We start from the raw sequence: 55,546 nt of genomic DNA, 5'->3' as shown, positions 1-55,546 counted from the left end.
GGGTGGTTGAGGACCATGTCCGCGCGGTAGTCGATCAGCCAGCCGGCGTCCAGTGCCCGCCAGGCGAGATCGGTCTCCTCGTGCGCGTAGAAGAAGTCGCCCGGCAGCGGGCCGACCTCGGCGATGACCCGGGTGCGTACGGCGTTGGCGCCGCCGAGGAAGGTCGTCACCCGTGACGAGCGCATCGGGTCCGCGGCACGCAGCCGCGGCACATGGCGGCGCTGGGTCTCGCCGGTGTCCGGGTCGGCGATCCGGAAGCTGATGATGCCGAGCTTCGGATCGGCCTCGAACGCCTGCCGGCACAGCTCGGCGGTGTCGGTGAGCGGCAGATGCCCGTCGTCGTCGAGGAAGAGCAGGGCGTCGACGTCGGCACCGGACGGGCCGAAGGCCTCGATGCCCACGTTGCGTCCGCCGGGGATGCCCAGGTTCTCGGGCAGCTCGACGGTCCGTACGCCTACGGGCACCTCCGGGACGGCGGAGCCGTTGCCGACGACGACCACCTCGATCCGGTCGCCGTCCTGCGCGGCGACCGAATCGAGCAGGGCGCGCAGCTCGGCCGGGCGGTTGCCCATCGTGATGATGACCGCGCCGAGTTTCATGGGGGAGCTCACTTCAGCCTGCTCGATGCCAGGACCGACACGAGGTGGAGGAGGGTCTGCAGCAGGGCGATCCCGGCCAGCACCGCGACCGCGAGGCGGCTGAAGAAGAGGTCGTCCCTGACCGCGTCGAGGACGGCCGCGACCAGAATGACCAGCGATGCCTCGACGCACAGGATCAGCCGGTGGAACTTGAGCGCACCGGCGGCCCGGCGGGCGAACGCCATGCCGGAGGAGCGCGGCTCGGATGCGGACTCCTTGACCGGCGGCAGCCCGCCCTGGTGGCGTGCGACCCCTACCAGGTCGGTCTCGGCCTTGATCAGGATGGCGCCCAGCGCGGCGAGCGTACCCAGGAAGGCCCACAGCCAGTCGATCCGCCCGGTGCCCCACAGGTCGGCGGCGCGCAGGCCGAAGCCGACCAGCACGGCGGCGTCACAGAGATAGGCGCCGACCCGGTCCAGGTAGACCCCGCCCAGGGAGAACTGCTTCTTCCAGCGGGCGAGCTCGCCGTCGACACAGTCCAGCAGCAGGTAGAGCTGGACCATGAGGACGCCGAGCAGCGCGCCGGGGATGCCCGGGACGAGCAGGGCCGGAGCGGCGAGCACACCGGCGACGGTCATCAGGTAGGTCAGCTGGTTGGGCGTCACCTTGGTGTTCACCAGGTACCGGTCCACACGCAGCGAGACCTCGCGCATGTATATCCGGCCCGCCCAGTGTTCACCGCTGCGCCGGTCCTTGACGCCCGGGGGGTGAACGACAGGGCGGAGTTCAGCTACTGATGGTCTTGGCATAGTCGGCGTACGCGTCCCTGATCTGGTCGGTGGACAGGTTGAGGTGCTCCAGGACCGTGAAACGTCCCGGACGGGTCTGCGGGGCGTAGTCGACGGCCTGGACGAACTCGTCGACGGTGAAGCCGATCTCCTCGGGCACGACCGGCAGGCCGTGCCGGCGCAGGACCTCGGCGAAGAGGCCGGACTCCTCGCGGGCGCCGCGCAGGTGCATGGCGAAGGCGGCGCCGAGGCCGACCTGCTCGCCGTGGCTGGCGGCCCGCTTGGGGAAGAGCAGGTCGAAGGCGTGGCTGATCTCGTGGCAGGCGCCGGACGACGGGCGGGTGTCTCCGCTGATCGAGATGGCGATGCCGGAGAGCACCAGCGACTCGGCCAGGACCGTGAGGAACTCGTCGTCGGCGACGGTGCCGGGGTGCCGCAGGACGGCTTCGCCGGCGGTACGGGCCATGGCGGCGGCCAGTCCGTCGATCTGCTCGTTGTTGACCTGGTGCGAGAGCTCCCAGTCGGCGATCGCGGAGATGTTGGAGATCGCGTCGCCGACGCCGGAGCGCACGAAGCGGTCCGGGGCCTGGCGGATCACCGAGAGGTCGATGACCATGGCGATCGGCATCGGGACCCCGTAGGAGCCCCGGCCGTTGTCGTTGTCCAGGGTGGCGACGGGCGAGCAGAGACCGTCGTGGGCGAGGTTCGTGGCGACCGAGACGAGCGGCAGGCCGACCCGGGCCGCGGCGTACTTCGCCACGTCGATGATCTTGCCGCCGCCGAGGCCGACCACGGCGTCGTAGCGCTTGCCCTTGATGTCGTCGGCCAGCTTCACGGCGGCGTCGATGTTGCCGCCGGCGACGCAGTACCAGTCGGCGCCCGGCAGGGCCGGGGCGAGCGTCTCGCGCAGGGCCTGCCCGGAGCCGCCGCTGATGGCGATCGCGAGCTTGCCGGATGCGGAGATCCGCTGGTCGACGAGGAGACCGGCCAGGTCGTCCATGGCGCCCCGGCTGATGTCGACGAAGACCGGGGACGGAATGAGTCGGGTCAGTACTGGCACGCGATCTCCCTGCCCTTCGCGAGGTCGTCGTGGTTGTCGATCTCGACCCAGGTGACCTCGCCGATGGGGGCCACGTCGACGGTGAAGCCGCGGTTGACGAGTTCCTGGTAGCCGTCCTCGTAGTAGAGGTCCGGGTCGCGTTCGAACGTCGCCTTGAGTGCGTCGGCGAGCTCCTCGGCGGCCTCGGCCTCGATGAGGGTGACGCCGATGTACTCGCCCGTGGCGGTGGCCGGGTCCATCAGCTTCGTGATCCGCTGCACGCCCTTGTCACCGTCGGTGATGACCTTCATCTCCTCGTCGGCGAGGTTCTTCACCGTGTCGAGGGCGAGGATGATCTTCTGGCCCTTGCCGCGCGCGTCCAGCAGGGTCCGCTCGACGGAGACGGGGTGGACGGTGTCGCCGTTGGCGAGGATCACTCCGCGCTTGAGGACCTCACGGGCGCACCACAGGGAGTAGGCGTTGTTCCACTCCTCGGCCTTGTCGTTGTCGACGAGGGTGAGCTTCAGGCCGTACTTCGCCTCCAGCTCCTCCTTGCGGTCGTAGACCGCTTCCTTGCGGTAACCGACGACGATCGCGACCTCGGTGAGCCCGATCTCGGCGAAGTTGGCCAGCGTGAGGTCGAGGACCGTCTTCTCGCCGTCCACCGGCACGAGGGCCTTGGGGAGCGTGTCGGTGTAGGGGCGCAGGCGCCGTCCTGCGCCGGCTGCCAGTACGAGGCCGATCATGCGGGTTCTCCTTCGTCGTGAACGGCGGGCGCCCCGGAGGACACCCAGAAACGGATGGATTCCACGAGCACGACCAGTGCCACGGCAACCGCGAGGGCGGTGAGGGCCACGGTGAAGTCGGAGGCCCCCGTGAGTACGGCGGCGAGTACGGCCACCACCAGGGTCCGGCCCTCGTGACCGCCGATCGTGCGCACCAGCCACTGCGGCGGGGCGCCGGTGCCGCCTCGGATGCGGTACACCGTGTCGTAGTGATGGTAGGCGACCGCCGAGACCAGGCCGAAGGCCGCGGGAAGCGCACCGTCGACGTCGCTGCGCGCGGCCAGGATGAGGATCGTGCAGTACTCCGCCGCCCGGAAGACGGGGGGTACGAGCCAGTCGAGTGCGCCCTTGAGCGGGCGGGCGACGGCTACGCCGGAGCAGATCGCGTAGAAGACGGCTGCGGCGATCATCTGCCGGCTGCCGAAGGGCTGCTGCAGTGCGGCCGCGATCAGTGCGCCGGTTCCGACGACCGCCACCACGGGGGCGCTCCAGGCGCCGGGGATCCGGGGGCCGCGGGCCGCCACGAGTTCGGCGACCGGACCGGAGTCGGCGAGGTCGGCGAGTGCCTGGGCGGCGCGGTCGGTGCGGCGGGCCTTGCGGGTCAGGGACCGCAGCAGCCGGCCGGCGGTGGTGTAGCAGGCCGCGAAGGTACAGCCGACGAGCAGCGCGTAGAACACGATCCGCGGGGTGGTCACCGCGGTCAGCACCGCGATCATCGCCCAGCGCTCACCGATCGGGAGCACGATCATGCGGCGCACCCAGACCGTCCAGCCGACGCTGTCGAGCTTGTCGGAGAGGGCGGCGGTGGGGCTGGAGTTCGCGACCGCGTCGTGGTTCGCCTCGTTGAACGAGAAGTCGATCACGTGGCGGCAGGACTGGAGCACCATCGCGCCGAGCGCCAGCGCCCAGACGTCGTCACCGCCGCGTGCCGCGCCGAGGGCGAGGCCCGCGTAGTAGGCGTACTCCTTGGCCCGGTCGAAGGTGGCGTCGAGCCAGGCGCCCATCGTCGAGTACTGCAGCGAGTAGCGGGCGAGCTGCCCGTCGGTGCAGTCCAGCACGAAGGAGAAGAGGAGGAGCAGCCCGGCGGCGACGTAGCCGCCGCGGGTGCCGGTGGCGGCGCAGCCGGCCGCGACCAGCGCGGTCAGCAGGGACGCGGTGGTGACCTGGTTCGGGGTGAACCCGCGACGCGCGCACCAGCGGGCGATGTAGCGCGAGTACGGGCTGATGCAGTACGTGGTGAAGAAGCCGTCGCGGGCCTTCACGGCGCCGCGCAGCCGGACCGCCTCGTCGTCGACGGCGGCGACACCGGACTGCGCGGTGGCGCGTGCGGCCTCGTCCGCCGGCACGGTGGCGACGAGCGAGCCGAGCTCCGGGCGCTGGACCGCGGTGCCCTCGGCGTCCATGGTGGCGGCGAGCCGGCCGGGCACGGTGCGGTCGGTGACCGTGACGGTGCCGCCGGGCGGGCCTGTGGGAACGCCGGCGCCGACCGCCTCGGTGGTGGTGCGCAGGGCGCGGACCAGGGCGGGACGCGCCTCGGGCTGCGCGGTGAGCGCTCCGGGAACGGTGGCGGCGGGGAAGCGGGGGTCGGTCAGTCCGAGCCGTAGGGCGTGAACATGACCGACGAAGCGGGGATCGACGAGGGCGACGCGGCTCTCGGCCGGCACCGCGGACAGCAACCGGGCCGCCTCGGTGACGTCGGCGGCGGTCTGTACGTCGAAGCCCAGTGACCTCAGATCGTCCTGGAGCGAGGATCCGGGTACCGGAGCACCTGTGAGAATGGCGGTCGACAGACGAACTCACTCCTTGGTGCTGACACGGGTCGGCGCGCGACAGTGCGGCCCTGAATACGGCCGGCGGCATGTCGGCAGAGGCTATCGGATGAACGGAAGCGGGAGTTCACTGCCCGTTTGTGCTCCGTTCTGGGCGGACCGGCATCATCCGGCGCCGTCCGCGATCATCATCGTCGATGGCCGCCCCGCCTGACAAAACACGGGTCCCGCGTCACAGGAGGCGGGCGTGCGACGCCGTGCCCCCGGCGCCCGACCCTCTACCCTGGCCGCCATGACATGGCTGATCACCGGCGGAGCCGGATACATCGGGGCCCACGTGGTGCGGGCGATGACGCGAGCCGGGGAGCGGGTGGTCGTGCTCGACGACCTCTCGACGGGCAATCCGGACCGGCTGGCGGACGACGTCCCGCTGGTTCGGGGCTCGGCGGCCGACCGTGCGCTGCTGGACCGGGTGCTCGCGGAGCACGAGGTGACCGGTGTGGTGCATCTCGCAGCGAAGAAGCAGGTCGGTGAATCCGTCGAGAAGCCGCTTCTGTACTACCGGGAGAACGTCACCGGACTGAACGTCCTCCTGGAGGCCGTCGCGGCCGCCGGGGTGCGGCGCTTCCTGTTCTCGTCGTCGGCCGCGGTCTACGGCGTACCGGAGGCGGAGATGATCACCGAGGACGAGCCCTGCGCCCCGATCAATCCGTACGGCGAGACCAAGCTCGCCGGCGAGTGGCTGGTGCGGGCGGCCGGGCGGGCGCACGGCCTGTCCACGGGCTGTCTGCGCTACTTCAACGTGGCGGGCGCCGCCGAGCCGCGGCTGTCGGACACCGGTGTCTTCAACGTGATCCCGATGTTCTTCGACCGGCTGACCCGCGGTGAGGCGCCGCGGATCTTCGGTGCCGACTACCCCACGCCGGACGGCACCTGCATCCGCGACTACATCCACGTGGCCGATCTGGCCGACGCTCATCTGGCCGTGGCCCGGCAACTTGCTGCGCAGGACGGTCCCGGGGACCTGACCGTGAACATCGGCCGCGGCGAAGGCGTCTCGGTGCGCGAGCTCGCCGGTCTGGTCGCGGAGGTCACCGGCCACGAGCTGAAGCCGGAGATCGAGCCGCGCCGGGCCGGGGACGCCGCCAAGGCGGTCGCCTCGTGCGAGCGGATGTCCGGGGAGCTGGGCTGGACGGCGGGGCGCGGGGTACGCGAGATGGTCGAGTCGGCCTGGCAGGGCTGGCAGCTGCACCACCCCGGCGCAGCGGCCCGTTAGGCCCTCGAACGGGCTGGTCCGCCGCTCTGACCTGCAAGCATTTCCGCAGGTCAGAGCAGTTGACAACGGTGTTCAGTGCCGTGTTGCCCGATACCCCCCACCCGTAGTTCACTGACAGTGCCCGGGCCGTTCGCGTCCGGGCCCGCAGACGACCGGGAGGCGTCCCCATGGGGGCAGGGCACGATCACGGACATGCGCACGGAGGGCCCGCGCCCACCGGCACGGCGGCCGCCGCGTACAAGGGGCGGCTGAGGATCGCGCTGGGCATCACGCTCGCCGTGGCGGTCATGGAGGTCGTCGGAGGAGTGCTGTCGGGCTCCCTCGCGCTGATCGCCGACGCCGCCCACATGGCGACCGACGCCCTCGGGCTGGGCATGGCGCTGCTGGCGATCCACTTCGCGAACAGACCGGCCGGGCCGAACCGGACCTTCGGATACGCCCGTGCGGAGATCCTCGCCGCGCTGGCCAACTGCGTCCTGCTGCTCGGGGTGGGCGGCTATCTGCTCTTCGAGGCGGTGGAGCGTTTCATCACCCCGGCCGAGACCCGGGGCGGGTTGACGATCGCCTTCGCCCTGGTCGGCCTGGTCGCGAACATGGTGTCGCTGTCCCTGCTGATGCGCGGACAGAAGGACAGCCTCAACGTGCGCGGCGCCTACCTGGAGGTGCTGGCGGACGCCCTGGGCTCGGTGACCGTGCTGGTCTCGGCCGGCATCATCCTGGCGACGGGCTGGCAGGCCGCGGACCCGGCCGCATCCCTGCTCATCGGGCTCATGATCGTCCCGCGCACGGTGAAGCTGCTCCGCGAGACGCTGAACGTCCTGCTGGAGTCGGCGCCGCCCGGGGTCGACATGGGCGAGGTGCGCGACCACATCACGGCTCTGCCCGGGGTGCTGGACGTCCATGACCTGCACGCCTGGACGATCACCTCGGGCATGCCGGTCCTCTCCGCCCATGTCGTGGTGCACCAGGAGTTCCTCGACTCGATCGGGCACGAGAAGCTCCTCCATGAGCTGCAGGGCTGCCTCGGCGACCACTTCGACGTCGAGCACTGCACCTTCCAGCTGGAACCGAGCGGCCACGCCGAGCACGAGGCGAAGCTCTGCCACTGACACGGGGCCCGGCGAACCCGCGGTGTAGGGTTTTCGCAGCGATGTACGAATCACTCAAGGGCTGCCCACGTTGACCGACGACGACCACTCCCTGAACGACTCGCCTTCTCCACCCCCGCAGGACCGCGATTCAGGGCGTCCGTCCGCCGAATCCCGCTGGACCACCCGCCCCGGGACCGCTGCCGACTTCGCCGCCGTGCACGCCGTCAACGCCGCCGCGTTCCCGACGGAGGCAGAAGCCGGCCCGGTCGACGCCCTGCGCGAGGACCCGTCGGACCGGTTGCCCGGGCTCTCGTACGTCGCCGAGGCGCCCGCCGGATCCCTCGCCGCCTGCGCCCTGCCGACCCGCTGTCCGGCCGGGGGCGTACCGGCACTCGCACCGGCCCCGGTGGCCACCGCCCCCGCGCATGAGCGGCGCGGCGCGTCTCCGGCGGCGTTCGGGATCTGACGAGCCGTCCGGGTCCCGGCGCGCGCGGGTGGTGCGGCGGAGCCGGACATGCCAGCACCCGAAGTGCGGACAAGCCGCTTTTGTACGGCAGACTTGAGCAGACTCGACGGGACAGGCCCTGGGGGCCGAGTCCATAGCGAAGGATGGGTATGCCGACCACACCAGCCACCGCGGCGAACAACTCGTCGAACGGCGCAGCAGAAGCGATCATGCTCGAACTGGTCGACGAGAACGGCACCACCATCGGCACGGCGGAGAAGCTCGCCGCCCACCAGGCACCGGGTCAACTGCACCGGGCGTTCTCCGTGTTCCTCTTCGACGAGCAGGGCCGGCTGTTGCTCCAGCGCCGCGCACTCGGCAAGTACCACTCCCCCGGTGTCTGGTCCAACACCTGCTGCGGCCACCCCTATCCGGGTGAGGCGCCCTTCGCCGCCGCCGCCCGGCGGACGTACGAGGAGCTCGGTGTCTCGCCCTCGCTGCTGGCCGAGGCGGGCACAGTGCGCTACAACCACCCGGATCCCGCGTCGGGTCTGGTCGAGCAGGAGTTCAACCACCTTTTCGTGGGCATGGCCCAGGAGCAGCTGCGGCCGGATCCCGAGGAGGTGGGCGAGACGGCCTTCGTGACGGCCGGGGAGCTGACCGAGCGGCATGCCCGGGCTCCCTTCTCCGCCTGGTTCATGACGGTTCTGGACGCCGCCCGCCCCGCGATCCGGGAGCTGACCGGACCGGCCGCGGGCTGGTAGGCGCGACCCGCCGGCGCGGAGGGGTCACAGCCGGGTGCTGAGCGGCAGGGCCGCCCAGATGACCTTTCCGCCGCCCGCGGTGTGCTCCACGTCGCAGGTGCCGCCCGCTTCCCGGGTGATCTCACGGACGAGCAGGAGCCCGCGCCCACCGGTCTGCGCGTAGTCCGTCTCCAGCGCCGTCGGCCGGTAGGGGTGGTTGTCCTCGACGGACACCCTGATCCACTCGGCGCCCACGGCGACCTCGACCGCGAGCTCCGGCGAGAGCAGTGCGGCGTGCTTCACGGCGTTGGTCGCCAGTTCGGAGACGATGAGCAGCAGACCCTGGGCGATGTCGTCGTCCAGGGGGACGCCCTGGCGCTCCAGCAGATCGCGTACGGCGTGCCGGGCCTGGGGTACGGAGACGTCCGTGGCCGGGGCGGTGAACCGCCAGACCCCTTCGTACGACACGGGCCGGGCGGGGACACTCCCGCGGCTCTCCATTGTCCGGTACCCGCTCTCCACTCGATGGTGACTGCACGTCGAGTACAGGGTGCGGGGCGTAGTCGGCTCGGTCCGTACCACTGAACAGAAGTCGACTCCAATCGACGGAACTTGACCGAATCGGTGCGGGTCCGTCAGCTTTCGGACCGCTTCTACCCTTCCTTCGAGAGGCCGTCCGCGTCGGCGCCGGGTGCCATCTGGTCCGAGACCATCGACACGATCCGCCGGCCGCCGACACCGATCGCGATGAGCCCCAGCCCGTCGAAGAGCAGCGCGAGCGAGAAGAAGCAGCCGAGTACGTAGAGGCTGCTGTGCGGCCAGTCGAAGAGGACCAGCAGCCCGAGCAGCAGTCCGAACGCACCCTGCAGCAGCGTCCAGCCGAACTGGGGGCCGCGCACCACGACGCTGCCGACGAGGCGGAACACCCCGCCCGTGAGGAACAGCAGCGCGGCGAACATGGTCAGTGCCTCGGCGGTGCCGTGGGGGTGGCGGATGACGACGACTCCGGCGGCGATGTTCAGTGCCGCGACCACGACGCCCAGCCAGAAGTAACTGGTGCCGCGCGACTGGATCGCGTGGAGCAGCCCGACCAGTCCGCCGATGAGCAGCAGCCAGCCGAAGAGGATCATCGAGGTGAGCGTCGCGACGCCCGTGTAGACGAGGCCGACCAGGCCGGCGACGACGAGCAGGATGCCGAGCAGGGCCAGACCGCTGAAACTGCGGTGGAGCTTCCTGCCCTCTTTGACGGGATCGGCCACCGGACACTCCTCGGGGTGGGTACCTGCTTCGCGACCCCTTCTTGATCATAGGTTCGAACAGCATGGATAGCATCCGGCGTATGGACCGTACGGAACCCCGCCTGGAGCACACTGTGGCGGACGGCGTCGCCACCGTCGTCATCAGCAACCCCGCCAAGCGCAACGCGATGACGGCCGCGATGTGGCAGGCGCTGCCCTTGCTGCTCGAAGGGCTGGCCGCCGACCCGACGGTGCGCGCCCTGGTGCTGACCGGCGCCGGGGACACCTTCTGTGCCGGCGCGGACATCTCCTCGCTCCGCGACCCCTCGGGCGCCCCGCAGGGTCTCGCCCTGGCGGCGGAGGAGGCGCTGGCCGCCTTCCCCCGGCCGACGCTCGCCGCGGTGCGCGGCTACTGCGTGGGCGGGGGCAGTCAGCTGGCGGCCGCCTGCGATCTGCGGTTCGCGCAGGAGGGGGCGTCGTTCGGCGTCACCCCGGCGAAGCTGGGCATCGTCTACCCCGCCTCGTCGACGCGGCGGCTGGTCGCGCTCACCGGGCCGGCGACCGCCAAGCACCTGCTGTTCTCCGGTGAGCTGATCGGGACGGACCGGGCGCTGCGGACCGGTCTGGTGGACGAGGTGCTGCCCGCGGGCGAGCTGTCCAAGCGGGTCGAGGCGTATGTACGGACGCTGGTGTCCCGTTCGCAGCTGACCCAGGCGGCTGCGAAGGAGTTCGCCGCCGGGCGTGTGGACCGGGACGCGTACTGGGCGGAGCAGGCGCGGGGCAGCGGCGACACCGCGGAGGGGGTCGCCGCCTTCCTGGAACGCCGCTCGCCCCGCTTCACCTGGCCGGCCGGAGCGTAGGGCCCGCTGCTCGCGCTACTCGAGGATGAAGCGGCTCCTGGCCCGCCACTGCTCGACCATGGCGGCCGGGGCCTTCTCGGGTGATCCCGTGTCGTAGGGCGGCTGCGGGTCGTACTCCGCGAGCAGTTGCACGGCCTGGGCGTGCTCGTCACCGGCGATCCGGCCGAGGAGGGTGAGGCCCATGTCGATGCCGGACGAGACGCCCGCGGCGGTGACGTACTTGCCGTCGGTGACCACGCGTTCGCCGGTCGGCTCCGCGCCGTACTCCTTCAGCGTCTCCAGCGCGAGCCAGTGCGAGGTGGCGCGCCGCCCCTTCAGGAGTCCCGCGGCCCCGAGCAGCAGCGATCCGGTACAGACGGAGGTCGTCCAGGTACTGGTGGCGTCGACCCGGCGCAGCCAGCCGAGGAGGGTCTCGTTCTCCATCTGGGCGCTCTGCCCGGGGCCACCGGGGACGATCACCAGGTCGGGTGCCGGGACGTCGGCCAGTGTCCGGTCGGCGACCAGCGCCAGGCTGCCGCCGCTGTCGTTGCGCACCGCGCCGGCCGACTCGGCGACGAACACGGTCTCGGCGCCGGGCGTCCGGCTCAGGATCTCGTACGGTCCCACGGCGTCCAGCGCCGTGAAGCGGTCGAAGAGGACGATGGCGATCTGCATGGGTGCCTGCCTTCCGGTCAGTGGGTGAGCTGCCTCGTGGTGGTGCCGGGGTCGCCCGCCGGGCGTGGGCTGAACCGCCGCCGGTATTCGGCGGGTCCCGTGCCCAGCGCCTTGAGGAACGCCCGGCGCATCGCCTCCGGGGTTCCGTAGCCACAGGCGCGCGCGATCCCGGTGACGCCGTCCGTGGTGTCCTCCAGGAGCCGGCGGGCCTGTTCGAGGCGCACGCGGTCGACGTACCGGCCGGGCGTCATGCCGGTCTCCGCCTGGAACGCGCGGGCGAAATGGCGGGGCGAGAGCCGGGCGCGGGCGGCGAGCGATTCGACGGAGAGGTCCCCGCCGGGATGTTCGGTGATCCAGTGCTGGACCTCGCGCAGCGGTTCGCGACGGGCCGTCTGGGCGGTGAGCTGGGCACTGAACTGGGACTGGTTCCCCGGTCTGCGCAGAAAGACCACCAGGTGGCGGGCGACCGTGAGGGCCACCTCCCGGCCGTGGTCCTCCTCGACGAGGGCGAGCGCGAGGTCGATGCCCGCGGTGACCCCGGCGGAGGTGGCGAGCCGGCCGTCGCGTACGAAGATCGGCTCGGGGTCGACCTCGACGGCCGGGTAGGTGCGCGCCAGGTGGTCGCAGACGTTCCAGTGGGTGGTCACCCGGTGCCCGTCCAGCTGTCCGGCCGCGGCGAGGAGCAGGGCGCCGCTGCACACGGAGACGAGCCGTTCGGGGCGCGGGCCGTGCAGGCGCAGCCAGTCGACGAGGTCGGGGGCGGGTTCCCGGGTGCCCTCACCGCCCGGGACGAGGAGGGTGTGGGGCGTCGCGGCGTCGGCGAGGCTGCCGTCGGGGACCAGCACGAGACCGCTGGACGAGCGCACCGGCGCGCCGTCCAGCGAGGCGGTGCGCAGCTCGTACGTGACCTCCGGGAACCGGGAGGCGCCGGCGAAGACCTCCAGGGGCCCGGTGACATCGAGGCTCTGGATGCCGTCGAAGAGGACGACGAGGACGGATCGCTGCTTCATGTCAGCCATCCTGGGCAGCCGGGCAGAAGGCCGCAATGACGGGTTACCCACCTTTCCTGCCATCCAGGGATGCGGCGTGATTCACCGGGCCCTGGGGTTCCGGCACGTACCGACCAGTCGGTAACGTGCGGGTATGAGTACTCTTCCGCCCCGTGCCGGACGCCGCTGCCACAACGCCCTCAACCCGCTGCACTCCGCGCTCTACTTCTCCCCCGACCTCGGCAAGGAGCTCGGCGGGATCGGTATCGACGATCCTTCCGCCGCCTACTTCGCCGCGCGTGCGGCAGCCATGGGCGCGGTCGGCCCGGGCACGGTCACCGCCACGTTCTACAACTTCAACCACGAGCTCGTGGCCAGGCACGTGCCCGCCGTCTGGGACATCGCCTCGCCCGAGGCGGTCCTGAAGGCGCGGCTGCGTGCCGCCGACTCGACGCTGCGCCGGCTGCTCGGCGAGGAGGTCATCGCCTCCCCCGAGATGGCCGAGGCGGCCGAGCTGGCCCTGCGCGCCACCGAGGGCTGCACGCGACACGCCCGGCCGCTCTACGCGGCGCACGCCGACCTGCCGGTGCCGCAGCAGCCGCACCTGGCGTACTGGCACGCCGCGACGCTGCTGCGTGAGCACCGCGGCGACGCGCATCTCGCCGCTCTGCTCGCGGCCTCGCTCGACCCGATGGAGGCCCTGGTGAGCCACACGGCCACCGGCAAGGGCATGGCGCCGCGCTGGATCCTGGCCAGCCGCGGCTGGCGGCGCACCGACTGGGAGGACGCGTCCGCGCGGCTGCGCGAGCGTGGACTGCTCACCCCCGAGGGTGAATTGACGGACGAGGGCACCGCACTGCGGGCAGGTCTGGAGGAGACCACGGACCGGATGGACCTGGCACCGTACGAGCATCTCGGCGGCGCGGGCGTGGCCCGGCTGACGGAGCTGGGGCGCGGATTCCTCGGCATCGCGCTGGCGGCCGGCGCGTTTCCTGCGGAAGCGACCGGCTGACCTGCCGGAAAACGGCGGCCGGTATCTGGGGTGGTCGGGCGACACGGCACGCGGCCACCCGGCACAATGCAGGCGAGTGGCTCCGGTGCCCGCCCGAACGGGCGGTCCCGGGCCCGACCAGCACAGCCAGCAGGAGAAGGCGAGTCGGTAGAACCGTGACGACGTCCATCGAAGGCAGGATCGCCGAGGAGCTCGGCGTACGCGAGCGACAGGTGAAGGCGGCCGTCGAGCTGCTCGACGGCGGATCGACCGTGCCGTTCATCGCGCGCTACCGCAAGGAAGCGACCGAGATGCTCGACGATGCGCAGCTGCGCACGCTCGAGGAGCGGTTGCGGTATCTGCGGGAGCTGGAGGAACGCCGGGCGGCGATCCTCGAATCCGTACGGGAGCAGGGCAAGCTCGACGAGGCGCTGGAGGCGCAGATCCGGGCCGCCGACACGAAGGCCCGGCTGGAGGACATCTACCTGCCGTTCAAGCCGAAGCGGCGGACCAAGGCCCAGATCGCGCGTGAAGCGGGTCTCGAACCGCTCGCCTCGGGCCTGCTCGACGACCCGTCGACGGATCCGCTCGCCGCGGCCGCGGCCTTCGTCGACGCGGACAAGGGGGTCGCGGACGCCTCGGCGGCCCTGGAGGGAGCCCGGGCCATCCTCACCGAGCGCTTCTCGGAGGACGCCGACCTGATCGGCGACCTGCGTGAGCGCATGTGGTCGCGCGGGCGGCTGGTGGCCAGGGTGCGGGAGGGCAAGGAGGAGGCGGGCGCCAAGTTCGCGGACTACTTCGACTTCGCGGAGCCGTTCACCGCGCTGCCCTCGCACCGGGTACTGGCGATGCTCCGGGGCGAGAAGGAGGACGTCCTCGACCTGGTCCTGGAGCCGGAGGAGCCGTCCGAGACGCCGGGCCCGTCGTCGTACGAGAACATGGTGGCCCGCCGCTTCGGGGTGAACGACCGCGGGCGCCCCGGCGACAAGTGGCTGGCGGACACCGTGCGCTGGGCGTGGCGGACCCGGATCCTCGTCCACCTCGGGATCGATCTACGACTGCGGCTGCGCACCGCGGCGGAGGACGAGGCCGTGCGCGTCTTCGCGTCCAACCTGCGCGATCTGCTGCTGGCGGCGCCGGCCGGCACGCGGTCCACGCTGGGGCTCGACCCCGGCTTCCGTACCGGGGTGAAGGTCGCCGTCGTCGACGCGACCGGCAAGGTCGTCGCGACCGATGTCATCTACCCGCACGTCCCGGCGAACAAGTGGGACCAGGCGCTCGCCAAGCTGGAACAGCTGGCGAAGGCGCACGATGTCGACCTGATCGCGATCGGCAACGGCACGGCATCCCGCGAGACGGACAAGCTCGCCGGTGAACTGTGCGACAGGCACCCGGAGTTGAAGCTCACCAAGGTGATGGTGTCGGAGGCCGGCGCCTCCGTCTATTCGGCCTCGGCCTTCGCCTCGCAGGAACTCCCCGACATGGACGTCTCGTTGCGCGGCGCCGTCTCGATCGCGCGCCGGCTCCAGGACCCCCTCGCCGAGCTGGTGAAGATCGACCCGAAGTCCATCGGGGTCGGGCAGTACCAGCACGACCTGTCCGAGGTGAAGCTGTCGCGGTCGCTGGACGCGGTCGTCGAGGACTGTGTGAACGGCGTCGGGGTCGACGTCAACACCGCGTCCGCGCCACTGCTTTCACGGGTCTCCGGGATCGGTTCGGGGCTCGCGGAGAACATCGTGGCGCACCGCGACGCCAACGGACCGTTCCGTTCCCGCAAGGGCCTCAAGGACGTGGCCCGGCTTGGCCCGAAGGCGTACGAGCAGTGCGCGGGCTTCCTGCGGATCCGGGGCGAGGACCCGCTGGACGCGTCCAGCGTGCACCCGGAGGCGTACCCCGTGGTCCGGGCGATGGTGAAGCGGACGGGGAGTGACGTCGCCTCGCTGATCGGCAACACGAGTGTGCTGCGGTCGATCCGGGCCGACGACTACGTGGACGAGAAGTTCGGGCTGCCGACCGTCACCGACATCATCAAGGAGCTGGAGAAGCCGGGGCGCGACCCGCGTCCGGCCTTCAAGACGGCCACCTTCAAGGAAGGCGTCGAGAAGATCGGCGACCTCGCCTCCGGGATGGTGCTGGAGGGCGTCGTGACCAACGTCGCGGCGTTCGGGGCGTTCGTCGACATCGGGGTGCACCAGGACGGCCTGGTACATGTGTCGGCCATGTCGAGGACCTTCGTGAAGGACCCGCGGGATGTCGTGAAGCCGGGTGACATCGTGAAGGTCAAGGTCATGGAGGTCGACATCCCGCGGAAGCGGATCTCGTTGACGCTGCGGCTGGACGACGAGGCGGGTGCGGGGGCGGGCTCCGGTGCGGGTTCCGGTGCCGCTGCCGGTGAGCGCGGCGGGCGTCCGCCGCGGCAACGGCAGGGCCAGGGCGAATCGGGTGCGCGGGGCGGCCAGGGCGGCCAGGGGCGTGACCGGCGCGGTGGCGGGGGCGGCAACGGTGGCGGTGCTCGTCAGGCGCCGGCCGCGGCTCCGGCCAATGGGGCGATGGCCGACGCGTTGCGGCGGGCGGGGCTGCTGGATCCGAAGCAGGGCGGCAAGAAGCGGTAGCCCCGGCGGGGTGGAGCGGGGAAGGGGTGCGCCTGCGGCGGGCCCTCTCCCCGCCCCTTCCCGTAACCGGGGCTTCGCCCCGGACCCCGCTCCTCAAACGCGGGACGGGCTGGACTGCCCGTCGGGCCGGCGGGGTCCGGCGGGTCAGATCTCCGTCAGGCGGCCCTCCGCCACCTCCACGCGGCGCGTCGTGCGGACCGCCTCCAGCATCCGGCGGTCATGCGTGACCAGCAGCAGCGTCCCGGTGTAGGAGTCGAGCGCCGACTCCAGCTGTTCGATCGCGGGCAGGTCCAGGTGGTTCGTGGGCTCGTCCAGCACCAGGAGGTTGACGCCGCGGCCCTGGAGGAGCGCAAGCCCCGCGCGGGTCCGCTCGCCCGGGGAGAGCGTGGTCGCCGGGCGCATCACATGGTCGGCGCGCAGGCCGAACTTGGCGAGCAGCGTACGGACCTCGGCAGGTTCCGTGTCCGGGACGGCGGCGCAGAAGGCCTCCAGGAGCGACTCCGAGCCGTGGAACAGCTTCCGTGCCTGGTCGACCTCGCCGACCACCACACCCGAGCCCAGGCTCGCGTGCCCCGAGTCCAGCGGAAGGCGCCCGAGCAGGGCGGCGAGCAGGGTCGACTTGCCGGCCCCGTTGGCGCCGGTGATGGCCACCCGGTCCGCCCAGTCGATCTGGAGCGAGGCAGGCCCGAAGGCGAAGTCGCCGAGGACGACCCGGGCCTCGCGCAGGGTGGCGACGACGGAACCGGAACGGGGCGCGGAGGCGATCTCCATCCGCAGCTCCCACTCCTTGCGCGGCTCGTCCACGACGTCGAGGCGCTCGATCATGCGCTGGGTCTGCCGGGCCTTCGCGGCCTGCTTCTCGCTCGACTCGCTGCGGAACTTGCGGGCCATCTTGTCCGAGTCGCCGGCCTTGCGACGGGCGTTCCTGACGCCCTTGTCCATCCAGGAACGTTGCATCAGGGCCCGGCCTTCGAGCGCCGAGCGCTTGTCCGCGTACTCCTCGAACTCCTCACGTGCGTGCCTGCGGGCCCGGTCGCGCTCCTCCAGGTAGGCCGCGTAGCCGCCGCCGTACAGGTTGATCTGCTGCTGGGCGAGGTCGAGTTCGAGGACCTTGGTGACCGTGCGCATCAGGAACTCGCGGTCGTGGCTGATGACGACCGTGCCGGCACGCAGCCCGGAGACGTACCGCTCCAGCCGTTCCAGACCGTCCAGGTCGAGGTCGTTGGTGGGCTCGTCGAGGAGGAAGACGTCGTAGCGGGACAGCAGGAGCGAGGCGAGTCCGGCGCGGGCGGCCTGGCCGCCGGAGAGCGCGGTCATCGGCAGGTCGAGTCCCACGGTGAGGCCGAGGTCGGCCGCGATCTCCTCGGCCCGCTCGTCCAGGTCGGCGCCACCGAGTGCGAGCCAGCGCTCCAGCGACTCGGAGTACGCGTCGTCGGCCCCGGGCGCCCCGTCCACGAGGGCCTGCGTGGCGGTGTCCATCGTCGCCTGGGCGTCGGCGACACCCGTACGGCGCGCCAGGAACGCGCGCACGGTCTCGTCGGGGCGGCGCTCCGGTTCCTGCGGCAGGTGGCCGACCGTGGCCGTGGGCGGGGAGAGCCGCAGCTCGCCCTCCTCCGGCTGGTCGAGCCCGGCGAGCAGCCGGAGCAGCGACGATTTACCGGCGCCGTTGACTCCGACGAGACCGATCACGTCACCGGGCGCGACCACGAGGTCGAGTTCGGCGAAGAGAGTGCGGTCGCCGTGTCCGGCGGCGAGGTCCTTGGCGACGAGAGTGGCAGTCATCAGGGTGCCGATCCTAATCGGCCGCCGGACCGCCCCGGGCGGTCAGGCCCGCCGGTGCCCCTCGTGGGCGGCCGGCGGCCCCCTCAGCCGTGCGCCACGGGCGCGGTCAGCACGCTTCCCGTCGTACGTGCCACGAGGCAGGCGCGGCCCTTCACCGACCGTGCGTCCAGCGGGATCCGGTGCTCACCCGGTTCCAGGAAACCACTGAACACCTCCTGGGCGCGGGGCCGGGACAGCCGGTCGATGCGGTACGCGACCAGGCTGACCCGGCAGGCCGATGTGACCTCCACCGTGGCCGTGCCGCCGTCCGTGGCGTCGAGCCGGACCAGCCGTCGCTGGGCGGGGGCGCCCCGGTCCAGGGCGTGCTCGACCTGGGCCACGAGGACGGGGACGACCGGAAGTAGCCCGTCGACGTACGCGGTGTCCGCGCCGATCCGTTCGAAGGCCTGCCGCACGGCGGTGCGCTCCGGCCCGCTGACCGCGGGGCCGAAGACGACGGCCGGGTAGGCGCGCAGTTCCTCTGCGGCGACCCGGTCGGCGTCCGTGGCGATGTCGGCGCCGATGCCGATGGTGCGCAGCGCGGCGGCGAGCCGTGCCAGGACGGCGACGCGGGCGCCGACGAGCAGGACGCGGCGGGCGACGGGGGCAGGTGCCGGGGCGGCAGGGCCGGAGGGCGGGAGGAGGCGTTCCAGCTCCCGGCGGTACTGCTCGCCGTCGAAGCGGTACGGCCCTATGCCCCGGTAGCCGCCCCGCTCCGGATCGACGGACTCGTACGTCTGCCAGGCGAAGTCCCGCCACACGACGTCCGTGCCGTCGCGTTCGATGACGGCGGTGACCGCGCCGCATTCGATGCTCTCGCACTCGGGGCAGCCGTAGATCACATAACGTCCGCCGGCGAGCGGTGCCTCGGCTTCGAGGAGCAGCCGGCGCACATGGGTGGTGAAGATCGCCGGTGGTACGTCGGAGGCGAGCGGGGAGACGGCGTCGAGGTCGGAGAGACGGAACAGCAGCGGGCGGCCGTCGACGAGGAAGTCCATGAAGTCCCGGTGCACCTGGTGGTCACCGTTGGCGAGGACGCCGCCGGCCCGCATGGCGGGTGCCAGGCCGAAGGTCGCGTACGGGGCGGACATGACGCAAGTATTCCCGCCCGGAGACCCTTCTGAGCACGCAAGGAGGGAATTCCGTTAGCGTCCGGCCATGAGTGCGGACAGAGCGAGTGGGAACGGCGGGGCGGCAGTGGCGGATGTGATCGTGGTGGGCGGTGGGATCAGTGGCCTCACCACGGCGATGGTGCTCGCGGAACGCGGTGACCGGGTGCGGGTCTGGTCCGCGGCACCGGCGGCGGCCACGACGTCGGCGGTCGCGGGCGCTCTGTGGTGGCCCTACCGGATCGAGCCGCAGGACCGGGTGGGCGACTGGTCGCTGACCTCGCTCCGGTGGTACGAGGAGCTGGCCGCCCGTCCGCGGGAGACCGGCGTGCGGCTCGTCGAGGGGATGCACCGGGGCGAGCGGCTCGACGGGCTCGGGCCGTGGGCGCGGCAGCTGAAGGGTGTGGTGGAGACCGCCGAGGGGCTGCGGTGCCGGCTGCCGCTGATCGACATGCCGGTCCATCTGGCCTGGCTGGAGGAGCGGATCGGGGCGGCCGGCGGATCGGTGGAGCGGCGCGACGTCACCTCGTTCGCCGAGCCGGCCGCCCAGGCGGCGACGGTGGTCAACTGCGCGGGGCTCGGCGCCCGGGAGCTGGTCCCGGACGCGGGGATGCGGCCGGTGCGCGGTCAGTTGGTGCTGGTGGAGAATCCGGGGATCGAGGAGTGGTTCACCGAGGCGGATCCGGCGTCGAGCGAGACGACGTACTTCTTCCCGCAGCCGGGCCGGCTGGTGCTCGGTGGCACGGCGGGCACCGATGACTGGAGCACGGTGCCCGACTCCCGGACGGCGCGCGAGATCGTGGCCCGGTGCGCCCGGGTCCGCCCGGAGATCGCCCGGGCGCGGGTCCTCGGGCACCGGGTGGGGCTGCGGCCGGCCCGGGACGCGGGGGTGCGGATCGAGGCCGGGTCGCTGCCCGGCGGCGGGCGCCTGGTGCACAACTACGGGCACGGGGGCGCGGGTGTGACGGTGGCCCTGGGGTGCGCGCAGGCGGCGGCCCAACTGGTGGGCTGAGCCGCCGCGTACCGGGCAGGACCCGGTTCGATCGCGTCGCCGGGTGGCGGGCAGGACGCGGTTCAGTCGCCTGCGGCCGTCGAACCGCCGGGCTTGTCGTGGTGCTCGGTGGTGATCTGGCTGCCGCCGGGGCCGATCCGGATCTCGAAGTCGCCGTCGTACTTGGCGTGCCCCTCGATGACCGCGGACTCGACGGCTTCCACGCCGAACTCTCGACGCACGATCAGCGGGTCCTCGCGCAGGTCCCGCATCAGGGCCACGCACATGCCGATCATCACGATGGTGAAGGGCGCCGCCACCAGAATGGTCAGGTTCTGCAGACCCTCCAGCGCGTTGCCCTTGCCGTTGCCGATGAGCAGCATGATCGCCGCCACGGCACCGGTGACGACGCCCCAGAAGATGACGACCCACTTGCCCGGTTCGAGGATGCCCTTCTGGGAGAGGGTGCCCATCACGATGGAGGCGGCGTCCGCGCCCGAGACGAAGAAGATGCCGACGAGAACCATCACCAGGACACTCATCACCGTGGCGATCGGGAACTGGTCCAGTACGCCGAAGAGCTGGGCCTCCGGAGTGTCCGCCCCACTCAGCCTGCCGGCTTCCTGAAGCTTGATCGCCGTTCCGCCGAAGATCGCGAACCAGACGAGGCTCACGGTGCTGGGCACCAGGATGACGCCTCCGATGAACTGGCGGATCGTCCGGCCCCGGCTGATCCGGGCGATGAACATACCGACGAAGGGCGTCCAGGAGATCCACCAGGCCCAGTAGAAGACGGTCCAGCTGCCCAGCCACGTGGCCACCTTGCCCTCGCCGGTCGCCTCGGTGCGTCCGATGAGCTGGGGCAGATCACCGAGGTAGGCGCCGAGCGAGGTGGGCAGCAGATCCAGCACAATGATCGTCGGACCCGCGATGAACACGAAGACGGCGAGGATCAGGGCGAGCACCATGTTGATGTTGGACAGCCACTGAATGCCCTTCTCCACGCCGGAGATGGCCGAGGCGACGAAGGCGACGGTCAGCACGGCGATGATCAGGACCAGCAACCCGGTGCCCGTCTTCTCCTGCCAGTTCAGCTCCTGGAATCCGCTGCCGATCTGGAGGGCACCCAGGCCCAGCGAGGCCGCCGAGCCGAAGAGGGTGGCGAAGATGGCGAGGATGTCGATCAGGCGGCCGAAACCGCCGTGGGCGTGGCGGGCACCGATGAGCGGTTCGAAGACCGCGCTGATCGTCTGGCGCCTGCGACGCCGGAAGGTGCTGTACGCGATGGCCAGCCCGACCACCGCGTAGATCGCCCAGGGATGGAGCGTCCAATGGAAGAGGGTGGTGGCCATCGCCGTCTGCATCGCCTCTGCGGCGTCGGCGGGGTGGGTGCCGGGCGGCGGGTCGGTGAAGTGCGCCAGCGGCTCGCTGACCCCGTAGAACATCAGGCCGATGCCCATGCCGGCGCTGAACATCATCGCGACCCAGGACACGGTCCTGAATTCCGGCTCCTCACCCTCCTGGCCGAGGGTGATGTTTCCGTACCTGCTGATGGCGAGCCAGAGGGCGAAGACCACGAATCCGCTGGCGGCCAGCATGAAGGCCCAACCACCGTTGTGGAGGAGCCCGTTGAGCAACGTGTCGGACACGTCCTCCAGCGAGTCGGTGGCGGTGGCTCCCCAGACCACGAAGGCGAGGGTGAGGGCCGCGGTGACTCCGAACACCACCCGGTCGGTCGTGGGGCGCCGGCCCTGGGTCGGATCGCCGGGCAGATCCGCCGTCACCGACAGATCCCCCCTGCCGCCCGTTCTCTGATCGTCCTGCGACACGAATGGCACCTTTCACGGAAGCTGAGAATTTCGCTCTCCGTAGGCAGTACCACACGTGGTGTGCATCTCCCGGGATCAACAAGCGGTATCGGGTTGACCGTTTGTGAGGTGATATGTCGCCCTGCGGTCCAGGAGGAGCGGAATCAGCCTCCGGGCGGGCTGCCGCAGGGGTACGTACACACCGTCACCGTCGGGCCGGGACGTGACGCCGTGCAGGGCCAGTTCGTCCCGCACCTCGGCGTAGCGGGCAGCCGTGAGCCGGTAGCCGCAGGGCGGGTCGGCGAGGATCTCACCGGGCTCCGCCGCCTCGTTGTCCGCTCCCCCGAGGAACACCGGCCCCCGGTCGGCGAACCCTGCCGCACGCGACCGCGCGGTGGCGGCGCGGATGCGGTCGCGCTCTTCGTCGGCGTAGGCGAAGAGTGCGGTGAGTGCGGCACGTTGGGACCGGACGCGCCGGCGCTGTCCCACGGCGGGATCGGCCCGCTCGGCGCCGGAGAGCGCGTCCGCGCGGGACTCCACCAGCAGGCCGACCGCGTGCTTGAGGGCTGCGGTGTTGCGCAGGATGCGTTCCTGTCCGTCCCCCGCGGTCTGCTTGAGCGGACCGCCGGTCAGCGGGTCGGTCCAGACCCCGTAGCGGCCACTGCTGAACCCGGCGTCCAGCACGGCCGGCCGCACATGGCGTTCGACCAGACGCTCGGATGCGTCGTGCACCCGTTCGTCGGTGTTGAGGTTGCGGGGCCAGAGGACGTAGAGGTCCTTGTCGTAGTACGGCGGGGTGGCGTCGTACTCGTGGAGGTCCTCGACGACTTCGGGGGTGCGGTCCCTGATGACGGCGGCGAGGGCGCGGGCCTCGGCGGTCCGCAGGGCGATGTGGTCGCGGTTGACGTCCAGTCCGTCGGCGTTGCCGCGGGTGCCGGCGGCCAGGCCGTCGGGGTTGGCGGTGGGCAGGACGAGGATCTCGGTACGGGAGAGGAAGGCGCGGGTCGCCCGGTCCGTGGCGTAGGCGAGGTCGCGGATCGTCGTCAGGCACGCCTCGCGGCCGGCGGGTTCGTCGCCGTGCTGGCCGCAGACCAGCAGCACGGTGAGCGTGGCCGGGCGGCCGCCGCCGATCCTGACGAGGCGCAGGGGCCGTCCCTGCCCGGTCGTACCGATGCGGTCCACGCTCACCCGGTCGCTGTGGCGGTCGGCGGCGATGAGCAGCGAACGTTCCTCGTCCGCGCTGGTCCACCGCGCACCGGCGGCCGACTCGAAGCCGGTACGGGGCGGGGTGTGCGCCGCCTCGGAGGGCGCGGCGACCAGGGCGACGGCGACGGTCGTCAGGGTGAGGGCACGGACGACGCGGGCCCGGCCGGAGGGCCTGCGGGGGCGGTTCGGCCCGGGTCGGGTCATCGGTCCGTTCGCCGGGCCGCGCCCCGTACGCGTATCGGCATGCGCGGAAGGTACCCCTTACGGTGGCCCGCGCGACAGACCTGCGCGGGGTTCAGCCGCCCGCCGGTCCGCAGAAGGCGTCGCGCGACCGTGTACGCGACGCCTCTCACGCGGGATGGCAGACTGCCCGGATGATCGATGACCTTCCCGCCGGCCTGGCGGCCCGGCATCTTGCCGAGGACGACCATCTCCGCGTACTCGCCGTACTGGACTCGTGGTGGGGCGGGCTCAAGGGGGAAGCGGGGGCGACAGAACGCGCGTTGCTGCTGCCCCGGCTGTACTTCCAGCACTTCACGACCACGGGTTTCCTGATCGCGCGCGACGGTGGCGAGGTGGCCGCCTTCCTGGTCGGTTTCCTGTCGCAGACCGAACCCGAAGCCGCCTATGTGCACTTCGTCGGCGTCGACCCGGCCCTGCGCGGACAAGGCGTGGGCCGCGCCCTCTACGAGGCCTTCTTCGCAGTCGCCCGGTCCCACGGGCGCCGTTACGTGCACTGCATCACCAGCCCGGAGAACACGGCCTCACAGGCGTTCCACACCCGGCTCGGCTTCACGGCCTCCGCGGTGAAGCCGGACTACGACGGCCCCGGACTCGACCGGGTGGCGTTCACCATCGACCTTTCCGCTGACCAGGTGGCCGCGCCCTGGCTAAGGTGACGAGGTTCGCGCCCACCGCCGCCCCCGCCTCGTCCCGCGCCTCCCAGGAGCGTCCCTTGCCCGGTCCGACCCCCGGTCCCCCTCACGACGCGCGCCCCACACTGGAGGGGGTGGCGGCCCGCGCCGGAGTCTCCCGGGCGACCGCCTCACGGGTGGTGAACGGCGGCGCGGGGGTGCGGCAGCCGCTCGTGGACCGGGTCCGCAAGGCGGTCGAGGAGCTCGGCTACATTCCGAACCACGCGGCCCGCACCCTGGTGACGCGGCGCAACGGCGCGGTCGCCGTGATCATCGACGAACCCGAGGCCCGGATCTTCTCCGACCCGTTCTTCTCCCAGCACATCCGTGGCATCAGCCGTGAACTGGCCGTTCATGACGCTCAGTTGGTCCTGCTACTGGTGGAGGGCAGCGGCGACTTCGAGCGGGTCACCCGCTACCTGGCCGGCGGGCATGTCGACGGGGTGCTCGCCTTCTCGCTGCACACCGATGACGAACTGCCCTCGGTCATCCGCCGGTTCCGGGTACCCGCCGTCTACGGCGGCCGCCCGGGACGGCCGGGCGCGGCATCCGAGCTCGCGGTCCCCTATGTGGACTGCGACAACCGCGGCGGCGCCCGTGAGGCAGTGCGCCATCTGGTGTCGCTCGGCCGCCGGGCCGTCGCGCACATCGCGGGCCCGCGCGACCAGACGTCGGCCCTCGACCGGATCGACGGCTACGCCGACGTGCTGCCCGGCGGGGACCCCGCCCTCGTCGCGGACGGCGACTTCACCACCGAGGGCGGGGCGCGGGCGATGGCGCAACTGCTGGAGCGGCGCCCCGGACTGGACGCCGTCTTCGCCGCCAACGACCTGATGGCCTCCGGCGCACTGCGGGTGCTGCGCGAGCACGGGCGCCGGGTCCCGCAGGATGTGGCCCTGGTGGGGTTCGACGATCTGGAGTCGGTGGCCGAGGCCACCGATCCCCCGCTGACGACGGTCCGTCAGGATGTGGAGGGAATGGGGCGGTTGATGGTCCGGCTCCTGATGGAGCGACTCAACGACGGGCACACCGCCGCCGATTCGGTGATCATCCCGACCGAGCTGATCCGCCGCGCCTCCGCGTGACAGCACTGCCGCGCGCCTGCGCTGCCACGCCTCCGTACGACAGCGCCGCCGCACACCCGCGCCGCCCCGTGGCCGATGAGCCGGCCCAGCACGCTCAGCGGCCACCGCGCCGCATCGCTTCCCGGCGGGCCGCCCGGGCCCGCCGCGCCCGCGGCAGATACCGCAGCCTCTCCGGCAGCACCGGCACGACCACCCGCACCACGGCACAGAACCGCCGCAGCCTGCGCTCCTGGGCCTCCGTCCACTCCAGGCCGATCGCCTCGCGCGCGTCCGGCGGCATGAGCCCGACCGTGAGGAACCCGCGGAAGCGGGCCAGTGGCGGAAGGAGCACCGGCCACAGGGCCCTCAGCAGCAGCCGGAGAGCCAACGGGCCCCGGTCCGGCGGGGGCACCGGGGCGCCGGTGTCGACGAGTTCCCCGACGACGGCGGTCCGCTCGATCTCGTCGGCGAGCATGCCGCGGTAGTAGGGCCAGAACTCCTCGATCGTCTGCGGCATGTCCCGGTCGTGGATCCCGAGCACGCGGCCCACCTGGAGCCACTCCCGGTACAGGGCCCGTTCCTGGTCCCGGCCGAGCGGCCGCAGGAGGTACCGCGCCCCGTGCCGGTACACGGGGAACCCGGTCGCGTGCACCCATGCGTAGTTCGCCGGTGACAGGGCGTGGTAGGGGCGGCCGCGGGTGTCGGTGCCCTGGATCGTGCGGTGCAGCCGGCGGAGCCTGCGCCCCTCCTCCGCGGCCTCCTCGCCCCCGTACACCCAGAGCTGGAGCGAGCTCAGCGAACGTTCCCCGCGGCCCCACGGGTCCGTACGGAACACGGAGTGCTCGTCGACGCCCGCGCCGACCGCAGGGTGGGCGACCTGGAGGGTGAGTGCGGCCGGCAGCATCAGCAGGGCCCGGATGTCACCGGACAGGCTCCACAGCACACCTCCGGGCGGGGGCGGTACCGGCTCAGCACCCCTGGCGCTCTCACTGATCATGCGGTGCTCCCGACGGTCGGCGGGCGCACGGTCCGGCGCCCGGCCCCCTGCGTGATCCAGTATGCGAGCGCGTCCGGCGCCCTGCGCACCGACCCCGTGGAACAGTCCACGTCGGCCGTGTTGACGAGGTCGGTGAAACAAGTCAATAGTATTTGTAACTTTGACTCCCACCGACCGAACGGGCCATCACATTCCTTAGAAATCAAGGGCGTTGATCCGTACGACAGCAGCAGCACAAGGCAGCGGTCCCCGCAGGGAGTCGGTACACGGACAGGAGAGCGCACCATGGGCCGATACAGCCGCCTGCACGAGATACGCCGGATGGATCCGGCACGCGACTATGCCGAGATCCTTCGGCTGATCTCCCAGTACGAGTTCCCCTGGGACTACCGGCAGGGCGTGAGCGTCGCCTTCCTCCGGGACTACGGCGTCCCCCGGATCTCCGTGCTCCTCGACCGGACCCAGGAGTTCGAACGCGCCGGGCAGAAGAGGTACGACGACACGGTGCTGATGGGGTACGAGATGGCGGCCGACGGCTTCGACTCGGAGCGCGGGCGGGCGGCCGCGCGCCATCTGAACCGGATCCACGGGAAGTACAGCATCCCGAACGAGGACTTCCGCTATGTCCTCGCGACCACCGTCGTGGGGCCGAAGCGCTGGATCGACCGGTACGGCTGGCGCCCCCTGTGCCCGCAGGAGATCCAGGCGCTGGTGGAGACCGGCCGCAAAATGGCGGCGGTCATGGGGATCGAGGGCGCGCCGGAGACGTACGAGGGGTTCGAGGCGTTACTCGACTCGTACGAGGCGGAGATGTTCGCGTACGACCCGGCGAACCGGCGGGTCGCCAACGCCACCTTCCGCACCATGGCGAGCTGGTATCCGCGTCCGTTACGGCCCCTGGTGGCGAGGTTCTCGCTCGCGCTGCTGGACGAGCCGCTGCTGACGGCGCTGGGCTTCCGGCCACAGCCGAGGTGGGCACAGGCCTCGGCGTCGGCGGCCCTGCGCCTGCGCGCCCGGTGCGTACGAAGGCTTCCGGCCCGGCCGCGCCGCTTCCCCTCGCGACCACAGCCCCGTTCGTACCCCTTCGGCTGGCGGCTCGACGACCTCGGGCCGCACTGGGCCCGCAACCGCCCGCTGGAACCGCTGGCCGACGAGACGGACGTGCCCGCCGGTGGTACTAGCCGGCCCCGAGCAGCGGCACCAGATAGCAACGGGCGAACTCCCGCACCTGGGTCTCGTCGTCGAGCTCGAAACAGCTGACGGGGTTGAGCAGGAAGGAGACGGTGATCCGCACCATCAGTTCGGCGACCGGGGTCGGATCACTGACCGGGCGGCCCTCCGCGCGCCGGGCGTCGCGCAGCCGGTCGGCCAGGTAGTCGCGAATGGCGAGGAGGGCCGGTCCGCTCTCCAGGGTCAGGAAGGGCAGCATGGTCTCGGGCTCCAGCCGCAGCAGACCGCCGATGAGCGGATGCTCCCTGATGTGGCGGAGAACCGCGGCGAAGCCCTCGACGAGCCGGTCCTCCGTCGTCGGCAGCGCGGCCACCGCGTCGTCCACCTCCAGCAGGAAGCGGCGGTACTCGCGCAGCAGACAGGCGGAGACGAGGCTGTCCTTGTTGCCGATCCGCCGGTACACGGTCACCCGCGACACCTTGGCGCGCTTGGCGACGTCGTCGACGGTGGAGCGGCGCAGCCCGAAGGTCATGAACTGCTCGCGTGCGGCATCCAGGATCTGCTCGCTCAGCGCGTCGGAGGGCGGCGTCGCGCCGAGCGTCACGGCGAGCCCCGTCCCGTCGCTGCTCGTGCTCCGTGCCGTCATGGGCCCTCCCCGTGCCGCCGTCTGCCCCCACCATAGGAGTTGCTACGGAGCGACTTGCCCCGTAGCCCTGTATCAACGCGAGCGGGGCGCCCACCGGAGTTCCGGTGGGCGCCCCGCCGAAGGGCGTTCTGCGGCTACTCGCAGGTCCCGGCGAACGTCTCGCGGGTCACCACGTCGGTGTCCGCGGCGCTCGTGTCCAGCCAGGCGACGCGCTGGCCGTCACCGAGCGACGGGGCCAGCTGGGCGCCGGAGGAGCAGGAGACCCGGCTGAAGTTGTCGAGGCCGGCGAGGAGGTCGGCGGTGGTGGAGACGTACGCCTTGCCCGGCCCGCTCCAGGAGCCGAGGGCACCCCACACGTCGTAGGTCGAGTAGGCGAAGTAGTCGTCGCTCACCGAGAACTGGGCCATGGCGGTGCCCTTCGGGAAGGCCGGCTCCACCGCCTTGGACAGGTCGTCGAGGGGCGCTGCCCGGAAGTGGGTGCTCGGGAGGAGGAAGCCGCCCGTCTCGCGCCAGAAGACGCGGTCGGACGTGAACTGGATGTCCGAGACGTAGTTGAAGAGCCAGCCCGGAATCCGCTTCGTCTGCGTGGTGCCCGTGGCAGCGTCGTACAGGTAGATCGTGTCGCCGTCGCCACCGGCCCAGGCGACGTGGCCGTTCTTCATCGTGAGCCGGGCGGCCTTGGACCCGGCCTCCGGAGTCACGTTGACCGTGGTTCCGTCCGCCTTGCGGAGCATGACGTCCTGCTCGCCGTCGGCGGTGGTGCTGATGTAGGCGAGCGCGCCGTTGTCCGTCACCGGCTCCGTCTCGTCCGCGTCCGGGGTGTCGACCAGCTTCTTGATCGCGCCCTGGCCCTTGGAGCCGGACTGGTACACACCGATGGAGTCGCCGGTGATGCGCGTGAAGACGATGCGGTCGTCGTCCAGCGACGGGTCGAGCAGGTAGGCGTCCTTCTCGGCCAGCTCGTGCGTCGGCTGCTTGTCGAAGCGGCCCACCGTGATCCCGAAGGCGGCACTGCCCTGGTCCCAGGCGATGGCATCGCCGTGGCTGATCGCGTAGACGTCGCCGTTGATCTGTGCGGCCTGCTCGTCGACTCCGCTGTAGACCTCGTACGCGGGCAGGACGCCGGTGCCCAGGACGGTGCCGTCCTGGGTGCTTCCCTTGTGCTCCCAGCCGTCCTCGATGCCGTGGCCGTCGAACGCCTTGCCGATGGCGGCGAGATCGGCCGCCGAGACGTCCAGCGACTCGGCTGCGAGCACGACCGCGTTCCGCATGTCGGTGAAGCCGGACAGCGGCGTGAGGTAGTTCTGCGCGGACCGGTAGATGATCCGGTCGGCGAGCTTGCTGTCGATGCTCTTGCGCATGTCCCACAGCGCGCCGCCGACGATGGTGGAGTTGTAGTGCACTCCGCCGTTGTCGATGTCCAGCGTGATGGGCTCGTAGTCCTTCTGCGCGTTGCGGCCGTCGTTGAGGTCGCGCAGCGCGCAGTCCTCCAGCGGCTTGGTGCCGTTGCAGAGGTACTCACCGATGAGTCCGGAGGTCGGGTCGCTCATGGCGATGCCCTTGTCCGCGGTCTCCATGGCGTTGCCGAAGTAGTCGGATATCGCCTCGTTGAGCGCGCCCGACTGGTTGAGGTAGACGAGCCCGGCGGAGTGCTCGGTGACGCCGTGCGTCATCTCGTGACCGACGACGTCCAGGCCGACGGAGAGCGGTACGCCGTCCATGTGGCCGTAGACCATCTTGGAGCCGTCCCAGAAGGCGTTGGCGTAGTCCTTGCCGCCCGAGGCGACGTTGACGACGGAGTAGATCGTTCCGCCCTTGCCGTCGACGCCGTCGCGGCCGATCTGGCTCTTGTAGTACTCGTACACCTTCTGCGCGTTGAGATGCGCGTCCACGGCGCCCGACGCGGTGTTGGCGCCGTCGAAGCGGTCGGTCGCCGAGGTGCCGAGCGGGATGTCGTCGGTGACCGGACCGTTCGCGACGAGCGTGTAGTTCTTGCGCTTCGCGTCGTACGTGCGGATCTGTCCGCCGGTCAGCGGGTACATGGAGCGTGTGGAGTCGACGAGCGTGTACGAGCCGTCCGTCTCCTTGTTGACGTCCAGCCTCGTCTCGCTGCCATCGACACGCACGCCCGTTCCCTCGGCAGGCGAGGCGTCGGCAGCGTCGATGTTGTTGTACGAGAGCGCGATGCCGCCCACGCGGGCGTCGACGTACACCTCCTGACGCACGGGGCTGCCGTTCGTCTTGCCGCCGGTGACGGTGAAGTGCCAGGCGAGCCTGCCGCCCTGGGCATCGGGCAGCACGGACAGTCCATGCGCCTCGGTCTTCGCGTCCTGCACGTCGGACAGGCCCCGGTCGAGGGTGAACATCCGATGCTTCGCGTCGGATTCGCCCACCGTGGGCGTGGTGGAGACCGTGAGGTCCGTGTAGAGCGTGCCGGTGGCGGAGGTGATCCGCTGGCCGCCGTCGGCCGCCTGCGTCTGCACGGCGTACTGGGCGCCGAAGACGGGAACACCCTCGTGCTTCTGCTGGAAGCGCACCGAGGACTGCTTGCCGTCCTTGGTGGTCCTCACCGTCTGCAGATCGGCAACGGGGACCTTGTACGTGTCCTGGTGAGCCTTCAGGTGGGCCCTGGCGGCCTCGGCGGGTGTTCCCGCCCTCGGCGCCCTGTCCAGGCCCCTGGTCATCGCGGGGGCGACAGCCGCCGGGTCCGCCACCGGCGCCGTGGCGGTGTCGTCCGCCCATGCCGGCGCACCCATCAGTGCCGCGCCGGTCGCGGCGGCGACCACCCCCGGTCGCCAGCACCCGCAGCATGCTCGTTCGTCTCACTGGACCTCCCCATCGCACACCTGCGTCCAAGGCGTCGGGGCGCCTCGAACGTTGACGTGCCGATCGTTCGTCATGAGACGCTGCGTGAACAGGGGTTAACAGTGGCGTGAAAGCGCCTTGGCACAATTACGCCTCAAGAATGGGGCCGCACGACCTAGTTGTCCGATGTTTCGGGCAACCAGCCGGCCCGGGCGGCGTACCAGCCGAGCTGAAAACGCGTCGCCGCACCGACCTCGTCCATCAGCGCGTGCAATCGGCGCTGCACGGTGCGATGCCCCATTCCCAGCTGGCGGGCTATGGCCGCGTCGGTCAGACCGACGTGCAGAAGAGCAACGATCTGCCGGTCGATCGCCGCGACCGGGGAGTCCTCGCGGTCTTCGGTACCTGTCGCACTCAGCCGCCAGCCCTTGTCGAAGTGCTCCTCGAACAGGGAGACGAGGGCCGTCAGCAGCCCGGTGCGATGGACGACGAGCGCCACCGGCTCCGCCTCGCGATCCGGGTCCAGCGGCAGCAGGGCGACGCTGCGGTCCATGATGGCGAGCTTGATGGGCAGCCGGTCCGTCACAGAGATGTGCTGGCCCTGCGCCGCACACGAGGCCAGTATGTCCGCGGTCGCCGGATGCTCCAGCCATTCCCGTTCGACGACGCTGCGCACGGTCACCCCGCGACTCATCATCTCGGTGTCCACCTCGTCGTGGTTGTCCTCGAAGCTGAGAATCGCCGGGACGTGTCTGGCCGGCACCATGGTGCACACCTCGCTCCTGGCCTGACGCTGCATGGTCAGCAACCGTCGCCGGATCGCCGCCGGACCGGACAGCACCTCCACCGGTGCACCCGCCCCGTACCTCTGCGCGGAGCGGTGCCGTTCGGAGAGGTCCCCCACGAGCGACTCGACCCGGTGCAGCGCGGAGCGCCGGGCCTCCAGGAGCGGTCCGAGCGCGAGGACGGGCGAGGCGGCCCGGTAGCGGACCGCACCTCCAGGATCCGACAGATGGGCGCTGGCGAGCCCGCGTTCGACGAGTTCATCGAGAGCGCCGGCCACCGCCGCACCACTCAACGGACCCACGAGCGCGTCCGGTTCACAGTCCGGGCGGTCCACGAGCAGGCGGTAGACCGCGTCCTCTTCCGGTCCGAGCCCCAGCAGCGTCAGCAGGGCCGCGTCCACCTGCTCCCTCGGCCCGCCCGACTCGGCCCGGCCCGGCTCCCCACCCCGCGCGTCGGCACCCGTCATTCCCCACCCCTTTTCGGCCCGCCGCGTTGACGGCGTCAGGCTATCCGCGTGATCCGGACGAACGGCCTCAGCCGAAGTCGTACACGGTCACCGTTATGCCCCGTCCGGCCAGCCGCTTCTCGACCAGGGGCTCGATCCGGGACCATGTCCCGCCCGCCAGCCCGCAGCCGATCCGCGGCATGTGCACCGAGGCCCCCATCTCGGCCGCCCGGTCCGCCACCGCCCCCAACGCGCGGTCGATCGCCTCGTAACGCACCGGGACCCCGTTGCTCCCTGTGCGCATCCCCCGCTGGCCCACCGCGTTCGCCACCCAGACGTACGGGCTCACCTGCACGAACTGCACGGCGCCGAGGCCGAAGTCGTTGCCCGCGCGCTCCCGGTGCCATCGGCGGTAGGCCGCTTCGGGTTCCGGCCAGCGGCGCGAGAGGGCCAGGACGAAGCCCTTGCCCCAGCCACCGAGGTCGTTGCAGACATGGACGATCAGCTTGACGCCCTTGCCATGGGGGGAGGTCGCGTCGCCGCGTACGTAAGTGATCTCGGACATGGGATCAGGCTAGTGGGACCCACTGACAGCCGGGCTCTTTCACATCATTGGTGAGACAGCAATACTGTTGCACCGGAGGGCGCATGCACCGGGCAGCCCTTCAGCAGGCGGACACGAGGAGCGGACATGGCGACCGAGGGCGAGGAGCCGAAGCTCACCGTCGACGAGCTGGCGGCACGCGCCGGCGTGACCGTGCGCACGGTGCGCTTCTACAGCACCCGGGGGCTGCTGCCGCCCCCGGTCATCGGCCCGCGCCGGGTGGGGCACTACGGGCACGAGCACCTCTCCCGGCTGGCGCTCATCGAAGAGCTCCAGCACCAGGGCATGACGCTCGCCGCGATCGAACGATATCTGGAGCAGTTGCCGCCCGACCTGAGCGCTCACGATCTGGCCATCCACCGGGCCCTGGTGGCGTCGTGGGCGCCCGATTCGGCGGAGGACGCGACCCGTGCGGAGCTGGAGCGGCGTGCGGGGCGGCCGCTGTCGCAGGAGGACGTCGACCGGCTGGCCGCGATGGGGGTGCTGGAGCGGTCCGGAGCGGACGACGGTGTGTACCGGGTGGACCCGGGGCTGCTGCGGCTCGGCGTGGAGCTCCTCGACGTGCCGATCGCCCACGAGACGATCCTCGCCGCCCGCACGGTCCTGCTGGAACACACCCGCTCGGTCGCGCACGAGCTCAGCCGGCTCTTCCGGGACGAGGTGTGGGGTCCGTACCGGGAACGGGAGTCCGATCCCGAGCACCTCAAGGCGATGAAGTCGCTGTCCGCGCACATGCAGCCGTTGGTGCTGCAGGCGCTCGTGACCGCGTTCCAGCGCTCGCTCAAGGAGGAGCTGCGGGCCGCCTTCGCGGCCGAATGACAGCCTTACGGGCCGCACCACCGCGCACGAGGTGGTGCGGCCCGTCGGGAGCGTCGTCAGTCGTGGAAGGTCTCGCCCTTCTCCGCCTTCTCCACGAGCAGCGCGGGCGGCAGGAACCGGTCCCCGTACCGTTCGGCGAGTTCCCGGCTGCGGGCCACGAACCCGGGCAGGCCGCCCTCGTAGCCGTTGATGTACTGGAGCACGCCGCCGGTCCATGCCGGGAAGCCGATGCCCATGATGGAGCCGATGTTGGCGTCGGCGACGGTGATCAGGACGTTCTCCTCCAGGCAGCGGACACTGTCCAGGGCCTCGGAGAAGAGCATCCGCTCCTGCATGTCGGTAAAGGGGACGTCCGCGTCCGCCTTCGTGAAGTGCTCGCGCAGTCCGGGCCACAGGCGGGTCCGCTTGCCGCTCTCGTCGTACTCGTAGAAGCCCGCGCCGCCGCTGCGTCCGGGGCGGCCGAACTCGTCGACCATGCGGTCGATGACCGCGTCCGAGGGGTGGCCGGGCCAGGTGCCGCCCGCCTCCTCGACGGCCCGCTTCGTCTCGTTGCGGATCTTGCGGGGCAGGGTCAGCGTCAGCTCGTCCATCAGGGAGAGCACCTTGGCCGGGTAGCCCGCCTGGGCTGCGGCCTGCTCGACGGACGCGGGCTCGACGCCCTCGCCGACCATGGCGACGCCCTCGTTGATGAACTGGCCGATGACGCGCGAGGTGAAGAAGCCGCGCGAGTCGTTGACGACGATCGGCGTCTTCTTGATCCGGCGGACCAGGTCGAAGGCGCGGGCCAGTGCCTCGTCGCCGGTCTTCTCCCCCTTGATGATCTCGACGAGCGGCATCTTGTCGACGGGCGAGAAGAAGTGCAGCCCGATGAAGTCGACGGGGCGCGAGACCCCTTCGGCCAGCACCGTGATGGGCAGCGTGGAGGTGTTGGAGCAGAGCAGGGCGTCCGGCTCGATGATGTCCTGGATCTCCTGGAACACCTTGTGCTTGAGCGCGGTGTCCTCGAACACGGCCTCGATGACGGCGTCGCAGCCGGCGAGGTCGGCCGGGTCACCGGTCGGGGTGATGCGGGCGAGCAGCTCGTCGCGCTTCGTCTCGGTCGTACGGCCCCAGGAGAGCGCCTTGTCGAGCAGCTTCTCGCTGTACGCCTTGCCCTTCGCGGCGGCCTCCGTGGAGACGTCCTTGAGGACGACGTCGATCCCGGCCCGGGCGCAGGAGTAGGCGATGCCCGCACCCATCATCCCGGCGCCGAGGACGGCGACCTTGCGGACCTGGCGCTCCTCGATGCCCTTGGGGCGGCTGGCGCCGGAGTTGACGGCCTGGAGGTCGAAGAAGAACGCCTGGATCATGTTCTTCGAGACCTGGCCGGTGACCAGCTCGGTGAAGTAGCGGGCCTCGATGGTCAGCGCGGTCTCGAAGTCGACCTGCGAGCCCTCGACGGCAGCGGCCAGGATGTTGCGCGGCGCGGGCATGGGCGCACCGGCCAGCTGCTTCTTCAGGTTGGACGGGAAGGCCGGCAGGTTGGCGGCGAACTTGGGGTTCGACGGGGTGCCGCCGGGGATCCGGTAGCCCTTGACGTCCCAGGGCTGCTGGGACTCGGGGTTGGCGTCGATGAAGGCGCGGGCCTTGTCCAGCATCTCCTCGCGGGTGGCGGCGACCTCGTGGACCAGGCCGTTCTCCAGGGCGCGCTGCGGGGTGTACTGGGTGCCCTGGAGCAGCACCTTGAGCAGCGCGTCGGCGATGCCCATGAGGCGCACGGTGCGGGTGACACCGCCTCCTGCGGGCAGCAGGCCGAGGGTGACCTCGGGCAGGCCGATGCGGGAGCCGGGGGCGTCGAGGGCGACGCGGTGGTGGGAGGCGAGCGCGATCTCGTAACCGCCGCCGAGGGCCGCGCCGTTGATGGCCGCGACGACGGGCTTGCCGAGGGTCTCGATGCGGCGCAGCGACCTCTTGATCGCGGTTCCGGCGTCGAACGCGGCCTGCGCGTTCTCGGGGCCGATCCTGATCATGTCCTTGAGGTCGCCGCCCGCGAAGAAGGTCTTCTTGGCGGAGGCGTAGATGATGCCCCGGATGGAGTCCTTCTCGGCCTCGGCCCGGTCGGCGACGGCCTCGATGGAGTCCCGGAAGGCCTGGTTCATCGTGTTGGCGGACTGGTTGGGGTCGTCGAGTACGAGGGTGACGACGCCGGTCTCGTCCTGTTCCCAGCGGATGGTCGTGCTCTCGGTCATGTGTCTGTCTTCTCCGTAGGAAGGGGGACGGTCAGAGACGCTCGATGACGGTGGCGATGCCCATGCCGCCGCCCACGCACAGGGTCGCGAGGCCGTAGCGCTTGTCGCGCCGCTCCAGTTCGTCGATGAGGGTGCCGAGGATCATCGCGCCGGTCGCACCGAGCGGGTGCCCCATGGCGATGGCGCCGCCGTTGACGTTGATCTTGTCGAGCGAGAGCCCCATGTCGCGCGCGAACCGCAGGACGACGCCGGCGAAGGCCTCGTTGATCTCGACGAGGTCGATGTCGTCGATGGTCAGTCCGGCCTTGGCGAGCGCCTTGCGGGTGGCGGGCGCGGGCCCGGTCAGCATGATGGTGGGCTCGGAGCCGGAGACGGCGGCGGAGACGATCCGGGCGCGCGGGGTGAGGCCGTAGCGCTCGCCGATCTCCTTCGAGCCGATCGCGACGAGGGCGGCTCCGTCGACGATGCCGGAGGAGTTGCCCGCGTGGTGGACGTGGTCGATCTTCTCCACCCAGTGGTACTTCTGCAGCGCCACCGCGTCGAAGCCGCCCATCTCGCCGACCGCGGCGAACGACGGCTTCAGGGCGGCCAGGGAGTCGGCCGTGGTGCCGGGACGCATGTGCTCGTCGTGGTCGAGGACGACGAGGCCGTTGCGGTCCTTGACCGGGACGACGGAACGCGCGAAGCGGCCGTCCTTCCACGCCTCGGCGGCGCGCTCCTGCGACAGGGCGGCGAACTCGTCGACGTCGCGGCGCGAGAAGCCCTCGATGGTCGCGATGAGGTCGGCGCCGATGCCCTGCGGTGCGAACCCGGTCTCGTAGTTCGTCATCGGGTCCATGGCCCAGGCGCCGCCGTCGGAGCCCATCGGGACACGGGACATCGACTCGACGCCGCCCGCGAGGATGAGGTCCTCCCAGCCGGAACGGACCTTGGCGGCAGCCATGTTGACGGCCTCCAGACCCGACGCACAGAAGCGGTTCTCCTGCACACCCGCGACGGTGTCGGGCAGCCCCGCCGCGATCGCCGCGATGCGCGCGATGTCGGAGCCCTGGTCGCCGAGCGGGCTGACCACGCCGAGGACGATGTCGTCGACGGCCGCCGGGTCCAGGCCCGGGAAGCGGTCGCGGAGTTCGTGGATCAGGCCCACGACGAGGTCGATCGGCTTGGTGCCGTGCAGGGCCCCGTTGGCCTTGCCGCGGCCGCGCGGGGTGCGGATCGCGTCGTAGACGAATGCTTCGGTACTCAAGACAGCTGCCTTTCGAGGGTGGTTGCGCAACAGGGTGACGGGGGCCGGGTCAGGCGAGCAGCGAGCGGCCGATGATCTCCTTCATGATCTCGGTCGTGCCGCCGTAGATGGTCTGGATCCGGCCGTCGGTGAAGGCCCTGGCCACCGGGAACTCCGACATGTAGCCGTATCCGCCGTGCAGTTGGAGGCATCGGTCGGCGACACGCTTCTGCAGTTCGGTCGCCCACCACTTCGCCATGGAGGCGTGCACGGCGTCGAGCGTCCCTGCCGAGTGGTCGACGATGCACCGGTCGAGGAAGGCCCGGGTGACGGCGCACTCGGTGGCCATCTCGGCGATCTCGAAGCGGATGTGCTGGAGCTTGGAGAGCGGCCGCCCGAAGGCCTCGCGTTCCTTGACGTACGTCGTGGTGATCTCCAGGAGGTGCTCGGCCGCGGCGATCCCGGCGACTGCTATGCCCATCCGTTCCTGGGCCAGGTTGGTCATCAGGTGGATGAAGGCGCCGTCGAGCTCGCCGAGGAGGTTCTCCTTGGGGACGCGCACGTCATTGAAGAACAGTTCGGCGGTGTCCTGGGACTTCTGGCCGATCTTGTCGAGGTTGCGGCCGCGCTCGAAGCCCTCGGCGCCGCGCTCGACCACGATCAGCGAGAGGCCCTTCGCGCCGCCGTCCGGGGTGGTCTTCGCGACGACGACCACCAGGTCGGCGAGGATGCCGTTGGAGATGAACGTCTTGGATCCGTTGAGCAGCCAGTGGTCGCCCGTGTCCTCGGCGGTGGTCCGGATGCCCTGGAGGTCCGAGCCGGCGCCGGGTTCGGTCATCGCGATGGCGGTGATGATCTCGCCGCTGCAGAAGCCGGGCAGCCATCGGCGCTTCTGCTCCTCGGTCGCCAGGCCGGTCAGGTAAGGGCCGATGATGTCGTTGTGCAGCCCGAGCGCGAGACCGGGGGTGCCGGCCCGGGTGAACTCCTCGGCGAGGACGGCGCTGTAGCGGAAGTCGGTGTTCCCGCCGCCCCCGTACTCCTCGGGTACCGCGAGGCCGAGCAGACCCTGCCGGCCGGCGGCGCGCCAGGCCTCGCGCGAGACGATGCCGTCCTTCTCCCACTGTTCGTAGTGCGGAAGCACCTCCTTGGACAGGAAGGTGCGGACCGTCTCACGGAACGCGTCGTGCTCCTCGGTGAAGATCTGCCGCTGCATCAGTCGGTGGTTTCCTTCCGGGTGTTCCGCAGGGCCGGTACGCCCCAGTCGGCGGCGACGGCTTCGGTGTCCGCGCCCGGCCGCGCCGGTCCGCTGCGCACCGAGGATGGCGTGGCCGAGAAACGGGGGGCGGGCGCGGGCTGGGTGAGTCCGCCGTGTTCGACGAAGGTGGAGCGGGCTGCCAGGTGCGGGTGACGGGGTGCCTCGCGCAGGGAGAGGACCGGGGCCACGCAGGCGTCCGACCCGTCGAAGACCTCGGTCCATTCGGCGCGGGTACGGGTGCGGAACCGGGCGGCGACAAGGGTGCGCAGCTCGTCCCAGCGGGCCAGGTCGCCCCGGTCGGGGGCCGTATCCGCGATGCCGAGAAGCTCGGTGAACTCGGCGTAGAACCGCTTCTCGAGCGGGCCGACGGCCATGTACGCGCCGTCGGCGGTCTCGTACGAGCCGTAGAAGGGGCAGCCTCCGTCCAGCAGGTTGGAGCCGCGCCGGTCCTGCCAGCCGCCGGCCTGCAGCATGCCCTGGATCATCATGGTGAGGTGCGCGGTGCCGTCGACGATCGCCGCGTCGACGACCTGTCCGCTGCCGCCCGGCGTCCGGGCGTGCTGGAGTGCGGCGAGGACGCCGACGACGAGGTAGAGCGAGCCGCCCGCGTAGTCGCCGAGCAGATTGGCGGGAACGGTGGGCGGCTCCTGCGGCTTGCCGATCATGGAGAGGGCGCCGGTGACGGCGATGTAGGCGATGTCGTGCCCGGCCCGTTCGGCGAGCGGGCCTTCCTGGCCCCAGCCGGTCATCCGCCCGTAGACGAGTTGGGGGTTACGGGCGAGGCAGGCGTCCGGACCCACGCCCAGGCGTTCGGCGACTCCGGGCCGGTACCCCTCGATCAGTACGTCGGCGCGCTCGGCCAGGTCCAGGACGGTGTCCGGACCGGCCGGGTCCTTGAGGTCGACGAGGACGGAGCGCTTGTTGCGGTTGGTGAGGTCGCGGGCCGGGTCGATCCCGAGACCGGCCCCGCCGGGCCGGTCGACGCGCACCACGTCGGCGCCGAGATCGGCCAGGAGCATCGCGGCGAACGGGCCGGGCCCGATGCCCGCCAGCTCGACCACGCGCACCCCGGCCAGCGGACCGTGCGAGCCGTTCCCTGTCGTTGCCATCGAGCCCCCAGCGGTATGACACAACTGATGTAACATCGATGATGTTAAGAACGCACCGCGCTCCGCACAACCCCCTGGGGCGAGCAAGCGCTTAGTTCTTTCCCCTGGATCCTCTCCCATGAAGCCCCCTCGGCCGCAGAGCGCCACGTCACGAAGCCTCCCCGGCCGCACACCGTCACGTACGCCTCCGCTACCCTCTGCCTGCTACATCGGCGCCGGCCCCTGCGGAGGCACTCGTGAACAGGCAGAACGGGGCATCACGCCCCTATGACGTAGTCCTCTTCGGCGCCACCGGCTTCGTGGGTGAGCTCACGGCCGGGTATCTGGCGGCCCACGCCCCGGACGGCTGCCGCTGGGCTCTGGCCGGCCGCAACCGCGCCAAACTGGAGCAACTGCGCAATCGGCTCACCGCACTGCATCCGCACTGCGCGGACCTCCCGCTGCTGCACGCCGACGCCGCCGACGCGGACGCGCTGCGCGAACTGGCCCGGTCCACCCATGTGGTGGCCACGACCGTCGGCCCGTACGTCTGGTACGGCGAGAAGCTGGTCGCGGCCTGCGCGGAGGCGGGAACGGACTACACCGATCTCGCGGGCGAGCCGGAGTTCGCCGACCGGATGTACCTGGAGCACGACGCCCGGGCGCGGGAGACCGGGGCCCGGATCCTGCACGCCTGCGGATTCGACTCCGTACCGCACGATCTGGGGGCGTACTTCACGGTCCTGCAACTGCCCGAGGACGTCCCGCTGCGCATCGACGGATTCGTCCGCTCCAACGCCGTCTTCTCGGGCGGCACGTTCGCCTCCGCGCTCAACACTATGGGCCGCGGCCCACAGATGCTGAGCGCCGCCAGGGAGCGCCGGCTGCACGAGCCCCGGCTGGTCGGCCGCCGCGCCGCCGCCCCGTTCGGCGGGCCGCGCTTCAGCACGGAGACCGGCACCTGGGCGCTTCCGCTGCCGACCCTCGACGCGCAGATCGTCAGACGCTCGGCCCGTGCGCTCCCCCGCTACGGCCCCGACTTCCGCTACCGGCACTACGCCTCGGTCAAACATCTGCCGGTGGCCCTGGGCGGCACGGCGGCCCTGGGCGCCCTGCTCGGCGCGGCGCAGCTGCCGGCCGTACGGAACTGGCTGATGGACCGTTACGAGCCCGGGTCGGGTCCGGACGCGGAACGCCGCCGCCGGAGCTGGTTCACGGTCCGGTTCGTCGGCGAGGGCGGGGGCCGCCGCGTCCTCACCGAGGTGTCGGGCGGCGATCCGGGCTACGACGAGACGGCGAAGATGCTGGCGGAGTCGGCGCTGTGCCTGGCGCTGGACGAGCTCCCGCCGACCTCGGGCCAGGTCACCACGGCGGTCGCCATGGGTGACGCACTGCTGGAACGGCTGCGCGGGGCGGGTCTGCGCTTCCGCGTGGCGTCCGTGCGCTGAGGCGTCACCGGGCGGACGGGGCTCAGAAGATCCAGGAGGCCAGGGTGTAGAGCATCGCCCCGGCCCAGACGAAGCCGACCGCACCCCCGATCAGCATGCCCGCCGCCACACGGCGCTGAGCAGGGTGAAGGGGGGCGGTTCGAGCGGTTGAGCGAGATGCGTTCATGCGTCCAGACTGCCGACCATGATCGGCGGGCGCTATCCGTACGGATACTCAGACGCCCGGCCCCCGCACGCGCGCCGGCCCTCAGCCGGTGGCTTCCCGGAGCGCCCGCCGGCACAGCGCGTCGGCCCTGCGGGTCGTCTCCGGCTGGCGGAAGCCGCGGGCCAACAGCAGCGTGTGCGCACAGGCGTTGTCCAGGCCGGTACGGTGCCCGACCGAGACGAACACCGGTTTCGTGCCGTCCCGGGTGCGCAACGCCTGCCCCACCACCTCGTCCCCGTCCAGCAGCGGCGACCGGTCGCCGCGGTGGGGGCCGGGCTGTTCGTACGAGAAGGTGAACGGGTTCTTCGCGACGCCGATGACCGGGAGCCCGGTGAGCACGCCCAGATGGCTGGCGAGGCCGAAGCGGCGCGGGTGCGCCTGTCCGTAGCCGTCGCAGACGACCAGCCCCGGGTCGACGGTCAGGGACTCGAGCGCCGCCAGCACCGTGGGGATCTCGCGGAAGGCGAGGAGTCCCGGGACGTACGGGAAGGTCACCTGCCCGGTGGCGGTGGCCTCCGCCACCACCTCCAGCGTGGCCGCGTCCAGGACGACGGCCGCCGCCACGACGACATCGCGCTCGTCGTCGTAGGCGACGTCCACGCCCGTCACCGTGCCGCTGCCCGGCGGCGGCCCGGGCTCGTCGAGCACCACCCGGGTACGCAGGGTGTCCTGGAGGGCTCGCGCCTCGGCCTCGTCGGCGGGCATCCGCAGTGTCGTCATGATGCCGGTCAGTTTAGGCGGGCCGCTCCCGTAGCCTCTGGATCATGTTCGTTCTCGATCTGTCGTACACCGCCCCGCTGGACCGCGTCGACGCGCTGATGGAGGATCACGTCGCCTGGCTCGACGCGCAGTACGCGGCCGGGGTGTTCATCGCCTCCGGCCGCAAGAACCCCCGTGAGGGCGGGGTGATTCTCGCGGTCGGGGACGACCGGGCCGCGATCGCACGGCTCGCGGCGTCCGATCCCTTCGTCGTGCACGGCGTCTGCGCGTACCGCATCACGGAGTTCATCGCGACGAAGACGTCGGACGCCCTCACCCCCTACCGTCAGCAGGTGTAGGAGCCTTTCAGCGGACGAACGCGCGTGCGGCCCGCCCCTTTTCGCCGGCCGCCCAGCAGGCTCCGTCCGCGGTGCAGTCGACCGTGTCGTACGACCCGGTGTCGACCGAGCGCCAGGTACGGCCGCCGTCCGTCGTGAGGTCGGTGCCGGCCGGGCCGACCGCGAGTGCGGCCGAGCGGCTGTGCGGCAGCCAGGCGACTCCGGAGCGGTAGGCGGCGGGCGGCGTACGGGACGGCTGCCAGCCACGGCCCCCGTCGGAGGTGACCGCCGAGGCGCGGGGCGACGCCTGGTCGGCGCGGAAGTCACCGCCGACCGCGATGCCATGGGTACGGTCCCGGAAGGCGAGGCCGAAGACGCCGCGGGCCGGGTCGCCGGCCGGGATCGGCGACTGCGTCGCGGTCCAGGTCAGGCCGCGGTCGCCCGAGTGCAGGACCCGGGCGGTGGCCGCCCCGCCGGTCGCCAGCCAGACGTCCTTGGAGCCGGCGCTGACCAGGCACTGCCCACTGGCCGCGAACCCCGCCTCACCGGTCTGCGCCTGCGGCATGCCGGCGCTGGGCAGCACGTTCCAGCTTCGGCCCCCGTCAGCGGTGGACAGGATGCGGAACCGCCCGTCCACGGGGTCGCTCATGGCGAGGCCGTGGCGGCTGTCGAAGAAGGTGAGGCAGTCGTAGAACGCGCGGGCGTCGGTGTTGCGGAAGGACTCGGTCCAGGTGGCCCCGCCGTCCTCCGTGCGCAGGACCCGGGAGGCCTCTCCCTCGCCGATGGCCAGGGCCACCGCCCGCCTGGCGTCGAAGGCCTCGATGTCACGGAACTCCAGTGCCTCGTCGGCCGCACCGGGCGGCGAGACGTCGCGCCAGTTCCTGCCGCCGTCGGTGGTGCGCAGCACGGTGCCCTGCGAGCCCGCGAGCCACGCCGTTCGGCTGCTGACGGCGGCGAGGCCCCGGAAGCGGGCGTCGGTGCCCGTATCGGTGGGCGTCCAGGCCGGACCGTGCCGTTCGCCGGGTGCCGCCTGGGCCGCGGGTGCGGCCAGCGCGGCGGCCAGCGCGGCCCCGCACAGTCCCAGTGACATCAGTCGTCGCGTCTTCCCCATGGGCTTCATGGCGCTGGAAGCTAATCCACGGACCGGGCCCCGTCCAGGGTGCATCGCCGGGAAACGGGCACGTGTGCAGGCGACGGTGCGCGGTGACGTAACTCACGCCGTGCTCCGATGCACGGATCGGCTGGTTCCGTCGTCTGTACAAGAGCGTCGCGAGAGGGAGCAGGTCTTGTCCACCGTTATCGAACAGTCCGTGCAGGCCCGCATGGTCGCATCCGCGCCCCGGATGGAAACGCTTCCCGCAGTGCTGAGCTACGACCGCACCGACCCCTTCACGGTACGCATGGCGTTCCCCGCGCCGGCGACGCTGGAGGGCACCGATGTGTCCTGGGAGTTCTCCCGTGAACTGCTGACGGCGGGGATGGACGCGTCGGCGGGGGTCGGGGACGTACGCATCAGGCCCTTCGGGTACGACCGCACCGTGCTGGAGTTTCACGCCGCCGAGGGCATCGCCATGGTGCACGTGCGCACGGCGGAGCTGCGCCGGTTCCTGCGGCGCGCCCAGGAACTCGTCCCTGCCGGGGAGGAGCACCGCTTCCTGGATCTGGACCGGGGCCTGGCGCACCTGCTCGGCGGGTCCTGCTGACGCCGTCGCGTCGGGGGCCGGGCCGGTCCCGGTAATTCGCTTGCCCCGTCCCGGGGACCGCCGTACCTTCGTTGATGTCCTTGTTGTCGCCGATAGGAGTAGGACGTTGCTCGTCTGAGGTCTTGAGACACCGTGTCGCACGCCATGTCATGTCTGCACATGTCCGCGTGCCCGAGTGTGACCTCAGCTCTTCGAGCCGTCCTCCGCGACCAGGGCCTTTCCTCTTCTCGTCTTCCGGAATCTCTTCCGTGGAAAGCCAGTGACCGGTGTCTCGCCCCGTTGCCCCTGTCCTTCCTCGCAACCGGGAGTTCCTTGTGTCTACCCCCCTCACCCACATCACCTGTTCGTCGCTGTCCTTCGCCTGGCCCGACGGCAGCCCGGTGCTCGACGACTTCCACCTCACCGTGGGACCCGGCCGCACCGGACTCATCGGGCTCAACGGCTCGGGCAAGTCGACCCTGTTGCGGCTGATCGCCGGTGAACTCACCCCCTCCGATGGCCACATCAGGGCGGCGGGCGAGGTCGGTTACCTGCCGCAGAACCTGGTCCTGGACACCACGCTGCGCGTCGACGCCGCCCTGGGCATCGACGGGACCCGTGCGGCGCTGCACGCCATCGAGGCGGGCGACGTCACCGAGGAGCGGTTCGCCGCCGTCGGTGACGACTGGGACGTGGAGGAGCGGGCTCTCGCCACGCTCGACCAGCTCGGCCTCGGCCACATCGGGCTCGATCGCACGATCGGTGAGATGTCGGGCGGCGAGTGCGTGCTGCTGCGCCTGGCGGCGCTGCTGCTGGCCCGGCCCGACGTACTGCTGCTGGACGAACCGACGAACAACCTGGATCTGTACGCACGCGGCCGCCTCTACGCGGCGGTCGACGCGTGGAACGGCGTCCTCGTCGTCGTCAGCCACGACCGGGAGCTTCTGGAGCGCGTCGACCAGATCGCCGACCTGCGGGAGGGCTCGGTCACCTGGTACGGCGGGAACCTCTCGGCGTACGAGGAGGCGCTCGCCGTGGAGCAGGAGGCCGCCGAGCGCATGGTGCGGGTCGCCGAGGCCGATGTGCACCGCCAGAAGCGCGAACTGGCCGAGGCCCAGGTCAAGCTGGCGCGGCGCAAGCGCTACGGACAGAAGATGTACGAGAACAAGCGGGAACCGAAGATCGTCATGGGTGCCCGCAAGCGTTCGGCCCAGGAGTCGGCGGGCAAGCACCGCATCATGCACACGGAGAAGCTGGCCGAGGCGAAGGAGCGCCTCGACGACGCTGTCGAAGCTGTGCGCGACGATGCCGAGATCAGGGTCGAACTGCCGCACACGAAGGTCCATCCGGGCCAGGGCGTACTGCTGCTGAGCGATCTGGAGCTCGCGTACGGAGCGCGGGTGCAGGGTTCGTTCGAGGTACGCGGTCCGGAGCGCATCGCGCTGGTGGGACGTAACGGGGCGGGCAAGACCACGCTGCTGCGGACACTGGCCGGTGACCTGGCACCCGTGTCCGGTGAGGCGTCGGTGCACCTGCCGATGCGCTTCCTGCCGCAGCGGCTGGATGTGCTGGACGACGGCCTGAGCGTGGTGGAGAACGTGGCGCGGTTCGCGCCGGATGCCACGGACAACCGGATCAGGGCGCGTCTGGCCCGTTTCCTGTTCAGGGGCGCCCGGGCGGACCGGGCCGCGGGGACGCTGTCGGGCGGTGAACGGTTCCGTGCCGCTCTTGCCTCACTGCTGCTGGCCGAACCGGCACCTCAGCTGCTGATGCTGGACGAGCCGACGAACAACCTGGACATGGCGAGCGTGCGCCGGCTGACGGCGGCACTCGACGCGTACGAGGGGGCGCTGATCGTGGCGAGCCACGATGTGCCGTTCCTCGAATCGCTCGGGATCACGCGCTGGCTGCTGCTCGACGGCGGGATCCGGGACACCACGGCCGAGGAGGTGCGCGCCGGACTGTGAGGTGCGTGGCGGGGCCGGTTCGCGCGGGTGGCGAGGGCTAGCGGTGGAGTAACGCCCAGGTCTTGGAGCCGCCGGAGGCCGTCAGCGCGGGGGCCAGCCCCCAGTCACCGCCGTGTGCGTCCACCGCGGCGGCCAGCAGCCACATGCTGGCGCTGCGGTGCTCCCGGCACTCCTCGGACTTCTCGGGCGACGCATGGGCAGGGTGCTGGTCGTAGAGGGTGATCCGCAGCGCGTCGTACTGCCAGTGGACCCGCAGGAGCATCTCCCGGTCCGGCGTGAAGCGATAGGCGGCTGCGACGAGTTCCGAGGTGGCGAGGACCGCCGTCTCGGCGAGTTCGGCGAGACCGTGCCGGCTGAGCAGTTCATCCACGGCGCGGCGGGCGAGGCCCGCGCAGAAGGCACCGCCCGGCAGGGCGAACGAGTAGCTGAGGTTGTCCGCCGCCGGTGGTTGTGGTCCGGCGGGTGCGAGGGCCGGGAGACAACGCAGTGCGCCCTTCATCAAGTGCTGCTCACATTTCTGATACGTGTGGTGACGATCACACACAAGGGCGCGGTCGCCCCGTGTGAGACTTGCGCTACCGACCGTAGCGTACGTCCGGAGCACAGTGCTACTACTTGTGTGGTTCCGGTCATTTCGCCGCCCGCCCCGTAAGGACACACACCGTGCCACCCAGGACCACTCCGACCGCACGACAACAACGCCTCGGGTACGAACTGCGCAAACTGCGCGAGCAGTCGGGGATGACGGCACAGCAGGCCGCGGCACTGCTGGGCGTCGACCGCACCCGCATCCCCAACATCGAGTCCGGCCGGTTCGGCATCAGCGCCGAGCGGGTCCGCACCCTGGCCTTCAACTACGGCTGCCCCGACACGGGCCTCGTGGACCTGCTGGCAGAGATGGCGACGGAGCGGGCGAGGGGCTGGTGGGAGGAGCATCGCGGCCTGCTGCTGCCGAGCCTGCTGGACATCGCCGAACTCGAGTTCCACGCAGTGGAGTTGAACACCGCCACCACCACCCACATCCCCGGCCTGCTCCAGACCGAGGAACACGCGCGCGCGGTCTTCGACACCGCCGACCCCCGGCTGCCGGGCCCCGATCTGATGGCCCGGCTCTCCCTGCGGCTGCGCCGCCAGGAAGTGCTCGAACGGGACCGGCCGCCACTGTACGAAGCGGTGATCCACGAGGCCGCGCTACGGATGCAGTTCGGCGGCCCCAAGGTCACCCGGGCCCAGCTGGAACACATTCTCGACCAGTCCGAGCGCAGCCGGATCACCGTCCGGGCCATCCCCTTCGCCGCAGGCGGTTTCCCCGGCGCCGGACAGTCGTTCACCTATGTCGGCGCGGCGGTCCCGCAGCTCGATACCGTGCAACTCGATTCCTCGCACGGCTCGATGCTGCTGGACGCCGATATGCAACTGCGCCGGTACCGGGGCCTGTTGGAGCGCCTGCGTACGCTCGCGCTGCCCGTCGAGGAATCACGCGCATTCATCCGATGCATAGCCCAGGACCTCTGAGGAGAGAGACCATGAACGACATCTGCTGGGACGAAGCCTTCTGCAGCGAGGGTGCGAACTGCTTCCGCTTCGGACTCGACGACCAGGGGCGCGCCTACATCGGCTCGACGACCGACCAGGCCACCTACGTCAGTGACTCCGTGGAGGCGCTACAGGCGCTGATCTTCGCGGTGAAGGCGGGTGCGGCAGACCACCTGCTCTGATCCGGCCCGCCCCGACCGCGCCCCCTGACGCGTTGCGCTCCGAGTACGCCGACTGTTCAGAGCTCATCGCCACGGGGGCACGGCCCGGCCGATCATTCCATTCCCCCCGGTCCCGCGCGGTCACCCACACACCTTCCTGACCCTCTGTATACACGCGTGACCTGCACTTATGACACTGCGTGAACGACTGTCGCCCGGAGGGGCTTGGCTGCGGCCTTACTGCCGCTTTAACCTACGGTCTCGTAACCTACGAAGCCGTAGGTAATTCTCCCGTCCCCAGGAGCCCCCGTGACGATCACCTCTCCCCACCTCGGCAGTTCACAGGCGTGGACCGACGCCCAACTGCTGTACGCGCTGGAAGAGGTGGTGGAGAAGGAACTCAACCGCCATCTCAAGGTCGCCAAGGACTGGATGCCGCACGAGTACGTGCCGTTCTCCGACGGCCGGAACTTCCCCGGCATCTTCGACGACGGCCAGGCCTGGGAGGCCGAGCAGTCCAAGGTCACCGACATCGGCAAGATCGCCCTGGTCGTGAACCTGCTGACCGAGGACAACCTCCCCAGCTACCACCACGAGATCGCCTCGCTCTTCGGCCGTGACGGCGCCTGGGGCACCTGGGTGCACCGCTGGACGGCCGAGGAGGGCCGCCACGGCATCGTGATGCGCGACTACCTGCTCACCTCGCGCGCCGTGGACCCGGACAAGCTGGAGCAGTTCCGGATGGCGCACATGGCGGAGGGCTTCGAGTCCGACAACCGCCACTCGATGCTGCACTCCGTCGCATACGTGGCGTTCCAGGAACTGGCGACCCGGGTCTCGCACCGCAACACCGGACATCAGTCGGGCGACCCCGTCTGCGACCGCATGCTGGCGCGGATCGCGACCGACGAGAACCTGCACATGGTCTTCTACCGCAACCTCCTCGGCGCGGCCTTCGAACTCGCCCCGGACCTGACCATGCAGTCCGTGCGCGATGTCGTCGTGAACTTCCGGATGCCCGGCCACGGCATGCCCGGGTTCGAGCGGGCCGCCGCGCAGATGGCGATCGGTGAGATCTACAACATGCGGATCCACCACGACGACGTGATCCAGCCGGTGCTGCGCTACCTGAAGGTGCTGGACATCGACGGTCTGGGCCCGGAGGGCCTCCAGGCGCAGGAGGAGCTCGGTCTGTACATGAACGGGCTGGACAGCGAGGCGTCGAAGTTCGACGCGAAGCTCGCCGCGCGCAAGGCACGCATGACGGCCCGCGCCCAGGCCTGACCGCCGGCACCCAGGTCCCCGGGCGGGGGCGGACTCCCTCGGTGCGCGCAGCCCGGGGGTGAGCCCTCCCCCGGGCTGCGCGGACCGTACTCTGTGCCGGTGAAACCTGTGACCCGTGTGGTGCTGTTCGGTGCGCCGATAGCCATCGTCGTTTCCCTGCTCTTCAACAGCGGCGGCGACGCGGAGCTGCCCACGAGCTCTCCCACCGCGAAGGCGTCGGTCACCCCGTCCGCACCGGCCGACCCGTTCGCCGCCGCGGACGAAGACGAACGGCGCGAGCTCAACGCCCGCGTCGCCGCGATGCCCCCGGGGCTGGCCGAGCCGAAGATGCGCGAGATCGCCTGGCAGCTGCTGGCCAGCGCCGAGGGGTCGACGCTGGACTGGCGCAGCCAGTACGGCACGATCGAGGACACCGGCGACGGCACCGGCTACAACGCGGGAATCGTCGGTTTCTGCTCCAGTACGCACGACATGCTCACGTTCGTCGAGTCGTTCACCGCGGAACACCCGGACAGCCCCCTGGCACCGTTCGTCCCGGCGCTGCGCGAGGTCGACGGCACCGCCTCGCACGAGGGGCTGGACCCCGGTTTCACGGCCGCGTGGAAGAAGTCGGCCGAGGACCCTGCCTTCCGCGCCGCCCAGGACCTGGTCCGGCTGAAGCAGTACTTCGAACCGGCCGTCCATCTGGCGAAACTGGACGGTCTCGGCACCCTGGGGCAGTACATCTACTTCGACGCCATGGTTCTCCAGGGCCCCGGCTCCGAGGCGGACTCCTTCTACGGCATCCGGAAGGCAGCCGCGGAAGAGGCGGACACGGTCGCGGAGGGCGGCGACGAGTCGGCCTATCTGGACGCCTTCCTCGAAGCGGCCCGGACCGTGATGAAGTCGAAGAAGAACCAGCAGGACACCTCGCGCCTCGACACCGCCCAGCGGGTGTTCCTGGAGGACGGGAACCTGGCCCTCGAACCGCCGCTGACCTGGAAGATGTACGGCGAGACGTTCCGCGTCCCGTCCTGATCCGGCGTTGCCTCCCGGCATCCGGATCCCGTCCGGCGCGGCTGCCCCCGCGCGTCCGGCCCATCGGACCGGAGGCGTGCGGGGCCGGGGCCGGGGAGGCGGAACAGGGTGCACGCAACCGGCCGGACCGCCCCCGACGACGACGTAGTCGTACGCGCGCTACTCGGCTTCCTCCCCTGGTCCACGCGGGTTCCGCAGCGTTCACGGGGACCCTCAGGCCGGTGTACGGAACGCCGAGGTCTCCAACGGTGAGGGCGCGCTCACGCCCGGTGGCGGTCGACTCTGCGGAGCCTGTCGCGCTCCTTCTCGGAGAGACCGCCCCAGACGCCGAAGCGCTCGTCGTTGTCGAGTGCGTACTCCAGGCAGGCCAGGCGTCCCTCGCAGGCGTTGCAGAGCTGCTTGGCCTCACGGGTGGAGCTGCCGGGGGCGGGGAAGAAGAACTCGGGCCCCGTCTGTGCGCACAGCGCTGTCTCCTGCCAGGCGAGAGCGGGGTCGGTCGCGGTGTTGATCAGCATGGGCCACACAGTGCCCTGCCTCGATAAACGACTGATCAACGATCCATCAATCGTCAGCGATCCAGCAGTCCTCAGCGATCCATCAGCCGGCCGGGGCGAGAGCCCTTGGCGACGCACCGGTCACTGGACGCTCCTGATCACGGCGAACGCGGCACCGTACGGATCCTCGACGTTCGCGAAGGTGCCCACGCCTTCCATCTCCGTCGGTTCCAGCGTCAGCTTGCCGCCCAGCCGCTCGACCGATGCCGCAGCGGCGTCGCAGTCCTCGACCTCGATGTACGGCAGCCAGTGCGGCCCGGAGGCGGCCCTGACGGGCACGGCGTCCAGCGGGACGAGTCCGCCGAACGAGGTCTCCTCACCGCCACCCGCCGTCCTGATCACGGTGTACGCCCCGCCGCCGCCGGGGTAGGGCGTCTGCGTCGTGTCCCAGCCGAAGACGGAGTCGTAGAACGCCGCGGCGGCCGGCACGTCCGGGGTGTACAGCTCGGCCCAGCAGAGGCTGCCCCGCTCGTTCACGACGCCGAGGCCCGGGTTCTGCTTGGGCTGCCAGACGCCGAAGTAGGCCCCGGCCCGGTCGGTGAAACCGCCCATCCGGCCGTACTCCAGGACGTCCATCGGCTCGAACGGCACCGTCCCGCCGGCCTCGCGCACGGCCTGCGCGGTGGCGGTGACGTCCGCCGACCGGAAGTACACCGACCAGGACGGCTTCGCCTGCTCCTCGGTGACCGTCATCGCCCCGCCGACCGTCTTCCCGTCCAGCAGGAACATCCCGTAGCCACCGGTCTCGGGGCCTCCGGCTTCGAAGTCCCAGCCGAGGAGAGCGGTGTAGAACGCCTCGGCCCCCTCGATGTCCGGTGTACCGAGATCCATCCAGTTGGGGGATCCGTCAACAAAACGGGTGGTGAGCATCGTGCGCTCCTTCGGTGTCCCGTTCTCGCACAGCAGGAAGTCCTGACTCTCCGAGTCTTGCACCGGGCACTGACAACCGCAGTCCCTGCGCGCTCCGGCGCCGCGGCCGGAGCACGCGGGCAACGCCGGTCAGCGGGTGATGCCCAGGGCCGGCAGGACCGTCTCCGCGACCCGGTACGCCTCCTCCAGCAGCGGGTTCCCGGAGAGGATGAAGGTGTCGACGCCCAGGTCTTCGAACTCCTTGAGCCGCTCGACGACCTGAGCCGTCGATCCCACCACCGCGGTGCCCGGTCCCGGCCGGAACAGGCTCATGCCCGGCCACATGTTGGGATGGACCTCCAGTTCACGGCCGTGGGCGGGCACCTTTCCGCCGTGCTGGCGGAACTGCCGCTGCCAGCCGACGCCGTCCTCCCCCGCCCGGTCGCCGAGCTGACGGGCGTATGTCGCGTCGCTGGTGACGTCCAGGAGCCGGTCGGCCGCGGCCCAGGCCTCCTCCTCCGTGTCCCGGACGATCAGGTGCAGCCGCAGCCCGATCCGGAGTGTGCGGCCGTACGCGGCGGCCCTCGCCCGGACCTTCTCCAGCTTCTCCTTCAACAGGTGCGGCGGCTCTCCCCAGGTCAGGAAGACGTCCACGTGCTCGGCGGCCATCTCGATACCGGGGTCGGACGAGCCGCCGAACCAGAGCGGGATGGGCCCGTCCTGGACCGGCTTCAGCTCGCGGAAGGAGGCGCCGGCGTTCTTCAGGTCGTAGAAGCGGCCCTTGTGGTCGAAGACCTCGCCGGCCGTCAGCCGCTTCACGATCGACCAGTACTCCGCGCTCAGCTCGTACCGTTCGTCGTGCTCCACGTGCAGTCCGTACTCCCGCAGCGACTTCGTGGAGCCGTTGACCACGTTGAAGCGGAGCCGGCCGCCGAAGAACGTGTCGAAGCTGAGCGCCATCTTGGCGAGCAGCGTCGGCGGGACGAGCCCGGGGTGGACGGCCAGCAGGGGCTTGAAGCGGGTGCTGGTCGAGGCGGCCAGTGCGCTGCCGAGCGGCCAGACGTCGTACAGGTCGGTGGCGAGCAGCGCGCCGCTGTAGCCGAGCCGCTCGACCGTCCCGGCCAGTTGGGTCAGGTACCCGAGGTCCACGGGGCGCCGGCCCTCGGGCTCCCAGGGATAGGCGCCTTCGCGCGGAATGATGTACCAGAGGACTTCGGTCGCCATGTCGTCATACCGCCTTGCCGGCCGCGGCACGGGCACGGGCGTGGGCGACGGTCACCGGCCGGTCGATGAATCCGGTCCGGTGGAAGATGTCGGCGGCCTCCTGCTGCTCGGCGATGAAGGCGTCGGAGACGGGCTCGATCGTCCAGGGCAGCGAGGCGAGGGCGGTCTCCCAGTCGTCGGCCGATCCGCCGAGGTCGGCGGCGGCGATCTCGGCCGCCTGCCGGGGGTGGGCCGCGGCCCACTCGTCCGCGCGTCGCAGCGCCCGGGTCAGGGCCTCGATGACGTCGGGCCGGGATTCGGCGAGGTCACGGCGGGTGAAGAACACGGAACGGTCGCTGATGACGTCGCCGGTGCGGACCAGGGTCCGCAGTCCGCCGGTGCGCCGGGCGGCCGCCAGGTCGGCGCCCTGGGCGACCCAGGCGGCGATCGCGCCGGTGCGCAGCAGTTCTTCGCTGTCGGCGTCGCTGCGGACGGCGGTGATGTCCTCGGCGTAGGACAGCCCGGCGTCGTCGAGCGCCTTGGCGATGAGATGGGTCTGCCAGGATCCGACCGCCAGGTGCACGGTCGTGCCCTTGAGGTCGGCGACGGTGCGCACGGGGCTGTCCTCGGGGACGAGGAGCGCGCCGTGTTCGGGGCGCGGCGCGGAGACCGCGGTGTAGACGATGTCGTGCCCGGCGGCCTGGGCGGTGACGGGCGGGGTGGAGCCGGTGCCGCCGAAGTCGATGACGCCCCGGGTCAGGAGTTCGCCGGTGCGCACACCGTTGGTGTACGGGTGGAAGACGACGGTCTCGCCCAGCGGGGCCAGTTCCTCCTGGGCGAAGCCCAGCCGGGAGAGGTGGTACAGGTGGTAGAGCGACGGGTTGCTGCTGTGGACACCGATGGTGAGGGTCATTCAGATCACTCCGGCTTCGGCGGGTACGGGGAACGGATGGGAAGGTGCGGGGGCGTCGACGCCGAGGTCGGCCAGGAGCCGCCGGCGCAGAGCGGCGAACGCGGGGTCGCCCGGGTCGCGCGGCCGGGCGATGTCGACGGTCTCGTCGGTGACGAGGCGGCCGTCGCGCAGGACGGCGACCCGGTCGGCCAGCCGTACGGCCTCCTCGACGTCATGGGTGACCAGCAGCACGGCGGGGCGGTGCCGGCGGCACAGCTCGCCGACGAGATCCTGCATCCTCAGCCGGGTCAGCGCGTCGAGGGCGGCGAACGGCTCGTCGAGCAGCAGCAGTTCGGGCTCGCGGACCAGGGCGCGGGCGAGAGCGACGCGCTGGGCCTCGCCGCCGGAGAGGGTGGCCGGCCAGGCCTCGGCGTGGCGTTCCAGGCCGACTTCGGCGAGCGCGCGGAGGCCGTCGGCGGAGCGGCCGCGGGGCAGGGCGACCGTCACATTGGCCAGGACCCTCTTCGACGGGACGAGCCGGGGCTCCTGGAAGACGATGGTGCGGGCCTCGGGGACGAGGACCTCTCCCCCGTCGGCGCCGTCGAGGGCCCCGAGGATGCGCAGCAGCGTCGTCTTGCCGCTGCCGCTGGCACCGAGCAGGGCGACGAACTCACCGCGGGCGATGTCGAGTCGGAGGTCGTCGAGGACGGCACGGTCGCCGAACGCCCGGCGCAGTCCCCGTACCCGGACGGCTGGTACGGATGTCGGATCGGTGGTCATCGGGTCGCTCCCCGGGGAGTGCGCCACGGCATCAGCACGCGTTCCAGCAGCCGCACGAGAATGTCGGCGGTCAGTCCGAGGAGCCCGTAGACGAGGATGCAGACGGCGAGGATGTCGGTGCGGGCGTAGCTCTGGGCCTGGGACATCAGATAGCCGATGCCCGCGGTCGCGTTGATCTCCTCGGCGGCGATCAGCGCGATGACGCTGAGCGTCATCGACAGGCGCAGTCCGGCGAGCAGGGACGGCAGGGCGCCGGGCAGGACGACTTCGCGGACGAGGGCGAGGCGCCCCATGCCGAAGCTCCGCATGGCCTCGACGAGTTTCGGGTCGGTGTTGCGTACCCCGCTCGATGTGGACACGTACATCGGGAAGGTGGTGGCCACGGCGATGAGGAGGATCTTCGCCGTCTCGTTGATCCCGAACCAGACCATGAACAGCGGTACCAGGGAGAGGAAGGGGATCGTGCGCAGGGTCTGGAGCGAGGAGTCGAGCAGTTCGTCGCCGAGCCGGGTGAATCCGGTGGTGATGCCGAGGGTCAGCCCGGCGGCGAGCCCGATGAGGAGGCCGAGGCCGGAGCGGGTGAGGGAGGTGGTGAGCGCGTCGGGCAGCTGACCGTTGCCCCACAACTCGCCGACGGCACGGAGTACTTCGGCGGGAGAGGCCAGGACGTCCGGGGTGAGGAGTCCGGTGGCGGAGGCCACCCACCACAGGGCGAGCAGCGCGAGCGGGCCGAGGGTGCGGACCGTGAGCGCGTGGCCCCGGCTACGGGCCCTGTCGGACCTCGGGCGCGGCCGGACCAGTCCGGGAGGCGCGGCAGCGGTGTCGCTCATGTCAGCTTCCCGACATCGAGCAGGTGCGCGGCCACGTCGACCCGGTCCTTGGTGACCTTCTGGTTGGCGTAGAACGCGGCGACGTCCTCGAAGCGTGCGATGTCCTCGGGCCCGATGGGATCGACGGTGCCGCCCTGCGCGGTGAACCCGGTCTGTACCTCCTTGGCCTTGCCGGTCACGGCGGTCGGGCCGACGTCCGTGAAGACGTTGAGGTACGCCGCCGGGTTCTGCTTCTCCTTGGCGCTGGCCTCGTGGAGGTACTGGTAGAGGGCCTGTACGACCTTCGGGTGCTGCTCGGCGAACTCGGTCCGCACGGCGTTGAGGCTGTAGTTGTCGGAGCCGATCGCGGCGCCGTCGGCGACGAAGTGCGCCTTGCCGCTGCCGATCTCGGCGACCGCGTACGTGGCCCAGACGGCCCAGGCGTCGACCTTGCCGGCGTTGAAGACCGCCGCGGTCTGGTCGGGGCGCAGATAGACCCGGGTGACCTCGTCCGCCGGGATGCCGGCCTTGGCGAGGGCCTTGAGCAGCAGGTACTCGCCGGTGCCGCCCTGGTTGACGGCGACCTTCTTCCCCACGAGGTCGGCCACCGAGCCGATGTCCGACCCGTTCCTGACCAGGATGCCCTCCCCCGCTGCGTCCGGGTCGACGGCGGTGAAGAACTTGAAGCCGGGCCGCTGGGCGAGCGAGGTGATGCCGGAGGTGATGGAGCCCGTGGCGATGTCCAGCTGGTCCGCGTTCATGGCCTGGGCTGCGGGGGCGAACGGGCCGGCGCTGCCGGTCCACCGCACCTTGGCACCCGCCTTGGACAGCGCCTTGTCGAGGCTGCCGTCCTTCTTGCCGAGGGCGAGCACCCCGGAGTTCCCGGGGTCGGGGATGCGGACGGTCACCGTGGCCTTCGATCCCCCCGCGGCGCTGTCGGCCTCGGAGGTGCCGCAGGCCGTGAGGGCGACGAGCGCCGAGACCGTGAGGAGCGCCGGAACGGCGGTGGTGCGCAGTGGTCGGGCGAGATTCATGACGAGGGTTCCTCCGGGATCGGGGGTGCGGTGGTGCGGCGCACGAGGGCGGCGGCGCGGCGCAGCGGTTCGGGGTCGGCCCAGGCCGCCACGTCGACGGGTTCGGGCAGGAAGCCGTGGGCGCGCAGCCCGGCCTCCTGTGCGGCGAGCAGGGCGAGTCGTTCGGCGGACAGGTCGGGGTGGAGGGTCAGATGGGTGCCGGGGCGGTAGGCGCCGGCGACTCCGTCGGCGCCCGCTCCGGTCTCGGCG

54 protein-coding genes (2 of these 54 running past the window's edge) are annotated in these 55,546 nt (G+C 71.1%); 20 read left to right on the top strand and 34 right to left on the bottom strand.

Features of this window, described 5'->3' with window-relative positions:
- The 5 genes in view from OG446_RS33570 to OG446_RS33550 are tightly spaced (at most 8 nt apart) and all read right to left on the bottom strand, a layout consistent with a single transcriptional unit that may run on beyond the window.
- Positions 1–599 carry the 5' portion of a glycosyltransferase family 2 protein gene (locus OG446_RS33570; protein WP_328897561.1) on the bottom strand. It extends 274 nt beyond the left edge of the window, so the window shows 599 of its 873 coding nt (coding positions 1–599); it begins with the start codon at positions 597–599; its stop codon lies off the left edge, out of view.
- Between the two features lie 8 nt (positions 600–607).
- Positions 608–1,387 carry a CDP-alcohol phosphatidyltransferase family protein gene (locus OG446_RS33565; protein WP_148016970.1) on the bottom strand — a complete coding sequence of 260 codons (780 nt, stop codon included), beginning with the start codon at positions 1,385–1,387 and terminating at the stop codon, positions 608–610.
- The gene (locus OG446_RS33560) at positions 1,365–2,426 is read right to left on the bottom strand and encodes an iron-containing alcohol dehydrogenase family protein (protein ID WP_148016969.1); all 1,062 of its coding nucleotides are present in this window, start codon (positions 2,424–2,426) and stop codon (positions 1,365–1,367) included. Before OG446_RS33560 ends, OG446_RS33565 begins: the two co-directional genes overlap by 23 nt.
- The gene (locus tag OG446_RS33555) at positions 2,414–3,151 is read right to left on the bottom strand and encodes a phosphocholine cytidylyltransferase family protein (protein WP_328897560.1); all 738 of its coding nucleotides are present in this window, start codon (positions 3,149–3,151) and stop codon (positions 2,414–2,416) included. Before OG446_RS33555 ends, OG446_RS33560 begins: the two co-directional genes overlap by 13 nt.
- Complete coding sequence (locus tag OG446_RS33550; RefSeq protein ID WP_389260210.1) at positions 3,148–4,923, bottom strand: DUF5941 domain-containing protein; 1,776 nt, start codon at positions 4,921–4,923, stop codon at positions 3,148–3,150. Before OG446_RS33550 ends, OG446_RS33555 begins: the two co-directional genes overlap by 4 nt.
- A gap of 328 nt (positions 4,924–5,251) precedes the next feature.
- Here OG446_RS33550 and galE point away from each other — a divergent pair, with 328 nt between their 5' ends.
- The 4 genes from galE to idi all read left to right on the top strand — a co-directional run bounded on the left by galE (position 5,252) and on the right by idi (position 8,535).
- Positions 5,252–6,235 (top strand): UDP-glucose 4-epimerase GalE, encoded by a 984-nt coding sequence (gene galE / locus OG446_RS33545; protein ID WP_328897559.1) that lies wholly within the window; start codon positions 5,252–5,254, stop codon positions 6,233–6,235.
- A 167-nt stretch (positions 6,236–6,402) separates the two neighbouring features.
- On the top strand, positions 6,403–7,344 hold the full coding sequence (locus OG446_RS33540; RefSeq protein ID WP_328897558.1) for a cation diffusion facilitator family transporter: 942 nt from the start codon (positions 6,403–6,405) through the stop codon (positions 7,342–7,344).
- A gap of 70 nt (positions 7,345–7,414) precedes the next feature.
- Positions 7,415–7,792 carry a hypothetical protein gene (locus OG446_RS33535; protein WP_328897557.1) on the top strand — a complete coding sequence of 126 codons (378 nt, stop codon included), beginning with the start codon at positions 7,415–7,417 and terminating at the stop codon, positions 7,790–7,792.
- Positions 7,793–7,941: 149 nt separating this feature from the next.
- Positions 7,942–8,535: an isopentenyl-diphosphate Delta-isomerase gene (idi, locus tag OG446_RS33530; RefSeq protein ID WP_328897556.1), complete on the top strand. Its 594-nt coding sequence runs from the start codon at positions 7,942–7,944 to the stop codon at positions 8,533–8,535.
- 24 nt (positions 8,536–8,559) lie between these two features.
- Here the strand turns inward: idi and OG446_RS33525 are convergent, their stop codons facing one another.
- Entirely contained in the window at positions 8,560–9,015 is a 456-nt protein-coding gene (locus tag OG446_RS33525; RefSeq protein WP_328897555.1) for an ATP-binding protein, read from the bottom strand.
- A gap of 152 nt (positions 9,016–9,167) precedes the next feature.
- On the bottom strand, positions 9,168–9,773 hold the full coding sequence (locus OG446_RS33520) for an HdeD family acid-resistance protein (RefSeq protein WP_328897554.1): 606 nt from the start codon (positions 9,771–9,773) through the stop codon (positions 9,168–9,170).
- 80 nt (positions 9,774–9,853) lie between these two features.
- On the opposite strand from OG446_RS33520, the gene OG446_RS33515 reads away from it, so the two are divergent.
- Positions 9,854–10,612 (top strand): enoyl-CoA hydratase/isomerase family protein, encoded by a 759-nt coding sequence (locus tag OG446_RS33515; RefSeq protein WP_328897553.1) that lies wholly within the window; start codon positions 9,854–9,856, stop codon positions 10,610–10,612.
- 15 nt (positions 10,613–10,627) lie between these two features.
- On the opposite strand, the gene OG446_RS33510 is transcribed toward OG446_RS33515, so the two are convergent.
- Entirely contained in the window at positions 10,628–11,266 is a 639-nt protein-coding gene (locus OG446_RS33510) for a DJ-1/PfpI family protein (RefSeq protein WP_328897552.1), read from the bottom strand.
- 17 nt (positions 11,267–11,283) lie between these two features.
- Positions 11,284–12,276 carry a GlxA family transcriptional regulator gene (locus OG446_RS33505; RefSeq protein ID WP_328897551.1) on the bottom strand — a complete coding sequence of 331 codons (993 nt, stop codon included), beginning with the start codon at positions 12,274–12,276 and terminating at the stop codon, positions 11,284–11,286.
- 133 nt (positions 12,277–12,409) lie between these two features.
- Between OG446_RS33505 and OG446_RS33500 the strand changes: the two genes are divergently transcribed.
- Both OG446_RS33500 and OG446_RS33495 read left to right on the top strand, forming a co-directional pair.
- On the top strand, positions 12,410–13,267 hold the full coding sequence (locus tag OG446_RS33500) for an SCO6745 family protein (protein WP_328897550.1): 858 nt from the start codon (positions 12,410–12,412) through the stop codon (positions 13,265–13,267).
- Between the two features lie 155 nt (positions 13,268–13,422).
- Positions 13,423–15,858, top strand: coding sequence for a Tex family protein (locus tag OG446_RS33495; RefSeq protein WP_328897549.1), 2,436 nt, complete (start codon positions 13,423–13,425; stop codon positions 15,856–15,858).
- Positions 15,859–16,002: 144 nt separating this feature from the next.
- On the opposite strand, the gene OG446_RS33490 is transcribed toward OG446_RS33495, so the two are convergent.
- Together OG446_RS33490 and OG446_RS33485 are read right to left on the bottom strand one after the other, a co-directional pair.
- Positions 16,003–17,640 (bottom strand): ABC-F family ATP-binding cassette domain-containing protein, encoded by a 1,638-nt coding sequence (locus tag OG446_RS33490; protein WP_328897548.1) that lies wholly within the window; start codon positions 17,638–17,640, stop codon positions 16,003–16,005.
- 83 nt (positions 17,641–17,723) lie between these two features.
- The gene (locus tag OG446_RS33485; protein ID WP_328897547.1) at positions 17,724–18,770 is read right to left on the bottom strand and encodes an oxidoreductase; all 1,047 of its coding nucleotides are present in this window, start codon (positions 18,768–18,770) and stop codon (positions 17,724–17,726) included.
- A gap of 67 nt (positions 18,771–18,837) precedes the next feature.
- On the opposite strand from OG446_RS33485, the gene OG446_RS33480 reads away from it, so the two are divergent.
- Positions 18,838–19,800 (top strand): FAD-dependent oxidoreductase, encoded by a 963-nt coding sequence (locus OG446_RS33480; RefSeq protein WP_328897546.1) that lies wholly within the window; start codon positions 18,838–18,840, stop codon positions 19,798–19,800.
- 62 nt (positions 19,801–19,862) lie between these two features.
- Here the strand turns inward: OG446_RS33480 and OG446_RS33475 are convergent, their stop codons facing one another.
- Together OG446_RS33475 and OG446_RS33470 are read right to left on the bottom strand one after the other, a co-directional pair.
- On the bottom strand, positions 19,863–21,608 hold the full coding sequence (locus tag OG446_RS33475) for a BCCT family transporter (protein WP_328897545.1): 1,746 nt from the start codon (positions 21,606–21,608) through the stop codon (positions 19,863–19,865).
- Positions 21,609–21,683: 75 nt separating this feature from the next.
- Entirely contained in the window at positions 21,684–22,997 is a 1,314-nt protein-coding gene (locus tag OG446_RS33470) for a M14 family metallopeptidase (RefSeq protein WP_328897544.1), read from the bottom strand.
- A 170-nt stretch (positions 22,998–23,167) separates the two neighbouring features.
- Between OG446_RS33470 and OG446_RS33465 the strand changes: the two genes are divergently transcribed.
- Both OG446_RS33465 and OG446_RS33460 read left to right on the top strand, forming a co-directional pair.
- Positions 23,168–23,692: a GNAT family N-acetyltransferase gene (locus OG446_RS33465; protein WP_328897543.1), complete on the top strand. Its 525-nt coding sequence runs from the start codon at positions 23,168–23,170 to the stop codon at positions 23,690–23,692.
- A 56-nt stretch (positions 23,693–23,748) separates the two neighbouring features.
- Positions 23,749–24,792 carry a LacI family DNA-binding transcriptional regulator gene (locus OG446_RS33460; protein WP_328897542.1) on the top strand — a complete coding sequence of 348 codons (1,044 nt, stop codon included), beginning with the start codon at positions 23,749–23,751 and terminating at the stop codon, positions 24,790–24,792.
- 94 nt (positions 24,793–24,886) lie between these two features.
- Here the strand turns inward: OG446_RS33460 and OG446_RS33455 are convergent, their stop codons facing one another.
- Positions 24,887–25,768: an oxygenase MpaB family protein gene (locus tag OG446_RS33455; protein WP_328897541.1), complete on the bottom strand. Its 882-nt coding sequence runs from the start codon at positions 25,766–25,768 to the stop codon at positions 24,887–24,889.
- A 285-nt stretch (positions 25,769–26,053) separates the two neighbouring features.
- Here OG446_RS33455 and OG446_RS33450 point away from each other — a divergent pair, with 285 nt between their 5' ends.
- Positions 26,054–27,028 carry an oxygenase MpaB family protein gene (locus OG446_RS33450; protein WP_328897540.1) on the top strand — a complete coding sequence of 325 codons (975 nt, stop codon included), beginning with the start codon at positions 26,054–26,056 and terminating at the stop codon, positions 27,026–27,028.
- Here OG446_RS33450 and OG446_RS33445 read toward each other — a convergent pair.
- The 4 genes from OG446_RS33445 to OG446_RS33430 form a co-directional block, all read right to left on the bottom strand.
- Positions 26,946–27,584, bottom strand: a complete 639-nt coding sequence (locus OG446_RS33445) for a TetR/AcrR family transcriptional regulator (protein ID WP_328897539.1) — start codon at positions 27,582–27,584, stop codon at positions 26,946–26,948. The two genes, OG446_RS33450 and OG446_RS33445, sit on opposite strands and share 83 nt — an antisense overlap.
- Before the next feature lie 134 nt (positions 27,585–27,718).
- Positions 27,719–30,370 (bottom strand): M4 family metallopeptidase, encoded by a 2,652-nt coding sequence (locus OG446_RS33440; RefSeq protein WP_328897538.1) that lies wholly within the window; start codon positions 30,368–30,370, stop codon positions 27,719–27,721.
- A 194-nt stretch (positions 30,371–30,564) separates the two neighbouring features.
- Positions 30,565–31,641 (bottom strand): helix-turn-helix transcriptional regulator, encoded by a 1,077-nt coding sequence (locus tag OG446_RS33435; RefSeq protein WP_328897537.1) that lies wholly within the window; start codon positions 31,639–31,641, stop codon positions 30,565–30,567.
- Positions 31,642–31,708: 67 nt separating this feature from the next.
- Positions 31,709–32,185 (bottom strand): macro domain-containing protein, encoded by a 477-nt coding sequence (locus OG446_RS33430; protein WP_328897536.1) that lies wholly within the window; start codon positions 32,183–32,185, stop codon positions 31,709–31,711.
- A gap of 126 nt (positions 32,186–32,311) precedes the next feature.
- Here OG446_RS33430 and OG446_RS33425 point away from each other — a divergent pair, with 126 nt between their 5' ends.
- Complete coding sequence (locus tag OG446_RS33425; protein WP_328897535.1) at positions 32,312–33,043, top strand: MerR family transcriptional regulator; 732 nt, start codon at positions 32,312–32,314, stop codon at positions 33,041–33,043.
- Between the two features lie 56 nt (positions 33,044–33,099).
- Here the strand turns inward: OG446_RS33425 and OG446_RS33420 are convergent, their stop codons facing one another.
- The 4 genes from OG446_RS33420 to OG446_RS33405 are packed head-to-tail and all read right to left on the bottom strand — an operon-like array spanning position 33,100 to position 38,860.
- Positions 33,100–35,271: a 3-hydroxyacyl-CoA dehydrogenase NAD-binding domain-containing protein gene (locus tag OG446_RS33420; RefSeq protein ID WP_328897534.1), complete on the bottom strand. Its 2,172-nt coding sequence runs from the start codon at positions 35,269–35,271 to the stop codon at positions 33,100–33,102.
- A 31-nt stretch (positions 35,272–35,302) separates the two neighbouring features.
- Entirely contained in the window at positions 35,303–36,517 is a 1,215-nt protein-coding gene (locus OG446_RS33415) for an acetyl-CoA C-acetyltransferase (protein WP_328897533.1), read from the bottom strand.
- 49 nt (positions 36,518–36,566) lie between these two features.
- A complete protein-coding gene (locus OG446_RS33410) occupies positions 36,567–37,709 on the bottom strand; it encodes an acyl-CoA dehydrogenase family protein (RefSeq protein WP_328897532.1) in 1,143 nt (380 codons plus the stop codon).
- Positions 37,709–38,860 (bottom strand): CaiB/BaiF CoA transferase family protein, encoded by a 1,152-nt coding sequence (locus OG446_RS33405; protein ID WP_328897531.1) that lies wholly within the window; start codon positions 38,858–38,860, stop codon positions 37,709–37,711. Before OG446_RS33405 ends, OG446_RS33410 begins: the two co-directional genes overlap by 1 nt.
- 236 nt (positions 38,861–39,096) lie before the next feature.
- On the opposite strand from OG446_RS33405, the gene OG446_RS33400 reads away from it, so the two are divergent.
- Complete coding sequence (locus OG446_RS33400; RefSeq protein ID WP_328897530.1) at positions 39,097–40,287, top strand: saccharopine dehydrogenase family protein; 1,191 nt, start codon at positions 39,097–39,099, stop codon at positions 40,285–40,287.
- A gap of 22 nt (positions 40,288–40,309) precedes the next feature.
- Here the strand turns inward: OG446_RS33400 and mmpA are convergent, their stop codons facing one another.
- Together mmpA and OG446_RS33390 are read right to left on the bottom strand one after the other, a co-directional pair.
- Positions 40,310–40,453, bottom strand: a complete 144-nt coding sequence (gene mmpA / locus OG446_RS33395) for a morphogenic membrane protein MmpA (RefSeq protein WP_328897529.1) — start codon at positions 40,451–40,453, stop codon at positions 40,310–40,312.
- Between the two features lie 81 nt (positions 40,454–40,534).
- Positions 40,535–41,212 carry an endonuclease V gene (locus OG446_RS33390; protein ID WP_328897528.1) on the bottom strand — a complete coding sequence of 226 codons (678 nt, stop codon included), beginning with the start codon at positions 41,210–41,212 and terminating at the stop codon, positions 40,535–40,537.
- Between the two features lie 44 nt (positions 41,213–41,256).
- Here OG446_RS33390 and OG446_RS33385 point away from each other — a divergent pair, with 44 nt between their 5' ends.
- A complete protein-coding gene (locus tag OG446_RS33385) occupies positions 41,257–41,550 on the top strand; it encodes a YciI family protein (RefSeq protein ID WP_328897527.1) in 294 nt (97 codons plus the stop codon).
- Positions 41,551–41,557: 7 nt separating this feature from the next.
- Here the strand turns inward: OG446_RS33385 and OG446_RS33380 are convergent, their stop codons facing one another.
- Positions 41,558–42,649 carry a WD40/YVTN/BNR-like repeat-containing protein gene (locus OG446_RS33380; RefSeq protein ID WP_328897526.1) on the bottom strand — a complete coding sequence of 364 codons (1,092 nt, stop codon included), beginning with the start codon at positions 42,647–42,649 and terminating at the stop codon, positions 41,558–41,560.
- A 166-nt stretch (positions 42,650–42,815) separates the two neighbouring features.
- On the opposite strand from OG446_RS33380, the gene OG446_RS33375 reads away from it, so the two are divergent.
- Together OG446_RS33375 and OG446_RS33370 are read left to right on the top strand one after the other, a co-directional pair.
- Complete coding sequence (locus tag OG446_RS33375) at positions 42,816–43,232, top strand: SsgA family sporulation/cell division regulator (RefSeq protein ID WP_328897525.1); 417 nt, start codon at positions 42,816–42,818, stop codon at positions 43,230–43,232.
- 314 nt (positions 43,233–43,546) lie between these two features.
- The gene (locus OG446_RS33370; RefSeq protein WP_328897524.1) at positions 43,547–45,178 is read left to right on the top strand and encodes an ABC-F family ATP-binding cassette domain-containing protein; all 1,632 of its coding nucleotides are present in this window, start codon (positions 43,547–43,549) and stop codon (positions 45,176–45,178) included.
- A gap of 37 nt (positions 45,179–45,215) precedes the next feature.
- On the opposite strand, the gene OG446_RS33365 is transcribed toward OG446_RS33370, so the two are convergent.
- The gene (locus tag OG446_RS33365) at positions 45,216–45,677 is read right to left on the bottom strand and encodes an ATP-binding protein (RefSeq protein WP_328897523.1); all 462 of its coding nucleotides are present in this window, start codon (positions 45,675–45,677) and stop codon (positions 45,216–45,218) included.
- A gap of 164 nt (positions 45,678–45,841) precedes the next feature.
- On the opposite strand from OG446_RS33365, the gene OG446_RS33360 reads away from it, so the two are divergent.
- The 4 genes from OG446_RS33360 to OG446_RS33345 all read left to right on the top strand — a co-directional run bounded on the left by OG446_RS33360 (position 45,842) and on the right by OG446_RS33345 (position 49,176).
- Complete coding sequence (locus OG446_RS33360) at positions 45,842–46,693, top strand: Scr1 family TA system antitoxin-like transcriptional regulator (RefSeq protein ID WP_328897522.1); 852 nt, start codon at positions 45,842–45,844, stop codon at positions 46,691–46,693.
- Positions 46,694–46,704: 11 nt separating this feature from the next.
- The gene (locus tag OG446_RS33355; protein ID WP_306083980.1) at positions 46,705–46,896 is read left to right on the top strand and encodes a hypothetical protein; all 192 of its coding nucleotides are present in this window, start codon (positions 46,705–46,707) and stop codon (positions 46,894–46,896) included.
- A gap of 288 nt (positions 46,897–47,184) precedes the next feature.
- Positions 47,185–48,159, top strand: coding sequence for an acyl-ACP desaturase (locus OG446_RS33350; protein ID WP_328897521.1), 975 nt, complete (start codon positions 47,185–47,187; stop codon positions 48,157–48,159).
- A gap of 108 nt (positions 48,160–48,267) precedes the next feature.
- On the top strand, positions 48,268–49,176 hold the full coding sequence (locus tag OG446_RS33345) for a chitosanase (RefSeq protein ID WP_328898493.1): 909 nt from the start codon (positions 48,268–48,270) through the stop codon (positions 49,174–49,176).
- Between the two features lie 260 nt (positions 49,177–49,436).
- Here the strand turns inward: OG446_RS33345 and OG446_RS33340 are convergent, their stop codons facing one another.
- The 8 genes from OG446_RS33340 to OG446_RS33305 all read right to left on the bottom strand — a co-directional run.
- Positions 49,437–49,691 (bottom strand): WhiB family transcriptional regulator, encoded by a 255-nt coding sequence (locus tag OG446_RS33340; protein WP_328897520.1) that lies wholly within the window; start codon positions 49,689–49,691, stop codon positions 49,437–49,439.
- 120 nt (positions 49,692–49,811) lie between these two features.
- On the bottom strand, positions 49,812–50,600 hold the full coding sequence (locus tag OG446_RS33335; protein WP_328897519.1) for a VOC family protein: 789 nt from the start codon (positions 50,598–50,600) through the stop codon (positions 49,812–49,814).
- 129 nt (positions 50,601–50,729) lie between these two features.
- Entirely contained in the window at positions 50,730–51,803 is a 1,074-nt protein-coding gene (locus OG446_RS33330) for an LLM class flavin-dependent oxidoreductase (protein ID WP_328897518.1), read from the bottom strand.
- A 4-nt stretch (positions 51,804–51,807) separates the two neighbouring features.
- The gene (locus OG446_RS33325) at positions 51,808–52,695 is read right to left on the bottom strand and encodes an ABC transporter substrate-binding protein (protein ID WP_328897517.1); all 888 of its coding nucleotides are present in this window, start codon (positions 52,693–52,695) and stop codon (positions 51,808–51,810) included.
- Positions 52,696–53,454 carry an ABC transporter ATP-binding protein gene (locus OG446_RS33320; RefSeq protein WP_328897516.1) on the bottom strand — a complete coding sequence of 253 codons (759 nt, stop codon included), beginning with the start codon at positions 53,452–53,454 and terminating at the stop codon, positions 52,696–52,698.
- Entirely contained in the window at positions 53,451–54,284 is an 834-nt protein-coding gene (locus OG446_RS33315; RefSeq protein ID WP_328897515.1) for an ABC transporter permease, read from the bottom strand. Before OG446_RS33315 ends, OG446_RS33320 begins: the two co-directional genes overlap by 4 nt.
- A complete protein-coding gene (locus OG446_RS33310) occupies positions 54,281–55,297 on the bottom strand; it encodes an NrtA/SsuA/CpmA family ABC transporter substrate-binding protein (RefSeq protein ID WP_328897514.1) in 1,017 nt (338 codons plus the stop codon). The genes OG446_RS33315 and OG446_RS33310 overlap by 4 nt, the downstream gene beginning before the upstream one ends.
- Positions 55,294–55,546, bottom strand: the final stretch of a protein-coding gene (locus OG446_RS33305; RefSeq protein WP_328897513.1) for an ABC transporter substrate-binding protein. It continues 776 nt past the right edge of the window; only the last 253 of its 1,029 coding nucleotides appear in the window; the start codon falls outside the window, past its right edge; its stop codon occupies positions 55,294–55,296. Before OG446_RS33305 ends, OG446_RS33310 begins: the two co-directional genes overlap by 4 nt.

This window comes from Streptomyces sp. NBC_00236 (assembly GCF_036195045.1).
In the GTDB taxonomy this organism is placed as follows: Bacteria; Actinomycetota; Actinomycetes; order Streptomycetales; family Streptomycetaceae; genus Streptomyces.
The sequence above is the reverse complement of the archived record's forward strand: the minus strand, read 5'-3'. Positions and strand labels throughout refer to the sequence as shown.

Excerpts from the sequence above, each read along its gene's own strand:
- OG446_RS33565 (WP_148016970.1), bottom strand. The coding sequence starts at position 1,387 with ATGCCAAGACCATCAGTAGCTGAACTCCGCCCTGTCGTTCACCCCCCG.
- OG446_RS33555 (WP_328897560.1), bottom strand. The coding sequence starts at position 3,151 with ATGATCGGCCTCGTACTGGCAGCCGGCGCAGGACGGCGCCTGCGCCCC.
- galE (WP_328897559.1), top strand. The coding sequence starts at position 5,252 with ATGACATGGCTGATCACCGGCGGAGCCGGATACATCGGGGCCCACGTG.
- OG446_RS33540 (WP_328897558.1), top strand. The coding sequence starts at position 6,403 with ATGGGGGCAGGGCACGATCACGGACATGCGCACGGAGGGCCCGCGCCC.
- idi (WP_328897556.1), top strand. The coding sequence starts at position 7,942 with ATGCCGACCACACCAGCCACCGCGGCGAACAACTCGTCGAACGGCGCA.
- OG446_RS33525 (WP_328897555.1), bottom strand. The coding sequence starts at position 9,015 with ATGGAGAGCCGCGGGAGTGTCCCCGCCCGGCCCGTGTCGTACGAAGGG.
- OG446_RS33515 (WP_328897553.1), top strand. The coding sequence starts at position 9,854 with ATGGACCGTACGGAACCCCGCCTGGAGCACACTGTGGCGGACGGCGTC.
- OG446_RS33510 (WP_328897552.1), bottom strand. The coding sequence starts at position 11,266 with ATGCAGATCGCCATCGTCCTCTTCGACCGCTTCACGGCGCTGGACGCC.
- OG446_RS33505 (WP_328897551.1), bottom strand. The coding sequence starts at position 12,276 with ATGAAGCAGCGATCCGTCCTCGTCGTCCTCTTCGACGGCATCCAGAGC.
- OG446_RS33500 (WP_328897550.1), top strand. The coding sequence starts at position 12,410 with ATGAGTACTCTTCCGCCCCGTGCCGGACGCCGCTGCCACAACGCCCTC.
- OG446_RS33490 (WP_328897548.1), bottom strand. The coding sequence starts at position 17,640 with ATGACTGCCACTCTCGTCGCCAAGGACCTCGCCGCCGGACACGGCGAC.
- OG446_RS33485 (WP_328897547.1), bottom strand. The coding sequence starts at position 18,770 with ATGTCCGCCCCGTACGCGACCTTCGGCCTGGCACCCGCCATGCGGGCC.
- OG446_RS33480 (WP_328897546.1), top strand. The coding sequence starts at position 18,838 with ATGAGTGCGGACAGAGCGAGTGGGAACGGCGGGGCGGCAGTGGCGGAT.
- OG446_RS33470 (WP_328897544.1), bottom strand. The coding sequence starts at position 22,997 with ATGACCCGACCCGGGCCGAACCGCCCCCGCAGGCCCTCCGGCCGGGCC.
- OG446_RS33465 (WP_328897543.1), top strand. The coding sequence starts at position 23,168 with ATGATCGATGACCTTCCCGCCGGCCTGGCGGCCCGGCATCTTGCCGAG.
- OG446_RS33455 (WP_328897541.1), bottom strand. The coding sequence starts at position 25,768 with ATGATCAGTGAGAGCGCCAGGGGTGCTGAGCCGGTACCGCCCCCGCCC.
- OG446_RS33450 (WP_328897540.1), top strand. The coding sequence starts at position 26,054 with ATGGGCCGATACAGCCGCCTGCACGAGATACGCCGGATGGATCCGGCA.
- OG446_RS33445 (WP_328897539.1), bottom strand. The coding sequence starts at position 27,584 with ATGACGGCACGGAGCACGAGCAGCGACGGGACGGGGCTCGCCGTGACG.
- OG446_RS33435 (WP_328897537.1), bottom strand. The coding sequence starts at position 31,641 with ATGACGGGTGCCGACGCGCGGGGTGGGGAGCCGGGCCGGGCCGAGTCG.
- OG446_RS33430 (WP_328897536.1), bottom strand. The coding sequence starts at position 32,185 with ATGTCCGAGATCACTTACGTACGCGGCGACGCGACCTCCCCCCATGGC.
- OG446_RS33425 (WP_328897535.1), top strand. The coding sequence starts at position 32,312 with ATGGCGACCGAGGGCGAGGAGCCGAAGCTCACCGTCGACGAGCTGGCG.
- OG446_RS33420 (WP_328897534.1), bottom strand. The coding sequence starts at position 35,271 with ATGACCGAGAGCACGACCATCCGCTGGGAACAGGACGAGACCGGCGTC.
- OG446_RS33410 (WP_328897532.1), bottom strand. The coding sequence starts at position 37,709 with ATGCAGCGGCAGATCTTCACCGAGGAGCACGACGCGTTCCGTGAGACG.
- OG446_RS33405 (WP_328897531.1), bottom strand. The coding sequence starts at position 38,860 with ATGGCAACGACAGGGAACGGCTCGCACGGTCCGCTGGCCGGGGTGCGC.
- mmpA (WP_328897529.1), bottom strand. The coding sequence starts at position 40,453 with ATGAACGCATCTCGCTCAACCGCTCGAACCGCCCCCCTTCACCCTGCT.
- OG446_RS33390 (WP_328897528.1), bottom strand. The coding sequence starts at position 41,212 with ATGACGACACTGCGGATGCCCGCCGACGAGGCCGAGGCGCGAGCCCTC.
- OG446_RS33385 (WP_328897527.1), top strand. The coding sequence starts at position 41,257 with ATGTTCGTTCTCGATCTGTCGTACACCGCCCCGCTGGACCGCGTCGAC.
- OG446_RS33380 (WP_328897526.1), bottom strand. The coding sequence starts at position 42,649 with ATGAAGCCCATGGGGAAGACGCGACGACTGATGTCACTGGGACTGTGC.
- OG446_RS33365 (WP_328897523.1), bottom strand. The coding sequence starts at position 45,677 with ATGAAGGGCGCACTGCGTTGTCTCCCGGCCCTCGCACCCGCCGGACCA.
- OG446_RS33355 (WP_306083980.1), top strand. The coding sequence starts at position 46,705 with ATGAACGACATCTGCTGGGACGAAGCCTTCTGCAGCGAGGGTGCGAAC.
- OG446_RS33340 (WP_328897520.1), bottom strand. The coding sequence starts at position 49,691 with ATGCTGATCAACACCGCGACCGACCCCGCTCTCGCCTGGCAGGAGACA.
- OG446_RS33335 (WP_328897519.1), bottom strand. The coding sequence starts at position 50,600 with ATGCTCACCACCCGTTTTGTTGACGGATCCCCCAACTGGATGGATCTC.
- OG446_RS33330 (WP_328897518.1), bottom strand. The coding sequence starts at position 51,803 with ATGGCGACCGAAGTCCTCTGGTACATCATTCCGCGCGAAGGCGCCTAT.
- OG446_RS33325 (WP_328897517.1), bottom strand. The coding sequence starts at position 52,695 with ATGACCCTCACCATCGGTGTCCACAGCAGCAACCCGTCGCTCTACCAC.
- OG446_RS33320 (WP_328897516.1), bottom strand. The coding sequence starts at position 53,454 with ATGACCACCGATCCGACATCCGTACCAGCCGTCCGGGTACGGGGACTG.
- OG446_RS33315 (WP_328897515.1), bottom strand. The coding sequence starts at position 54,284 with ATGAGCGACACCGCTGCCGCGCCTCCCGGACTGGTCCGGCCGCGCCCG.
- OG446_RS33310 (WP_328897514.1), bottom strand. The coding sequence starts at position 55,297 with ATGAATCTCGCCCGACCACTGCGCACCACCGCCGTTCCGGCGCTCCTC.